45 protein-coding genes and 2 pseudogenes are annotated in these 51363 nt (G+C 71.0%); 26 read left to right on the forward strand and 21 right to left on the reverse strand.

Annotation, left to right across the window (positions count from 1 at the left end; translation table 11 throughout):
* Window positions 1-69 precede the first annotated feature (69 nt).
* The 3 genes from ACFPFQ_RS34420 to ACFPFQ_RS34430 all read right to left on the reverse strand — a co-directional run bounded on the left by ACFPFQ_RS34420 (window position 70) and on the right by ACFPFQ_RS34430 (window position 4213).
* The gene (locus ACFPFQ_RS34420) at window positions 70-243 is read right to left on the reverse strand and encodes a hypothetical protein (RefSeq protein ID WP_379626482.1); all 174 of its coding nucleotides are present in this window, start codon (window positions 241-243) and stop codon (window positions 70-72) included.
* 69 nt (window positions 244-312) lie between these two features.
* Window positions 313-3123: an ATP-binding protein gene (locus tag ACFPFQ_RS34425; protein ID WP_379626483.1), complete on the reverse strand. Its 2811-nt coding sequence runs from the start codon at window positions 3121-3123 to the stop codon at window positions 313-315.
* Between the two features lie 100 nt (window positions 3124-3223).
* Complete coding sequence (locus ACFPFQ_RS34430; RefSeq protein WP_379626485.1) at window positions 3224-4213, reverse strand: hypothetical protein; 990 nt, start codon at window positions 4211-4213, stop codon at window positions 3224-3226.
* A 234-nt stretch (window positions 4214-4447) separates the two neighbouring features.
* Between ACFPFQ_RS34430 and ACFPFQ_RS34435 the strand changes: the two genes are divergently transcribed.
* Window positions 4448-5230 (forward strand): SDR family NAD(P)-dependent oxidoreductase, encoded by a 783-nt coding sequence (locus ACFPFQ_RS34435; protein ID WP_379626487.1) that lies wholly within the window; start codon window positions 4448-4450, stop codon window positions 5228-5230.
* A 21-nt stretch (window positions 5231-5251) separates the two neighbouring features.
* Here the strand turns inward: ACFPFQ_RS34435 and ACFPFQ_RS34440 are convergent, their stop codons facing one another.
* The gene (locus tag ACFPFQ_RS34440) at window positions 5252-5995 is read right to left on the reverse strand and encodes a DUF6319 family protein (RefSeq protein WP_379626489.1); all 744 of its coding nucleotides are present in this window, start codon (window positions 5993-5995) and stop codon (window positions 5252-5254) included.
* Window positions 5996-6061: 66 nt separating this feature from the next.
* Window positions 6062-6499 carry a hypothetical protein gene (locus ACFPFQ_RS34445; RefSeq protein ID WP_379626491.1) on the reverse strand — a complete coding sequence of 146 codons (438 nt, stop codon included), beginning with the start codon at window positions 6497-6499 and terminating at the stop codon, window positions 6062-6064.
* 230 nt (window positions 6500-6729) lie between these two features.
* Between ACFPFQ_RS34445 and ACFPFQ_RS34450 the strand changes: the two genes are divergently transcribed.
* Complete coding sequence (locus ACFPFQ_RS34450) at window positions 6730-8412, forward strand: purine-cytosine permease family protein (protein ID WP_379626493.1); 1683 nt, start codon at window positions 6730-6732, stop codon at window positions 8410-8412.
* Window positions 8413-8490: 78 nt separating this feature from the next.
* Here ACFPFQ_RS34450 and ACFPFQ_RS34455 read toward each other — a convergent pair whose 3' ends face one another.
* Window positions 8491-9096, reverse strand: a complete 606-nt coding sequence (locus ACFPFQ_RS34455; protein ID WP_379626495.1) for a DUF624 domain-containing protein — start codon at window positions 9094-9096, stop codon at window positions 8491-8493.
* Between the two features lie 80 nt (window positions 9097-9176).
* Between ACFPFQ_RS34455 and ACFPFQ_RS34460 the strand changes: the two genes are divergently transcribed.
* The 4 genes from ACFPFQ_RS34460 to ACFPFQ_RS34475 all read left to right on the forward strand — a co-directional run bounded on the left by ACFPFQ_RS34460 (window position 9177) and on the right by ACFPFQ_RS34475 (window position 13458).
* A complete protein-coding gene (locus tag ACFPFQ_RS34460) occupies window positions 9177-10250 on the forward strand; it encodes a substrate-binding domain-containing protein (protein WP_379626497.1) in 1074 nt (357 codons plus the stop codon).
* Between the two features lie 121 nt (window positions 10251-10371).
* Window positions 10372-11622: an extracellular solute-binding protein gene (locus ACFPFQ_RS34465; protein ID WP_379626499.1), complete on the forward strand. Its 1251-nt coding sequence runs from the start codon at window positions 10372-10374 to the stop codon at window positions 11620-11622.
* On the forward strand, window positions 11619-12560 hold the full coding sequence (locus ACFPFQ_RS34470; RefSeq protein ID WP_379626500.1) for a carbohydrate ABC transporter permease: 942 nt from the start codon (window positions 11619-11621) through the stop codon (window positions 12558-12560). The genes ACFPFQ_RS34465 and ACFPFQ_RS34470 overlap by 4 nt, the downstream gene beginning before the upstream one ends.
* On the forward strand, window positions 12553-13458 hold the full coding sequence (locus tag ACFPFQ_RS34475) for a carbohydrate ABC transporter permease (RefSeq protein ID WP_379626501.1): 906 nt from the start codon (window positions 12553-12555) through the stop codon (window positions 13456-13458). Before ACFPFQ_RS34470 ends, ACFPFQ_RS34475 begins: the two co-directional genes overlap by 8 nt.
* Here the strand turns inward: ACFPFQ_RS34475 and ACFPFQ_RS34480 are convergent.
* The gene (locus tag ACFPFQ_RS34480; protein ID WP_379626502.1) at window positions 13448-13879 is read right to left on the reverse strand and encodes a nuclear transport factor 2 family protein; all 432 of its coding nucleotides are present in this window, start codon (window positions 13877-13879) and stop codon (window positions 13448-13450) included. The two genes, ACFPFQ_RS34475 and ACFPFQ_RS34480, sit on opposite strands and share 11 nt — an antisense overlap.
* Before the next feature lie 88 nt (window positions 13880-13967).
* On the opposite strand from ACFPFQ_RS34480, the gene ACFPFQ_RS34485 reads away from it, so the two are divergent.
* From ACFPFQ_RS34485 to ACFPFQ_RS34495, 3 genes are all read left to right on the forward strand, one after another.
* Complete coding sequence (locus ACFPFQ_RS34485) at window positions 13968-14663, forward strand: ArsR/SmtB family transcription factor (protein ID WP_379626504.1); 696 nt, start codon at window positions 13968-13970, stop codon at window positions 14661-14663.
* Between the two features lie 243 nt (window positions 14664-14906).
* Window positions 14907-15596, forward strand: a complete 690-nt coding sequence (locus tag ACFPFQ_RS34490) for a PASTA domain-containing protein (protein WP_379626506.1) — start codon at window positions 14907-14909, stop codon at window positions 15594-15596.
* A 75-nt stretch (window positions 15597-15671) separates the two neighbouring features.
* Entirely contained in the window at window positions 15672-16874 is a 1203-nt protein-coding gene (locus tag ACFPFQ_RS34495; protein ID WP_379626508.1) for an MFS transporter, read from the forward strand.
* Between the two features lie 6 nt (window positions 16875-16880).
* Here ACFPFQ_RS34495 and ACFPFQ_RS34500 read toward each other — a convergent pair whose 3' ends face one another.
* Window positions 16881-17333 carry an SRPBCC family protein gene (locus ACFPFQ_RS34500; protein ID WP_379626510.1) on the reverse strand — a complete coding sequence of 151 codons (453 nt, stop codon included), beginning with the start codon at window positions 17331-17333 and terminating at the stop codon, window positions 16881-16883.
* 105 nt (window positions 17334-17438) lie between these two features.
* Between ACFPFQ_RS34500 and ACFPFQ_RS34505 the strand changes: the two genes are divergently transcribed.
* The 12 genes from ACFPFQ_RS34505 (at window position 17439) to ACFPFQ_RS34560 (ending at window position 31806) form a co-directional block, all read left to right on the forward strand.
* Window positions 17439-18077: a TetR/AcrR family transcriptional regulator gene (locus ACFPFQ_RS34505; RefSeq protein WP_379626512.1), complete on the forward strand. Its 639-nt coding sequence runs from the start codon at window positions 17439-17441 to the stop codon at window positions 18075-18077.
* Window positions 17990-18646, forward strand: coding sequence for an alpha/beta fold hydrolase (locus ACFPFQ_RS34510; RefSeq protein ID WP_379626514.1), 657 nt, complete (start codon window positions 17990-17992; stop codon window positions 18644-18646). The genes ACFPFQ_RS34505 and ACFPFQ_RS34510 overlap by 88 nt, the downstream gene beginning before the upstream one ends.
* A gap of 38 nt (window positions 18647-18684) precedes the next feature.
* On the forward strand, window positions 18685-21168 hold the full coding sequence (locus tag ACFPFQ_RS34515; RefSeq protein ID WP_379626563.1) for a GH92 family glycosyl hydrolase: 2484 nt from the start codon (window positions 18685-18687) through the stop codon (window positions 21166-21168).
* Window positions 21105-22451, forward strand: coding sequence for a glycosyltransferase (locus ACFPFQ_RS34520; RefSeq protein WP_379626516.1), 1347 nt, complete (start codon window positions 21105-21107; stop codon window positions 22449-22451). The genes ACFPFQ_RS34515 and ACFPFQ_RS34520 overlap by 64 nt, the downstream gene beginning before the upstream one ends.
* Before the next feature lie 93 nt (window positions 22452-22544).
* Window positions 22545-22868 (forward strand): putative quinol monooxygenase, encoded by a 324-nt coding sequence (locus tag ACFPFQ_RS34525; protein ID WP_379626517.1) that lies wholly within the window; start codon window positions 22545-22547, stop codon window positions 22866-22868.
* Between the two features lie 215 nt (window positions 22869-23083).
* Complete coding sequence (locus ACFPFQ_RS34530; RefSeq protein WP_379626519.1) at window positions 23084-24133, forward strand: YeiH family protein; 1050 nt, start codon at window positions 23084-23086, stop codon at window positions 24131-24133.
* Between the two features lie 59 nt (window positions 24134-24192).
* The gene (locus ACFPFQ_RS34535) at window positions 24193-25104 is read left to right on the forward strand and encodes a LysR family transcriptional regulator (protein ID WP_379626521.1); all 912 of its coding nucleotides are present in this window, start codon (window positions 24193-24195) and stop codon (window positions 25102-25104) included.
* Between the two features lie 49 nt (window positions 25105-25153).
* A complete protein-coding gene (locus tag ACFPFQ_RS34540; RefSeq protein WP_379626523.1) occupies window positions 25154-25831 on the forward strand; it encodes a TetR/AcrR family transcriptional regulator in 678 nt (225 codons plus the stop codon).
* Window positions 25828-26499 (forward strand): enoyl-CoA hydratase-related protein, encoded by a 672-nt coding sequence (locus ACFPFQ_RS34545; protein WP_379626525.1) that lies wholly within the window; start codon window positions 25828-25830, stop codon window positions 26497-26499. The genes ACFPFQ_RS34540 and ACFPFQ_RS34545 overlap by 4 nt, the downstream gene beginning before the upstream one ends.
* Before the next feature lie 173 nt (window positions 26500-26672).
* Entirely contained in the window at window positions 26673-27278 is a 606-nt protein-coding gene (locus tag ACFPFQ_RS34550; RefSeq protein ID WP_379626527.1) for a hypothetical protein, read from the forward strand.
* Window positions 27275-31072, forward strand: a complete 3798-nt coding sequence (locus ACFPFQ_RS34555; RefSeq protein WP_379626528.1) for a glycosyltransferase — start codon at window positions 27275-27277, stop codon at window positions 31070-31072. Before ACFPFQ_RS34550 ends, ACFPFQ_RS34555 begins: the two co-directional genes overlap by 4 nt.
* Before the next feature lie 44 nt (window positions 31073-31116).
* On the forward strand, window positions 31117-31806 hold the full coding sequence (locus ACFPFQ_RS34560; protein WP_379626530.1) for a hypothetical protein: 690 nt from the start codon (window positions 31117-31119) through the stop codon (window positions 31804-31806).
* An 18-nt stretch (window positions 31807-31824) separates the two neighbouring features.
* Here ACFPFQ_RS34560 and ACFPFQ_RS34565 read toward each other — a convergent pair whose 3' ends face one another.
* Entirely contained in the window at window positions 31825-33312 is a 1488-nt protein-coding gene (locus tag ACFPFQ_RS34565; RefSeq protein ID WP_379626532.1) for an FAD-dependent monooxygenase, read from the reverse strand.
* 83 nt (window positions 33313-33395) lie between these two features.
* Here ACFPFQ_RS34565 and ACFPFQ_RS34570 point away from each other — a divergent pair, with 83 nt between their 5' ends.
* Complete coding sequence (locus tag ACFPFQ_RS34570; RefSeq protein WP_379626533.1) at window positions 33396-34076, forward strand: TetR family transcriptional regulator; 681 nt, start codon at window positions 33396-33398, stop codon at window positions 34074-34076.
* A 14-nt stretch (window positions 34077-34090) separates the two neighbouring features.
* Here the strand turns inward: ACFPFQ_RS34570 and ACFPFQ_RS34575 are convergent, their stop codons facing one another.
* The gene (locus tag ACFPFQ_RS34575) at window positions 34091-34738 is read right to left on the reverse strand and encodes a hypothetical protein (protein WP_379626535.1); all 648 of its coding nucleotides are present in this window, start codon (window positions 34736-34738) and stop codon (window positions 34091-34093) included.
* A gap of 274 nt (window positions 34739-35012) precedes the next feature.
* Between ACFPFQ_RS34575 and ACFPFQ_RS34580 the strand changes: the two genes are divergently transcribed.
* Window positions 35013-35321: an RDD family protein gene (locus ACFPFQ_RS34580; protein WP_379626537.1), complete on the forward strand. Its 309-nt coding sequence runs from the start codon at window positions 35013-35015 to the stop codon at window positions 35319-35321.
* An 83-nt stretch (window positions 35322-35404) separates the two neighbouring features.
* On the opposite strand, the gene ACFPFQ_RS34585 is transcribed toward ACFPFQ_RS34580, so the two are convergent.
* Window positions 35405-35947 carry a hypothetical protein gene (locus ACFPFQ_RS34585; RefSeq protein ID WP_379626539.1) on the reverse strand — a complete coding sequence of 181 codons (543 nt, stop codon included), beginning with the start codon at window positions 35945-35947 and terminating at the stop codon, window positions 35405-35407.
* A 210-nt stretch (window positions 35948-36157) separates the two neighbouring features.
* Here ACFPFQ_RS34585 and ACFPFQ_RS34590 point away from each other — a divergent pair, with 210 nt between their 5' ends.
* Window positions 36158-36979 (forward strand): SCO6745 family protein, encoded by an 822-nt coding sequence (locus ACFPFQ_RS34590; protein ID WP_379626541.1) that lies wholly within the window; start codon window positions 36158-36160, stop codon window positions 36977-36979.
* Window positions 36980-37553: 574 nt separating this feature from the next.
* Here the strand turns inward: ACFPFQ_RS34590 and ACFPFQ_RS34595 are convergent.
* The 6 genes and pseudogenes from ACFPFQ_RS34595 to ACFPFQ_RS34620 form a co-directional block, all read right to left on the reverse strand.
* A pseudogene (locus tag ACFPFQ_RS34595) lies at window positions 37554-38074 on the reverse strand (LLM class flavin-dependent oxidoreductase); the annotation flags it as partial.
* Window positions 38075-38431: 357 nt separating this feature from the next.
* A pseudogene (locus ACFPFQ_RS34600) lies at window positions 38432-39079 on the reverse strand (transposase); the annotation flags it as partial.
* Window positions 39080-39314: 235 nt separating this feature from the next.
* The gene (locus tag ACFPFQ_RS34605) at window positions 39315-41339 is read right to left on the reverse strand and encodes a PepSY domain-containing protein (protein ID WP_379626543.1); all 2025 of its coding nucleotides are present in this window, start codon (window positions 41337-41339) and stop codon (window positions 39315-39317) included.
* Window positions 41336-42667, reverse strand: a complete 1332-nt coding sequence (locus tag ACFPFQ_RS34610; RefSeq protein ID WP_379626545.1) for a copper resistance protein CopC — start codon at window positions 42665-42667, stop codon at window positions 41336-41338. Before ACFPFQ_RS34610 ends, ACFPFQ_RS34605 begins: the two co-directional genes overlap by 4 nt.
* A gap of 59 nt (window positions 42668-42726) precedes the next feature.
* Window positions 42727-43560 carry a DUF1775 domain-containing protein gene (locus ACFPFQ_RS34615; RefSeq protein WP_379626547.1) on the reverse strand — a complete coding sequence of 278 codons (834 nt, stop codon included), beginning with the start codon at window positions 43558-43560 and terminating at the stop codon, window positions 42727-42729.
* A 136-nt stretch (window positions 43561-43696) separates the two neighbouring features.
* Window positions 43697-45517, reverse strand: a complete 1821-nt coding sequence (locus tag ACFPFQ_RS34620) for a YncE family protein (RefSeq protein ID WP_379626549.1) — start codon at window positions 45515-45517, stop codon at window positions 43697-43699.
* A gap of 436 nt (window positions 45518-45953) precedes the next feature.
* On the opposite strand from ACFPFQ_RS34620, the gene ACFPFQ_RS34625 reads away from it, so the two are divergent.
* Window positions 45954-46232, forward strand: a complete 279-nt coding sequence (locus ACFPFQ_RS34625) for a hypothetical protein (protein WP_379626551.1) — start codon at window positions 45954-45956, stop codon at window positions 46230-46232.
* A 518-nt stretch (window positions 46233-46750) separates the two neighbouring features.
* Here ACFPFQ_RS34625 and ACFPFQ_RS34630 read toward each other — a convergent pair.
* The 4 genes from ACFPFQ_RS34630 to ACFPFQ_RS34645 form a co-directional block, all read right to left on the reverse strand.
* On the reverse strand, window positions 46751-47986 hold the full coding sequence (locus ACFPFQ_RS34630) for an NAD(P)/FAD-dependent oxidoreductase (RefSeq protein ID WP_379626553.1): 1236 nt from the start codon (window positions 47984-47986) through the stop codon (window positions 46751-46753).
* A 1-nt stretch (window position 47987) separates the two neighbouring features.
* Window positions 47988-48308 carry a 2Fe-2S iron-sulfur cluster-binding protein gene (locus ACFPFQ_RS34635; protein WP_379626555.1) on the reverse strand — a complete coding sequence of 107 codons (321 nt, stop codon included), beginning with the start codon at window positions 48306-48308 and terminating at the stop codon, window positions 47988-47990.
* 500 nt (window positions 48309-48808) lie between these two features.
* The gene (locus ACFPFQ_RS34640; protein WP_379626557.1) at window positions 48809-49558 is read right to left on the reverse strand and encodes a DUF5134 domain-containing protein; all 750 of its coding nucleotides are present in this window, start codon (window positions 49556-49558) and stop codon (window positions 48809-48811) included.
* A gap of 19 nt (window positions 49559-49577) precedes the next feature.
* Window positions 49578-50459, reverse strand: coding sequence for a hypothetical protein (locus ACFPFQ_RS34645; RefSeq protein ID WP_379626559.1), 882 nt, complete (start codon window positions 50457-50459; stop codon window positions 49578-49580).
* Window positions 50460-51136: 677 nt separating this feature from the next.
* On the opposite strand from ACFPFQ_RS34645, the gene ACFPFQ_RS34650 reads away from it, so the two are divergent.
* On the forward strand, window positions 51137-51363 hold a 227-nt coding region (locus ACFPFQ_RS34650; RefSeq protein WP_379626561.1), incomplete at its 3' end, for a hypothetical protein.

A 51363-nucleotide genomic window follows, 5' to 3' on the forward strand; every position in this document is an offset into this window, starting at 1 on the left:
GACCTCAGGTGCGCCCGAATCCTGGCTGATCAACCAAGCTCGGACCGGAAGAGGGTGCACCAGTGAGCGTCAGATTCCTGCGGGTCGCAGCCGGGTGAGGAACGTGACGCGGGTGGCCGCCCCCTCGGGGCGGGCGGCCCGCGTGGCCCTGGCCTGCTTCACGAGCCGGTGCGATGCGGCGGCCGCGATCAGGTCGTTGCGGCGGGCGGTGGCGAGGTCTGCGGAGACGCTGTGATTCATCATGAACAAAGGATCGGCCGGATCGGCCTGCACAACATCCGTGCTCACCACGGAACCACCACGGAGAGACTCTCAGTGCGTGATCGCGCCCATGGCCAGCATCGCCTCCGTGCCACGGGCGGCATCCGGACCGCCGGCGAGGAGCAGGCTGCGCGCCCACTGGTAGCGGCACCCGGCCGCGGCGAACGCGGCGCCCGCGGCGAGCACGCCGTCGCGGTCACCGTCCAGCAGCGCCGCTGAGCGCGCGACCACCGCACTCGCCACCGGGTTCTCGACGACCAACGGGCCCACCTCGGCGATCCGGTCGCGGCCCAGCACCGGGTCCACCAGTGCCGCCGACTCCACCCACAACGCGGCGTACCAGGGCTGCCACAACCCGTCGGCCCAGCGCCGGAACTGCTGCGGCTCCACGCTCAGCTCCCGCAGGGCACGCGCCGGGTCGCCGCTGTGCAGCCACAGCAGCGCGTCGAAGAACTCGCCGGACCGGAAGTCCTCCGGGGCGCGCCCCACCGGGGCGAGCGCCTCCACCACGGCGAGCCATTCGGCGCGGGAGGCGTCGTCACCGCGCAGCCCGTGCACGCTGGCGATGGCCGTGGCGGACTTGCGCAGCGTCGCGACCCGCGGCCGGCCGGCGCGCTCCCAGCCGTCGCGGAACCGGTCGGCGTTGGCGAGGGTGACGTCCCAGTCGCCGCTCAACGCGGTGACCAGGATCAGCCGGGCCGAGCCGACGTGGCCGACGTCGCGGTGCAGCGACAGGTCGCGCAGCTGCTCCGCCAGCCGCAGCGCCGTCGGGAGATCACCGGCGGCGATGGCGCTCTCCGTCGCCATGACGTGGGCATCGGACATCTCGAATCCCATGTCGGCGTCGGGCGGCAACGGGGCGAGCAGCTCCGTGCGGCGCAACGCCAGCTCCAAACCCGACTGGAGGCGCCCACCCGCGAGGTGCACGGTGGTGAGCCGGTCGAGCGCAGCGCTCTCGATCAACGGCTCCCCTGCCGCCTGCGCCAGTGCCAGCGCATGGTCGGCGCTGGCCCGCGCCGACTCGTCGATCACGCACGGCTCCTGCGGCACGACGCTGCACGCGAACGCCTCGGCCACCGCGATGCGGGCGAGCGCACCGCGATCCCCGCCGGCGTGGGTGCGGGCCGCGGCGATGAGCTCGGCGACGACGTCATCCGACGGTAGCTCGGCGATGATGCCGCGGGCCCGGTTGATCAGCTCGGCGGCCTGCGCGAGATCGCGGGCGGCGGCGACGGGCTCGCCTGCGGCGAGGTACTCCGCGGCGGCGGCGCGGTGCAGCCGGATCATGTCGTCGCCCGCCAGCCGCGGCTGCGCACAGCCGGCCGCGCGGTGCAGCGCGAGCGCGGCGTCGTGGCGGTTCGTGGCCAGCCCGGCCGCCTGCTCGTAGCGCCGTTGGGACTCACCGATCAGTCCGCGGCGGTGGCACAGCGCCGCGAGCAGGTCGGCCACCGCACAGGCGTCCTCGCGGGCCAGCCAGCCCAGCGCGGCACGCAGCTCGTCGGTGAGGTGGTCGACGGCCGTCCGCCAGCGGGCGGCACCGGCGTCACCCACCAGCAGCGCGCTGCCCTCTTCGAGGCACCACCGCAGGTGCCGGGCCCGGCACTCGACCAGCTCCGCCGACTCCTCGAGCAGCTCGAAGCCGTACTGGCGGATCGTCTCCAACGCCCGGTAGCGGGTGCCGGCGGGACCGGCAAGGCTCACCATGCTCTGGTCGGCGAGCTCCGCGAGGCTCGACGCGACGTCGCGCTCCGCGGCGGGTGCCCAGCCGGCGATGGTGGCCGCGGCATCGGCCGGGAAGGGCCTGGCGAACACCGCGACGCGGCGCAGCACCGCCTGCGCCTGCGGGCTGAGCAGCGCGTAGCTCCAGTCGAGCGCCGAGCGGAGCGACCGGTGCCTGCCGTCGACGCGCCGGGCGCCGGTGAGCAGGCGGAGCTGGTCGGCGAGGCCGGCCTCGACCCCGTCGATGCCGACGGCAGGCAGCCGGGCCGCGGCGAGCTCGATCGCCAGCGCCACCCCGTCGAGCCCGCGGCAGATCCGGGCGATCCGGGCGACGTCGTCGGGACCGATCGGCACGGCCGCCGCCCGGGCGCGGCCCACGAACAGGGCAACGGCGTCGCTGTCGAGCAGGCCACCGGGCCCGTCGTCGACCGACAGGCCCGCAACCGGGAACACCCACTCGAACGGCAGTTGCAGCCGCGCCCGGCTCGTGGCGAGCACGGTGAGGCGCGAGCAGTTCGCGAGCAGCTTCTCCAGCAGCACGGCAACGCCGTCGAGCAGGTGCTCGCAGTTGTCGAGCACGAGCAACGTCGTGCGCGCGGCGAGCCTGCCCACCAGCGCGTCGACGAGCGGGACGCCGGGCTGCTCGGCAACACCGATCGCGGCGGCGAGCGCCGGCACGATCATCTCGGGGTCGGTGACGGGGACGAGATCGACGAACCGGACGCCGTCGGGGAACGCCGTGGCCACCTCCGCCGCGGCCGCGAGCGCCAGCCTGGTCTTCCCCACGCCCCCGGGCCCGGCGGCCGTCACCAACCGGTGCGAACGCAGTGCCGTCACCAGCTCCGCGCGTTCCGCCGCCCGCCCGACGAACGGGGTCAGCGCGGCGGGGAGGTGCGCCTCGCCCGCCGAGCCGGCCACCGCGGGCGGGATGTCGGCGCGCATCCCGACCGCCGCCGCGGCCAGCGCTCGCCGGTCGCCCACGTCGAGCTTGCGCAGCAACGACGAGACGTGGCTCTCGACGGTGCGCACGGAGATGTAGAGCTGCGCGGCGATCTCGGCGTTGGTCAGGTGCTCACCGAGCGCCGCGAGCACCTCCGCCTCTCGCGCCGAGATGCCCAGCTCTGCCACCGACCGCGCCGCCACCCGGTGATTGTCCCCCGCCGCTCGCGCCCCGGACATCAGCAGGGCGTCCCTCCTGACGTCGAACGTCAGCAGGGACGCCCTCCTGCGATGTGGGAGCGGGTCAGAGTGCGGTGTAGGTCAGCAGCGTCACACCGACCACGTAGCTCACCTCCGCGTTGCAGAACTCGTCGTCGAAGGAGTGGGTGGTGAACCGGATGTTGCGGCTCTCACCGGGCAACACCGGCTCGGTCGGGCCGAGAGGCTGCGAGTGGAAGCCGATCGGAGGCACCGGCGGGTCCAGCTCGTCGAAGTAGACCGCGGGCATCAGCAGGTGGTTGGCGATGCTGACGTCGTTGGACACCTTGGAGAACTGGTGGAAGGTCGCGACGTCACCGGCACGCATGTCGCGCTGCGCCTTCACCCAGGTGCCGCTGTCGTTCCAGCCCATCTCCACCTCGCTGGCCACGGGGATGGTGCCGGCCAGGTCGAAGTCACAGTTGTTGATCAACCGCACCTGCAGGTCGCTGCGCACCACGTTGTAGCGCGGGCTGATGATCGGGTGGAGGTAGAACTGGCGGAGCACGGCACCGGACGGCGTGTGCTCGGCGAGCGTGACGTTGATGATCCCGTAGAAGTCGCTGCCGTCACCGGCCGGCCAGTTGTAGCGGAACGTGTTGCCGGTGGCCGGGTTGTAGTCGGCGGCGCCGAACTGCGGGCCGTCGGCCGCCTGCATGTGGATGGAGACCGGGTTGGCCCCGGCCAGGCCGGCCGGCATCGTCAGGATCGAGGTGACGCTACGGCCGGCGTAGCGCAGTGCGCTCTCCATGGCCTGCAGGTGCGCGGCAGGTGCCACGGTGACCGGTGGGGCCGCAGGCGACGAGGGCGGAGCTGGCGCGGGAGCGGGCGCTCCACCGTCGCCTCCCCCCGGGTCTCCGTCGATCGGTGGCCGCGGCCGGGCCATGACGTGGCCGATGGACCCCGCGTCCGCGGCGAAGGCGGTGGGCGCGGCGGCCCCCACCATCGCGATCGTCAGTCCGGCGACGATCGCGGCGATGCGGCCGCGGCGGGCCACCCGGCTCAGCACACCCGGACAGTGCTGTCGTGCGGTCATGATGTTCTCCCGAGCTTCACGAATGGAGCAGACGACCAGTTCGGTCACCTGCTCGCACAGCGTGCGTCGGGGATTTAAAGCGCTCTATATCCCTGCGGTACCGGTCAGCCCCGTCACCTTCGCAGGCTTCTGTCACCGGATGGGAACTGCGCGAACGCACCGGCGCTACGTCGACGGGCAATATCGATATAAGTTACACTGATTTACTCGCTTCCTCTCGCACCAGGAGCAGCCATGCAGCTCGACGGGTCACATGCACTGGTCACCGGCGCCTCCCACGGCATCGGCATCGAGATCGTCAGGGAGTTCCGGGCCAGGGGCGCGCGCGTCACGGCGCTGGGCCGCGACAAGGGCCGCCTCGTCGCGATCTGCGACGAGCTGGGCGCCCACCCGCTCGTCGTCGACCTCGCGGACCCCGACGCGCTCGCGCAGGTGATCGGCGACGCCGAGCGCGACGACGGCCCCGTCGACGTGCTCATCAACAACGCCGGGCTGGCCTACGTGGCACCCGCCGCCCGCTCCGAGGCGGGGATGGCCCGGCAGCTGATGCTGGTCAACGCCGTCGCCCCGATGGAGCTGTGCCGCCAGGTACTGCCGGGGATGCTGGAGCGCGGTCGCGGCAACCTGGTCAACGTCTCGTCGCTGGCCGGGGTCAGCGCCGTGCCGGACATGTCGCTCTACTCGGCGAGCAAGGCCGCGCTGCACCACTACACGTCAACGGCGCAGCGCGAGCTCCCGGGCACCGGGGTGACGATGTCGCTGGTGACGCTCGGCGAGGTGGCAGGCACCTACATGATGGAGCAGGCCCGGCAGTCCCCGGTGATCGACGCCGTCTCGAAGCGACTCGCGCACGTGCTGCCGATCCTCACCCCGCAGAGCGTGGCCCGTGGCATCGCCGACGTGGTCGAGCAGGACACCAAGGTCGCCACCATCCCCCGCAGGCTGGGAGTGGCCGTGACGTTGCGCAACCTCCCCAGCACGCTGCAGGATCTGGCGTTCATCGGGATTCCCCGCTGATCACTCGCCGGCGGGCACCGCTCAGGAGCTGAGCTCCTGCAACGCGCGCTGCGCGGCCTCGAGCTCGGCGCGCAGGCGCTCCACCCGATCCAGCTGGCGCTGCCGGGCACCCTCCAGAGAGGACTCGATCGCCTCGGCCACCGCATCAGGCAGGGAGCGGGCCGCCTTCGCGACATCGGCGGGCTGTACCGGAGTGGGCCGGACGCGACGCTTGCCGCCGATCACGACCTCGACCGTCCACTCCCCCTCGGCCGTGGCGTTGAGGGTGACCGTGACCTCGGCCGGGCGGGCCGCGGCCCGGCCTGCGGTGGCGCGCGGGCGCTCGGGAACCCGCTCCGGTACTGGCGCGGGTGCGGGCGTGGGTGCCGGTGCCGGCTGCGCGGTGACCGGCTTGCGTGCCGCCGGGGCCGCCGCCGGTCGGGCTGCGCTCACCTTCGGGACCGGATCCGCCTTCGGGGCCGGGGTCGCCTTCGGGGCCGGGGTCGCCTTCGGGGCCGGCTCGGACACGGTCGGGACCCTCTTGCGGGCGGGCCGGGTGCGAGTGAGCTCGCCGGGCGAGCAGAACATCGTGTCGCGGGAACCGGCCGGTTTGATCTGGATGAAGTCGCCCTCGGCCACCGGATCGATGGAGACCACCTTGGCCGAGCCACCGGCCGGGACGCCCACCGCGGCAGCGGTGAACCACACCGTGACGGGTTTACCCCCCGACAGCTCCGCGCGGGCGGCCTCGACGTCCTGCTCCGTCAGCGGGTTGGTTGCGACCATCGTTGCCAGCTCTCCTGTCGTCGTGCGCAGGCCGCATTGTGCCTCGGCGCACCGACAGAACCGCGATCAACACTGGTCGGCGGGGATGTATCCCTGCTTACAGCCGTTCTCCTGCTGGATCTCGCCGCTCGTCGGGGCGCGCCCGCCGGCGGTGCCGGGGTCGAGGTAGCCCTGGTACTCGGCGCATCCCGGGTCGAACCGGCCGGTGGCCATGGCTCGCGCAGCGCAACCGGGAGCGGCAACCTTGCTGGTAGCGGGCTTGCCGGTGACCGGCTTGCGGGTGGCGGGTGCCGGGTCGCTCGTCATCAGGACGGGCTCGACGCCGGGCACGAGCACCGGCTCGTCGGCCGGTGCCGGTGGCGTGGTGGTCGCGGCGACGGCCGGGACCGCGGACGCGGGCGGTGTCGCCGCCGGGGCGATGGCCAGCGCCACACCCGCGAGCGCGATCACGAGCGCGCCCACGGCCAGACCGACCGTCATCCACCGCCGCATCCCGACGCTCATGGCTGCCCTCCCGCTGCCGGGCGATCCGTTCGGAGGCCCGTGCTTCAGATGTCGCGTGGTGTGGCCGTTTCGTTGCTGTACGTCACCCGAACGAGAACCTCTTCCGCGAATGACCACGCGCCGTAGCGGCGGCGGGGGCTCGTCACACACACGTGATTCCGAGGAAACCCGTTCGGCCGCCCCGTGACGAAGCATCGATCTCCGGTCGGGGCGGGCACCGGGAGGCGGACATGACGCAGCAGATCTCGTCGGAACGTGGGTCAGAGGGTCCGGAGGACGGCACCGCCGCCGTCGCGACGGCAGCGAAGGAGACCCTCGAGGACTACACACTGCGGTTCGCGCCGCGCAGCTACCGCAAGTGGTCGACGGGGGTGGTCGCGATCTCCGCGCTCGGCGGCATCGCCTACCTCGCCGACTTCGCGATCGGCGCCAACATCGGCATCTCCTACGGCACGACCAACGCGCTGTGGGGCATCGGCGTCTTCGCCGTGGTCATCTTCGCGACGGGTTTCCCCCTCGCCTTCTACGCCGCGCGCTACAACCTCGACCTCGACCTGATCACGCGGGGCAGCGGGTTCGGCTACTACGGCTCGGTGGTCACCAACGTCATCTTCGCGACGTTCACGTTCATCTTCTTCGCGCTCGAGGGCTCGATCATGGCCCAGGGCCTCGAGCTCGGGCTGGGGATCCCGCCCTGGCTGGGTTACGCCCTCTCGACGTTGATCATCTTCCCGCTCGTGGTCTACGGGATGTCGCTGCTGTCGAAGCTGCAGCTGTGGACGACGCCGCTGTGGCTGGTGCTGATGGTGGCCCCGTTCGCGTACCTGCTGATCAGCCACCCGGAGTCGGTCGGGTCGTTCTTCGCCTACCAGGGTGAGAACGGCCAGGGCGCCACGAACCTCGGCTCGATCATGCTCGCCGCGGGCGTGTGCCTGTCGCTGATCGCGCAGATCGCGGAGCAGATCGACTACCTGCGCTTCATGCCGCCGAAGACACCGGAGAACTCGCGGCGCTGGTGGACCGCGATGATCCTCGCCGGTCCCGGCTGGGTGGTGTTCGGCGCGATCAAGCAGATCGTCGGGCTGTTCCTCGCCGTCTACATCATCGCCAACATCTCCGGCGGCGCCGGCGTCGCCAACCAGCCAGTGCACCAGTTCCTGGAGATCTACAAGGACATCCTGCCGCCGTGGGCCGCCGTCGCGCTCGCGGTGATACTGGTGGTGATCAGCCAGATCAAGATCAATGTCACGAACGCCTACTCCGGGTCGCTGGCGTGGACCAACTCGTTCACGCGCGTCACGAAGCACTACCCGGGCCGGCTGGTGTTCCTCGGCGTGAACCTCGCGATCGCGCTGATCCTGATGGAAGCCAACATGTTCGACTTCCTCAACACCATCCTCGGCTTCTACGCCAACTGCGGGATGGCGTGGGTGGTGGTCGTGGCGTCGGACATCGCGATCAACAAGTACTGGCTCAAGATCTCGCCGAAGGAACCCGAGTTCCGCCGCGGGATGCTGTACGCGATCAACCCGGTCGGCTTCGGCTCGATGATCATCTCGGCCGGGGTGTCGGTCGTGGCGTTCTTCGGCGGGCTGGGCCCGGCCATCCAGCCGTTCTCACCGCTCGTGGCGATCGGCCTCGCGCTGGTGCTGCCGCCCGTCATCGCGATCGCGACGAAGGGCCGGTACTACCTGCGGCGCACCGACGACGGCATCCCGCTGCCGATGTACGACGACATCGGCAACCCCTCGGGCGAGGTGCTGCACTGCCACGTCTGCCGGCAGGACTTCGAGCGGCCCGACGTCGCGCGGTGCGCCACCCACGACGCCGTGGTCTGCTCCCTGTGCCTGAGCACCGACAAGGTCGGCGACCACGTCCTGCCCGCCGAGGATCCGGCCCGCTCCCGCACGTAACCCGTTGCAGGAAAGCCACTTTGCCGCAACGACGTTGCGGGAAAGTGGCTTTCCTGCAACCCGGAGCGGGGCCCGCACCTACACCCGCCGCCTCCCACGCACCAGCGCGTGGGCCAGCAGCGCCGGCACCAGTCCCGAGCCGACGACGACGAATGTGGGCAGCCGCATCAGCAGCAGCACCCAGGTGGCGAACGCGATCACCGCTGCCGCAACGGCCAGCGGGTGCCGCTGCAGGAACCAGGCCCCCGCCGCCACCAGCGCACGGGTGGTGACGGCGTCGTCGGCGGCGGGCAGCACGGCCAGCACCGCCAGGTAGAGACCGACCGCCAGGCCGGCCAGCGGGATCAGCAGCGCGAGCGCGACGATCCGCACCGGGCCCGGGGTCGCCGACCAGAACAGCACTGCCGTGACGAGCGCGACCGCGAGCGCGCACAGGCCGAGGCCGGGCGCCCAGAACCGGCGCAGCGCCCAGCCGAACTGCCGCCAGAACCGCCGCAGCAGCGAGGCGTGCTCCTGCGCGATCGCCTCCGGCAGCACCCGCTGCAGCGCGATGGCCGCCGGGATCAGCGTCACCACGCCGAGGCCGAGCACCAGGAACGCCAGCTGCAGCATCAGCAGGTCGCCGGCGATCGTCAACGCGGCCAGGACGGTGGCCGAGCGTCCCGCGCGTCCAGCCTCGGCCACGAGGCACCCCCGCTTCTCCCTCGATTGGTGATCGTACGATCAGATACGATCGACTCCGTCGGGTCAAGGTGGAGGACGGATTGTTTGCACCGGAGCGCCATGAGCTGATCCTGCAGAGCCTGCAGCGCCACGGCCGCCTGCTCGTCGCCGAGCTGGCCGCCGAGCTGGGCGTCTCCGCCATCACCGTGCGCCGCGACCTGGGCGAGCTCGACGCCGCAGGCCGGCTGCGGCGGGTGCACGGCGGCGCCATCGGGATCAGCCCGACCACGCGTCCCGGCAACGACGCGGATGCGGGTCGCGGCCCGATCATCGGTCTCGTGGTGCCGAGCGCCACCTACTACTACGCCGACGTCGTCCGCGGCGCCGAGGCTGCGGCCGCCCGCTACGGCGCCCGGCTGGTGCTCGGGGTCTCCGGGTACGACACCGCTGTGGAGCGGGAACGGATCGACAAGGTGCTCGACCTCGGCGTCGCCGGGCTGCTGCTCTCCACCGCCGTCGGCGACGGCCGGGGCGCCGATCTCGGCGATCAGCTCGACCGTCTCGGCGCGCCGGTGGTGCTGGTGGAGCGGGCGTTCGGGTTCCCGCACGTGCAGCACGAGTACGACCACGTGCGCACCGACCACGCCTATGGCGCGCTGCTGGCACTGCGGCACCTCGCGTCACTCGGACATCGGCGGATCGGGGTCAGCCTCCGCACCAGCGTCACGGCCCACTGGCTGCGTCGCGGGATCGAGGAGGCGGCCGGCCTGCTCGACGTGGAGCCGTTCGTCTCCGCGCTCGTGCTCTCCGCCGACGGGGACGATGCCGCGACCAGGGCCCGCGTCGACGCGTTCCTCGCCGAGTGCGAGGAACAGCAGGCCCACGCCGTGCTCGTGCACTCCGACGAGGACGCTGCCCGCCTGGTCGAGCGGGCCATGGAGCGCGGCATGCGCATCCCGGAGGACCTGGCCGTGATCGCCTACGACGACGTCACGGCGGCGCTGGCCGTCGTGCCGCTGACGGCCGTCTGCCCGCCGAAGCTCGCGATCGGGGAGGTCGCCTGCGAGGTGCTGCTGCGGCGGCTGCAGGCCCCGGACGGACCCCGCCGGCACCTCAGCCTGCTGCCGGAACTGCGTGTGCGTGCCTCCTGTGGCCCAATCTCTGATCGAATCTGATCGTTCGACCGTCAGGGATTGACGATAGAAAGCGCTTACCCCTACCTTCGCGACACGGTGCTGGTCGATGCCGACCGAGCGAAGGGACACACCTGTGCAACGTGGCGCTCGACGTGGTCTGGTGGCGCTGATCGCCGTGCTGGGCATGGCCGTCAGCGGGTGCGGCAGCGGGGTGATCGATGCGAGCACCGACGGGGTGCCGGCCGCCGAGGCGACCGGCACGCTGCGGGTGCTGATCCCGTCGTTCCCCTCGAGCAGCAAGGGCCGGGAGGAGTTCGACAAGGTCGTCGCGGACTTCCGGAAGACCTATCCGAAGATGAACGTCGAACCCGACTTCGCGACCTACTCCAACCTCAACGAGAAGATGTCGACCTCGATCGCGGCCGGCATCCCCTACGACGTGATGGTCACCGGCGTCGGCTGGATCCAGCCGTTCGCGTCGAAGCGGATCTTCGCCGACCTCGGAGAGTTCGGCGTGACCAACGACCTCATCGCACAGCAGAGCATCGCCGCGATGATCCCGACGGCCACCTACAACGGCAAGATCTACGCGTATCCGCTCGTCGCCGACGCCCGCGCCGTCGCACTGCGTGCCAGCGCATTCCGGGAGGCGGGCCTGGACCCCGACAAGCCGCCGACGTCGATGGCCGAGATCAAGGCCGACGCCGAGAAGCTCACCAAGCGCAACGCGCAGGGCACCATCACCCGACCCGGTTTCGACTTCTTCGCCGGCACCTCGTACCGGCAGGCCTACGTGACCTTCCTGGCGTCCACCGGTACGCCGCTGTACGCGGACGGCCGCGAGAAGTTCAACAGCCCCGACGGCGTCGACACCCTGCAGTGGTTCCGATCGATGATCAACAACGTGCAGGTGTCCGGCCAGCAGAACGCCGCCCAGCAACCCATGGTGCTGACCGGCGAGGCCGCCATGGGCCTCACCGGTGGGGCTGTCGACTGCTCGGACAAGGGCATCGGCAAGGCCAACTGCGACGACCTGCGGTTCTTCCGGCTCAACAGCGGCAGGGAGGTGGAGTTCGTGGGTGGCGACATGGCGTCGATCGGCTCCCGGAGCAGGCACAAGGAAGCGGCCTGGGCGTTCATCCAGACCCTGACCAGACCGGCGACGCTCGACGTGATCGCCACGCTGAACAAGAAGCTCCCGGCGTACAAGGACGCGGTGAACTCCCCGCAGGCCCGGTCGAACCCGCTGAGCAAGTTCATCGCGGGCGGCCTGGAGAACGCCGTCTACGAGGGCGGCAGCGCCAACTGGCTGGAGATGCGCGGCAACTTCGACACCCAGCTCTCCCAGGCGATCCTCGGGCAGAAGGACGCCGGCAAGGTGCTGGCCAACCTGGCGGGACAGTCACGATGAGCACCGTTCTCGAAGGCACCCGATCCGACGCTGCGCCCCAGCCGGCCGCCGGCGCACCGCGCGGCCGCAAGCTGGTCCGCAACCAGTCCCGCGCGGGCTGGCTGCTGCTCACCCCGGCCCTGCTGCACTCGGCGATCTTCATCCTGATCCCGGTCGCGTTCGCGATCGCCCTCAGCTTCACCGACTACAGCTTCGGCGACTCGTGGGCGTGGGTCGGCTTCGACAACTACGCCGAGCTGTTCCGCGACCAGAACTTCCAGGCCGCGTTCGTCAACACGATCGTCTACGCGGTCGTGGTGGTGCCCGTGTCGGTGGTGCTCGCGCTGGCGATCGCGCTGGGGCTCAACCAGAAGATCCGCGGGATCGGCTTCTTCCGCACGGCGTTCTACCTGCCGACGGTGACGGCGACCGTGGCCATCGCCACCATCTGGCTGTGGATCTACAACCCCGGCTCCGGGCTGCTCAACGGCTTCCTCAGCCTGTTCGGTGTCGCCCCCGGTCGCTGGCTGACCGACCCGAACACCGCCCTGCCCTCGCTGATGGTCGTCGGCATCTGGCAGGGCCTCGGCACCAAGGTCATCATCTACCTGGCGGCGCTGCAGGGGGTGTCTCGGGACCTGACCGAGTCGGCCACCCTGGACGGCGCCAACCCCTGGCAGCGCTTCCGCAACGTGACCTGGCCGGCGCTGGGCCCGGTCCAGTTCTTCGTGCTCGTCACCTCGATCGTCGCCACCTTCCAGGTCTTCGACCTCATCTACGTCACGACGAAAGGCGGACCCGGCACCGCAACGACGGTGCTGGTGCTCGACATCTACCAGCACGCCTTCCAGGCGCTGCGGCTCGGCTTCGCGTCCGCCGAGACGGTCCTGATGATGGTCGTCATCGCGGTCTTCATCGGTCTCGGGCGCCTGCTGCAGAAGGCGGACACCCATGACTAGCGCCACGATCACCGCACCCGACACGCGCCGCGGACGGGACGGGGTACGGCCCGGCCGGGTGCTGCTCTACGTCGCTCTCGCGGTCGGCGCGATCCTGATGATCGCCCCGTTCGTGTGGATGGTGCTCACCGCGCTCAAGAGCAACCTGGAGATCGCCAAGTTCTCCTGGCTGCCCACCGAGCTGCGCTGGCAGAACTTCGTGGAGGCGATGCAGTCGGCGCCGTTCCTGCGCTACTTCCTCAACAGCTTCACCATCGCCGTCGGCGAGACCGCGTTCACGCTGGTGGTCTGCACGATGTCGGGCTACGCGCTCGCACGGCTGCCGATCCGCGGCTCGAAGACGCTGCTCAACTACTTCATCATGCTGCTGCTGGTGCCGTTCCAGATCATCCTGGTACCGCTGTTCCTGGTGGTGAAGTCGATCCCGCTGTTCGGCGGCAACGACATCCTCGGACAGGGCGGCATCGGCTGGCTCAACTCCTGGTGGGGACTCATCATCCCGCTCGGCGCCGCTCCCCTGTACACGTTCCTGGCCCGCCAGTTCTACGTCTCGCTGCCCGACGAGCTGGCACAGGCGGCCCGGATCGACGGGCTCGGCGAGTTCGGCATCTACCTGCGGATCATGACGCCGCTGATCAAGCCCGCACTGATCACCATCGCCGTCTTCCAGATCGAGGCGGCCTGGAACGCGTTCCTCTGGCCGTTGATGATCACCACATCGGACGCGATGCGACCACTGCAGCTGGGGCTGGCGATCTTCGCCCAGAACCCGGCCGAGATCCAGTGGCCGTACCTGATGGCCGGCACGGCGCTGGCCACGCTGCCGATGATCGTCCTGTTCATCTTCGCCCAGCGGCGATTCGTCGAGGGCATGGCGAACGTCGGCATCAAGGGCTGAGCCCCGTCCGCGGGCGGGGGTGCTCTCCCGAGGAGAGCATCCCCACGCTGTACCAGCCCCAGTACACGCGGTGGTGCGCGATCAGGTCGTCGCGGATCTGCATCACCTCGACGATGTCCATCTGCTCACCGTCGGGCGATTCCCGCGGGTACTCCCAGGTCAGCTGGGTGCCGTCGGTGAGGAAGCCGGTGCGGTGGCGGCGGCGCTGCGGTGGCTGGTTCGCGAAGACGCACTCGATGAACCGGCGCAGGTCCGCCCGGCCGCGCACCACCCCGTCGGTACCGCCGAGCAGGTGGCACACGAGCGGGCTCTCCAGCGTGGCGTCGGCGCCGTAGAGCGCCACGGCGGCGTCGACGTCCTTGGCCCCCAGCGCCTCGTCCCACGCCGTGAAGATGTGGGAGATGGCTGCCGTTGCTGTCATGATCGCTCCTCGGGTCGGGTACGCATACCGACGCTAGGTGCGCGACGTTTTGCCGGCGGCCGAACCGTCGTCGTGCCAGGCTTCGGGCATGGCCGCTGCGGATCGGGACCTCGCTCCGGTCGCCGCGCTGATCGGCGACCCCGCCCGGGCCGCGATGCTGGCCGCGCTCGCCGACGGCCGCGCGCTCCCGGCCGGGGAACTGGCGCGCTGCGCGGGCGTGCGTCCGGCCACGGCGACCGCGCACCTGCACCGTCTCGTCGACGGCGGGCTGGTCACCGTGCGAGCCCAGGGCCGCCACCGCTACCACGAGCTCGCGGGGCCCCACGTCGCCGAGGCGCTGGAAGCGCTGGCCCGGATCGCGCCGCCGGCACCGGTCCGCTCGTTGCGCGCGCACCGCAGCGCCGCCGGGCTCGCCGAGGCCCGGACCTGCTACGACCACCTCGCCGGGCGGCGCGGGGTCGAACTGCGCACCCTCCTGCTGGACGCGGGCGCACTCCACCCCGTCGACGATCGTGATCACGCACTCACCGTCGACGGCCGCCGACTGCTCGTCGGGCTGGACCTCGACCCGGACCGGTTGGGCACCACCCGGCGGGTCTTCGCCCGGCACTGCATCGACTGGACCGATCGCCGTCCACACCTCGCCGGAGCCCTCCCCGCCGCTGTGCTGGGCCGCTTCCTCACGCTGGGCTGGGTCACGCGCCGGGCCGGCCGCGCCGTGCGCATGGAACCGGGCTACGACGAGCACGTCAGGCGGTGGCTCGGGAACCCCGCGGAGCGCTGATCACCAGGCGAAACACTTCGGAGATCAGCAACGACTTCGCATTCACCTCTCGAATTTTCGAGCCGGAGCGGGATGATCGTGGTCCGGGACATCACTGGGGAGCGGTGTCCGGATCTCCCCGGGAGCCGGGCGACGCTGGGGAGCGGATCGCCCGGCTCCATCCCCCAGAAATCCTGCTCACTCCTGCCATTGTCAGGGTAACCTGGCAGTGGCGTCAGGACACCCTGACGGTGGGGAGGGGTCATGAGCACCGATCGGGATCCGTGGCGCGACGGCCGGGAGGCATGGGAGCACCTGGCCGCCTGGTACCGGGATCGCCACACCGCGCCCGGCGATCCACTCGGGGCCCTCAACGACATCGGCCTGCTGCGGCGACTGCTCGACGAGGCCGAGCTCGAAGCGGTGCGCAACGCGCGGCACCTGCGCCGGTCCTGGGCCGAGATCGCCATCAAGCTGGGCGTCACGAGGCAGTCGGCATGGGAGCGCTGGCGTGATCTGGACGTCGAGCCCGCCGTCGGCGGCACCCGTGGCGACCCCGGCCGCGCCGCCATGCCCCCGCTCGACATCGGACCGCCGGCGGCGGCAGCCGTGCTCGACCGGGCAGCCCGAGCGGCGCGGCGGCGGGCGTGGGTGACCGTGCCGAACGTGGTCGGCAGGTCCTACGCCGACGCCGGCAGGCTGCTGGGCGAGCTCGGCCTCGTCCCGCTGTCGGCCGATCCGCAGGGCGCCCCATCGCTCGCGTTCGACGAGCCCGGCCCGACCGTCACCGACCAGAGCCCGGAGTCGGGAGCCAGGGCACAGCCGGGCGCGCCGGTCACGCTGTGGACCGAGCGCGGTGGCGGAGCCGGCGTGCGGGAGCCGCGGCGACCGAAGCCCACTCCCCACACCGGGCGCAAGGTGCTCGAGGAGCCCAGCCAGGAGGCGGTGAGCTGACAAGTTACTATTGCAAGTGAATTGCAATAGTTCGTAGGATGGGACACCCGTACCGACGAACCCTGCGGAGACCCCATGGCGCAGCTCATCCCCGCCGCGGGACCGCAGCGCACCTTCGCCGTCGCCAACCTGGCCAACGCGGTCGGCACGGGCATCTTCCTGACCGCCGGGGTCCTCTACTTCACCGAGGCGGTCCACCTCCCCGCCGAACAGGTCGGGCTCGGTCTCGGCATCGCCGGGCTCGTGGCGCTCGTCGTCGGCATCGCCGTCGGGCATCTCGCCGACCATCGCGGACCGCGCGGCGTGTACGCCGCCACCCTGATCATCCGCGGGCTGGCCACCGCCGGATTCGCGGTGGCCGACACCTTCTGGCCGTTCGCGGTGGCGGTCACGCTGGCCGTCACGGCCCACACCGCCGGCCAGTCCGCTCGTGCGCCGCTCATCAAGCTCCACGGCGGTCCGCGCCCCCAGGAGTTCCGGGCTCACCTGCGGTCCGTCACGAACATCGGCATCTCGATGGGCGCCGTGCTCGCGGGCTTCGCCGTGCAGACCGACACCCGCTCGGCCTACCTGCTGCTGATCGCCGGCAACGCACTCTGCTGCCTCGCGGCCGCCGCACTGCTGTTCCGGCTGGCGCCGGTCCGTCCCACGCCGACCACGAGCGACGGCCCGAGATGGATCGCGCTGCGCGACCGCCCCTATCTCGTGCTGACCCTGCTCGACGGCATCATGGCCATCCAGTTCAAGGTCCTCACCGTCGCGATCCCGCTCTGGCTGGTCACCGCGACCACGGCACCACGCTGGCTGATCTCCGCGACGATGCTGACCAACACCGTCATCGTCGTCGCGTTCCAGGTGCGGGCCAGCCGCAACATCGTCACGCCCCGCGCAGGCGGCCTGGCCTTCCGCCGAGCAGGCATCGCCTTCCTGGCGTCCTGCGCGCTCATCTCGCTGGCCGCGGGGACGCCGGCGTGGGCGGCCGCCGCGCTGCTCGTCGTGGCCGTGGTCGTGCACACGGTCGGCGAGCTCTGGCACGCGGCAGGCGGCTTCGAGATCTCCTTCGCACTCGCGCCCGACCGCGCCACCGGCCAGTACATCGGTGTCTTCGGGATGGGCGCCGGCCTGGCGGAGACCGTCGGCCCGGCCCTGATCATCGCGCTGTGCATCAGCTGGGGCCGCCCGGGCTGGTACGTGCTCGGCGCGCTCTTCGCCGTCACCGGGCTGGTGGCACCACTCGCCGTGCGGTGGGCCGCGGCCCGGCGGCCGGCGATGGCATAGCAACCGTCACGCGGCCGCGCGCTCCGCGACCGCCTTGAGCCGCTGCAGCGTGCGGCCCATCGCACGATCGAGCTGGTGATGACGGCGGGTCAGCACGTCGACGACCCGCATCCACCACGGGATCCAGTGCACCTCGAACGACTCGGTGACCACGGTGCCGTGCGCCGACGGCGCCAGCCGGTAGCGCCAGAGCGTGCCTTCGCGGCCGCCCTCCTCGGTGGAGAACGCGAACTCGACACCCGGCTCGGCGGTGCGCACGGTGCCCCGCCGCGACCACCGGATCGGGCCGCTGCGGTTGTGCCCGACGAAGCGGGCCCCCGCGACCGGGCCCGCGACCCCGTCGAGCCATTCGACCTGCCGGCACTCCGGACTGAACTCGCCCATCCTCGGCAGGTCGGACACGAGCGCGTAGATCCGTTCCGGGCGAGCCGTGATCTCGATCGTCGCTTCCCCACGCATGGGCTCTCTCCAGTCGCCTCGGCGGTGAGGTCAAGCTACGACTCGTAACTAAAGCTGTCAATCGTTACTCATGATACGGTCCGCGAAACGTGAGGGGTGAGTGCGATGGCGACCGCGGAGCTGCCGGACCGGCGTGGCAGGCGCCGCCAGGAGACGATCGAGGAGATCTTGCGACTGGCCGTCCAGATCATGGAGACCGAGGGTGTCGGCGGCCTGACCGTGGCAGAGATCGCTCGCGGGCTGGGCGTCCGGCCGCCGTCGATCTACAAGTACTTCTCGTCGCTGCGCGCGATCCACGACACGCTGTTCCAGCAGGGCCACGCGGCGCATCGAGACGCCGTGCGCGAGGCGCTCCACGGCGTGCCGGCCGGGATGACCGCCGTGCTCGCGGCCGCCGAGGCCACCGGACGGTGGGCCACCCGCAACCCCGTACTGGCCGAGCTGATGTTCTGGCGGCCGGTGCCCGGTTTCCGGCCCTCGGACGAGGCCTTCGCCCCCAGCCGCGAGCTCTACGAGCTGCTGCGCGCCACGCTGGGCGGAGCCGTCGATTCCGGCGAGCTCGGGCCCGGCGCCGCCACCGACCGGGGTGTCGACCTGCTGTCCTGCCTGGTCGGCGGCGTCATGTCCCAGCACATGGCCAACGAGCCCGGCACCGGGTGGAACGAAGGCCGGTTCACCCCGCTGCTCATGCCGGTCGTGGCGCTGCTGCCGCACGCCTTCCCCCCACCGGCGGAGGCGCGCTAGACACGTGTCCGCATCCCTGCGACCACGGCCGCGGTGACCGTCCGCGCCGTCCGGATCGGGCTCGCGATGGCCGCCTCGGGAGACGCCCGATCCTGTTGCTGCACGGTGGCGCGGGACCCCGGTCCGTCATGGCCTTCGCCGACCAGCTCGCCGCGAGCGCACCGGCTCGCGTGCTGACACCGATCCACCCCGGTTTCGCCGGTACTCCCCGTCCGGCAGCGCTGGAGGGCATCCGCGGGCTGGCGGCGCTCTGCGTCGAGCTGCTCGCGGAGCTCGACCTCACCGACGTCACCGTGGTCGGGACCTCCGTCGGCGGCTGGATCACCGCCGAGATGGCGCTGCTCGATGCGTCCCGCATCAGCGGCATCGTGCTGGTCGACGCCGTCGGCATCGACGTGCCCGAGCATCCGCCCGTCGGGTTCTTCGCCCTCACCCCCCCGACGAGGTGGCCGACCGCGCCTACCACGACCCGGCCGCGTTCCGGATCGACCCGACCACCCTGCCGCCCGAGCAGCTCGCCGCGCTGGCGGGCAACCGGGAGGCGCTCGGCGTCTACGGCGGCACCATGACCGACACCGGGCTCGCCGCCAGGCTGCCCGCGATCACCATGCCCACCACCGTCATCTGGGGCGAGAGCGACCGGATCGTGACGCGCGAGTACGGCCGCGCCTTCGCCGCCGCCATTCCGGGCGCCCGCTTCGAACTGCTCCCGACGACGGGGTACGTCCCGCAGATCGAGGCCCCCGCGCTGTTGCTGGACGCCCTCCGTCGGCGACGGTGCGAGGCGAGTTCACATCGCCTTGACATCGCCGTAACCCCTGGTGGGAGCGCCCGCCCCCATACTCGGCGCATTCTCAACGACGATGTGGATCCCTTCATCGGGACAGCCGCGACCAGCCTTCCGCCCGCGCGCGGGCCGGCGGCGTCGTGGTGGTTCCCGAAGCCGCTGGTCGGCAACACCCACCCGGGAGCGACGTCCCCGCTGGGCATGGTCTCGGCCTGCGCCTACTCCGGGGCCTACCCGACGGGCTACGGGCTCTACGACAAGGGCACCGAGGGCATGCCGGAGGAGATCTTCCCGCGGCTGCAGGCGTCTGGCTTCACGCACTTCCAGCAGTCGGGCACCGGCGCGATCCGCAAGTACTACAACTACATCCGGGTGACGCCCATGGTGCAGCCGCTCGACGACCTCGGCGAGGCCTGGGCCCTGCACGACGAGACCGCCGAACCCGGCTACTACGCGGCCACGCTGGGCACCGGCATCCGCTGCGAGCTCACGGTCGGCGAGAAGGTCGCCGTCCACCGCTACACGTTTCCCGAGAGCAGCAGCGCGCGACTCGTGGTCGACCTGTCGTGCGGTGGGCTCACCATCGAGCACGGCCGGACGGTCCCGCTGCGCGCCCAGGTGGAGAGCATGGGCCACGGGCGCGCGCAGGGCACGGTGGTGCTGGAAGGTGTGCCGCTGTCGGTGTACCTGGAGGTCAGCAGCCCGCGCTGGCGCCAGATGCTCTGGCACGACCGCAGGCTCGTCGAGGGCGGCACCCGCCTGGACTTCGACAGCATCCGCCCCACCACGCTGCGCCCGTTCGGACTGCTGTTCATGGGCCGGGCCCAGGCCGGTGAGACCGTCGAGGTACGCATCGGCTTCTCCCTGCGCGGCACCGAGCAGGCCCGCGAGAACCTGCGCAGGGAGTGCGGCGACACCACCCCGGCGTTCGCCGCGACCCGGGCCGGCACCAGCGCCCGCTGGGCCGACCATCTCGACCGGGTGCAGGTCGAGGGCGGTACCCCCGCCCGGCGGACGGTGCTGGGCACCGCGCTCTACCACTCGCTGATCAAGCCGTGCTTCGCCGACGACGAGAGCCCGTTCTGGCCGGCGTCGGGCCCGTTCGCGTTCGACGTCTGCACGATGTGGGACATCTACCGCACGCAGATCCCGCTGATGATGGCGATCACCCCCGACCGGGCCGCCGACCTGCTGGAGTCGCTGATCCGCGTGTCCGAGGAGGAGGGCAACTTCCCCATCGGGTACCGGATGGCCCGCGGCGCCGACCGGTTCTTCCGCCAGGCCAGCGCGCTGGCCCACACCGCGCTGGCCGACGCGCACGCCACCGGGCTCGGTGACATCGACTGGAGCTGGGCGCTCGTGCACATGGAGGCGGACCTGCGCCGCCTCTACGGGGAGAACTTCCTGACCGACGGCGTGGTGCACCCGATCACGCACACGCTCGACCTCGCCTACGGCCACCACTGCACGGCCCGGGTCGCCCGCGCGCTGGGCGACAAGCGGCTCGCCGACGAGCTGGAGGGACGCGGCCGGTGGTGGATCAACGCCTTCGACCAGGCCACCGGCCTGCTGAGCGATTCCGAGTACTACGAGGGCGGCAAGTGGAACTACTCGTTCCGGCTGTTGCACGACATGCGGGCCCGCATCAGGCTCGCGGGCGGCGACGCAGCGTTCGTCGCGATGCTCGACGCCTTCTTCGGCTTCGGCGCCGCTGCCGTGACCCAGCCCGGCCTGCACCCCTCCGCCACGGAGATGGCTGCTGGCTACGCCCTCAACCGGTTCGAGGGGCTCAACAACGAGCCGGACATGGAGGCGCCGTGGGCCTACCACTACGCAGGCCGGCCGGACCGCACGGCCGACGTCGTCCACGGCGCCCTGACCTGGCAGTACGGCACCGGAGCAGGCGGCATGCCCGGCAACGACGACTCCGGCGGCCTCAGCTCGTGGTACGTCTGGGCCTCGCTCGGGCTCTTCCCGGTCGCGGGCCAGAGCATGTTCCTCGTCAATGCACCGGCCTTTGCCCGGGCCGCACTGCGGGTCGACGGGGGTGAGTTCGTCATCGAAACCACCGGGCACCGCGAGACCCCCATCAGCGCGGACGGCATCGGGGAGACCCCCCGAGCGCAGTACGTGCAATCGGCGACGTTGAACGGACGGCCATGCGAAACGACCCACATCAGCGCGACGGACGTGCACCGCGGCGGGGTACTGCACCTGGAACTGGGCCCGGAGCCGTCACCATGGGGCCGATCAGCGCGCCCCCCATCGCTGTCCGACGGGCCCGCGCCGCGAGCGACGGCCTGACCTACCCGGAACGGCGGCTCGTGATCGTCGTGCGGGCCGACCCGGTGATCTGCGGCCACTCCGGAGAGGCCCGCAACCTCGCCGAGGTGGCCTTGACCAGGGGCTTCGACGACGTCCGGCTGCTCACCTGGCCCATCGCGACGCTGGCGGCGGCCGGGCTGCCGCTCAAGCCGCTCGACCGGCTGCAGCCCTACAGCGACGGCATCACCGTCGAGCGCCCCGATGCCGTGGGCGACTATCGCGTACCCGACGGCCGCCACCTCGCAGGCCTCACCGGCCGGCTGGTCGAGCTGCTCGCCGAACCGGTGCCGACGACGTGCCTGTCGATGTACCTGGCCCCGCACGCGAACGTGATCATGGACGCGGTCACGGCGACGCACGCTGCCGGGCTGCTGACCGACGTCCACACGATCGCGAAGGCGGTCGGCTCCGATGTCACCAACGTCATCCGCTCCTGCCTGCGCGAACGGCGCTTCGGCGCCGCCATCGCGCTGCTGACGACGTACCTGGCCAATGACGAGGTCGTGGCGGTCTCGGAGTACACCCGCGACGAGATCGTCCTGGCCGCGGAGGCCGTCGACGAGCACTGCGGCACCCTGTTCGCGCAGCAGTGCCGGGCCCGGGTCACCGTCAGCTACCCGCCGATCGACACCTCCGCCTACCTCGACCTCGATCCGCGGGCGGTGGACGCCACACTGGCCCGGCGCGGGCTCGACCGCGACGGGTACGTGCTGTTCCTCTCGCGCGTCACCAAGGCGAAGGGCGTGCACGACCTCGTGGCCGCCTACGCCACGTCGCGGGCCCGGGACCGCGTCAAGCTCGTCATCGCCGGCACCGGCCCGGCGCTGGCCGAGGTCCGCGCGCTGGCCGCTGGCGACGACCGCGTCGTGTTCCTCACCGACGTCGACGACGACGAGAAGCCGCCGCTGATGCGGGGCTGCATGACCTACGCCCTGCCGACGAAGGAGGAACCCGACTTCGTCGAGACGTTCGGCATTGCGCTGGCCGAGAAGCTGCTGGCGGGCGGCGGGCCCGTGATCACGACGCTGACCGGGGGCACCGGAGAGGCCGTCGGTGATGCCGCGGTGATCGTGCCGGCCGACGACATCCCCGCGCTCACCGCGGCACTCGACCGGGTGGTGCTGGAGATGTCCGAGCACGAGCGACGCTCACTCGAGCGACGCGGTCGCGAGCACGCGCTCGCCTTCGATCGGTTCCGCGTGTTCGACGACCTCTTCCGGCCGGAGGCGCCCCCACTGCGCAGGGCGCTGCACGACGACTGAGCGCGCCCGGCAGGTGGTCCGGAATGAGACACCGGGGTTCGCCGGAGTGCGGTACACCTTGGCCGCCACAGTGCTGCGGCCCGAGGAGACGTCGTGATCTTCATCGTCATCAGGATCGACATCCGCCCGGAGAAGAAGGACGACTTCCTCGCCGGGATCACGCGGTACTCGGCGCAGGTCCGGGAGGAGCCGGGCAACCTCGTCTTCAGCTGCTTCGCCAGCGTCGAGGAGCCCGACCGGTACGCGGTGCTCGCCAACTACGTGGACCAGGCGGCGGGCGAGGCGCACGTGTCGTCCGAGCACGCCAAGTGGTTCTTCGGCTGGCTGCCGTCGGTCGTCGCCTCCGTCCCGAAGATCGTCTACCAGGAGCTGCCGGATCCCGGCTGGTCGGAGATGGGCGAGGTCGTCATGGACTGAAGTGCACCGGGGCGCATCCGGGCGCGGGCGCAACGGCTTCAACGGCAGGGGTGCGCCCGCTACCCCGACCTCGCACACGTTCGCCCGACGTCGCACACCGCGGAACCCGTGCGAGGACTGGTGACGATGTGCGAAGACGACGCATAGCCGTTTGTTATGACGTCATGTGACATCGACGGGTACCGGACCTGGCGCTGCGGGGCGACCGTCATGGCATGACGACAACTGCCGAGCCCGCCCCGAACCACCGGGTCCGGTTCGGCGGCACGATCCACACGCTGGTGCCCGGACTGCTCGTCGCCGCAGCTGGCACGGCGGTCGCGTTCGCCGTGACCACCCTGCTGCCCGCGGTGAGCGCGCTCACCGCGGCCGTGGTGCTCGGCGTCGCGGTCGGGCAGTTCCTCCCCGACCGGGCCCGCGACGGCCTGGCATGGGCCACGAGGAAGTTCCTCCGGCTCGGGGTCGTGCTGCTCGGCCTGCAGCTCGGGTTGGGCGAGGTGTTCGGACTGGGCATCGGCACCGTGCTCGCCGTCGTGGCGACCGTGCTGATCGCGTTCTTCGGCACGCTGTTCGCCGCCCGCCGGATCGGGGTGTCCCCCGGGCTCGCGCTGATGGTCGCCACCGGCTTCTCCATCTGCGGCGCCTCCGCCATCGCCGCGATGGACAGCGTCACCGACACCGACAAGCGCGACGTCGCCACCGGCGTCACCCTGGTCACCCTCTACGGCAGCGCCGCGATCGCGCTCGTCCCCCTGATCGGGACGCGGCTGGGCCTGTCACCGGAGCACCTCGGCGCCTGGGCCGGGCTCAGCGTGCACGAGGTGGCACAGGTCGTGGCCGCCGCGTCACCGGCGGGCAGCGCCGCGGTGGCCGTCGCGGTCGTGGTCAAGCTGACGCGCGTGGTGCTGCTGGCGCCGATCGTGGCCGGCGTCAGCATCGCCCAGCGCCGCCGCCAGGGCGCCACCGCGGGTCCGGCAGCGGGTCCGGGGGTGGGGAAGCGGCCCCCCATCATCCCGCTGTTCGTGCTGGGCTTCCTGGCGCTGATGGCCGTGCGCACCACCGGCATCGTGCCCGACTCGCTCCTGTCCGCCACGAAGATCCTGACCACGCTGCTCTTCGCGGCCGCGCTGTTCGGGCTCGGTAGCGCCGTGCGCATCGGCGCCCTGCTGCGCACCGGAGGGCGCGGGCTCGCGCTCGGCGCGGTGTCCACCGTCCTCGTCGGCACCGTCGGACTGGCGGCGCTGGCGATCACCGGCGGGTACTGAACATCGCGACACCACTGGTCCGGCCCCCCACACCCAGCCGAAACCCATAACCTCAGGGCATGACAGCGCTTCCCGACGTCGAGTCGCTGCGGCTGCTGGTGCTCGTGGGTGAGCGGGGCAGCCTCACCAGCGCCGCGGCCGAGCTCGGCATCAGCCAGCCCGCCGCCAGCAAGCGGATGAACTCGCTGGAACGCCGGCTCGGCGTCCTGCTCCTCGACCGCACCCGCCGCGGTTCCTCGCTCACCGCATCCGGGCAGCTCGTCTGCGGGTGGGCAGCGCGAGTGCTCCAGGAGCTCGGGGTCCTGCTCGACGGCGTCGAGGTGCTGCGGGGGCAGCACGCGGCCCAGCTCACGGTGGCGGCGAGCCTCACCATCGCCGAGCACCTGCTCCCCCTGTGGCTGGGCCAGCTGCGCCGCTCCGATCCCGACGTGCGGGTCGGCCTGCAGGTGATGAACTCCACGCGCGTCTGCGAGGCCGTCCGCGCCGAGGCCGTGGTGCTCGGCTTCATCGAGTCCCCACACACCCCCGCGGGCCTGCACTCACGCGTGGTCGCCAACGACCGGCTGGTGCTGGTGGTCGCGCCGGAGCACCCGTGGGCCCGGCGCCGACGCCCGGTCGGTGCCGCCGAGCTCGCCCGCACCCCGATCATCAGCAGGGAACAGGGTTCCGGAACCCGCGACACCGCGGAACGGGCCGTCGCCCGCTGTGGGGAGCAGCTGATCGATCCGCTCCTGGAGCTGGGGTCCAGCGCCGCCGTCCGCAGCGCCGCGTTGGGCGGCGTCGGGCCGGCGCTGCTGAGCGAGCTGGTGGTCAGCGGGGACATCGCTGCCCATGCCCTCGTCGAGGTGGCGACCGAGGGGATCGACCTCGGCCGCTCGCTGCGCGCCGTCTGGCACGTCGGACGGCGCCCAGCCGGGGCCGCAGCCACCCTGATCGCGAACGCCCTGCGCGCACGCGGGCGATCCGGCTGACCACGGCAGAGCAATTGTTCTAGAACGTTTGCTCCGTTATCGTCGGACCATGGCCCGGCCACGCACCCACGACCTCGGTGCCCTCCTCGACGTCGCCGAGCGGATCGTGACGTCAGCGGGGCCGGCCGGCCTGACCCTGCGCAGGCTCGCGGCCGAGGCCGGCATCTCGAACGGCAGCATCTACCACTCGTTCTCGTCCAAGGAGGAGCTGCTGGCCAGGGTCTGGGCCCGGGCCGCCCGCCGGTTCCTGACCATCCTCGACGCTCGCGTCGCGGCGGCGACGGCAGGTGCGCCGACCGCGGCGGCGAGCGCGACCGAAGCGGTCGTCGCCGCGGCCCTGAGCCCCGTCGACTTCGCGATCGAGCACCCCGCAGCCGCGCGGCTGTTCTTCATGCAGCGCCGTGACCAGCTGCTGTCGGAGGATCTCCCGCCCGCGGCAGCCGACGAGCTCGAGGCGGTCCAGGGCACCTTCACAGCCCGGCTGATCACGCTCGCGCAGGCCCGCTGGAACCGCCGGGACCGGGTGGCCGTCGACGCGATCGCCGCCTGCGTCGTCGACGTTCCGGGTGGCCTCATGCAACGCAAGCTGCTCGCCGGAGCCGCGCTGGACGAGCAGACCAGGAACCAGATCGAGGCGGCCTGCCGGGCGATCCTCGCGCTGGAGCTCCCGCCCCACCTCCGGCGGAGCGCGAGCCCCGGCACACCACAGGAGGAAGGACGACGATGACAGAGCTCACCCAGCGCGACGGTGCCTACGTGCTACACCTCGGCACCGACGAGAACCGGTTCACCCTGGACTGGATCCAGCAGGTGCACGCCCATCTCGACGAAGTCGTCGACGCTCCGGCCCCGCTGGTCACCACGGCGAGCGGCAAGTTCTACTCCAACGGGCTCGACCTCGAACGGGTCCTCGCCAATGGCGACCGAATGGGCGAGTACATCGGGCGGGTGCACGAACTCTTCGCGCGCGTGCTGACACTGCCGGTTCCGACGATCGCCGCGATCTCGGGGCACGCTTTCGGAGCCGGCGCCATGCTGGCGATGGCGCACGACTGGCGCCTCATGCGCAGCGGCCGCGGGTACTTCTGTTTCCCGGAGGTCGACATCAAGATTCCGTTCACCCCGGGCATGGCCGCGCTGATCCAGGCCAAGATCACACCGCAGTCCGCGATCCTCGCGATGAGCACCGGGCAGCGGTTCGACGCAGCCGCCGCGGCCGCGGCCGGTCTCGTCGACGGAACCGCGGACGAGTCCGCGCTGCTGGCCACCGCGATCGCGCGGATCGCACCGCTGGCGGGCAAGGACACCGCGACGCTCGCCGCGATCAAGTCCACGATGTTCGCCGGAGCGATCGAGCACCTGCGCGCGCCCGCACACGCCGGCGACCCCCGCTGACCGAACGATCACCGGATTGCTGCTTCGCGACCCGGAGGGGCCCGGAAATCGATCTGTAACGACCTGCAGGCGGAAGTCGATTCGGGGGCACAGGCCATTTAGATACCTGAGACCAAATGGCCCTGCGGCACGCTCCCCTGTTGTACTGCAAATGCCGAAAGGGTCACCCCTCCATGACCATCGCCGGCGAAAAGTCGACGACCCAGAAACTCCCGCTCATCCGCAGAACGGGCATGGGCGACGCCGAGGTCACCTCGAAGATCGCCATCCAACCGGTCTTCGTCGACGACGGCGGGCGCCGCAAGCGCCTGCTCGTCGCCGCCGGCTACCTCGCGGCACTCGCGTGCGTCGGGTACATGGTCGTCGTCGCCATCAGCCTCACGGCCGGACCCGCGGGGCAGCTCTCCGACTTCACCGGCCCGCTCTCCGCGCTGGCGGCACCCGTGGCCACCGAGGTCGCGGATCCGCCTGAGGAGGTGGAGCCGACCAAGACACCCGAAGCGCCCGCAGCGCCGCTGCCTGCAGCCGTCCACCCCGTGGCGGCGGCCCCGATCCCGGCCGCGACCTCGGCGCCCGCCGTGGTGGTGCCGGTCGTCCCCGCCGCGACACCGGCGCCGGTCGTGCAGACGCCCGCGCCTGCGCCCGCCACGAGCCGACCGGCGCGCACCAGGGAACCCCGGGCATCGAGCACCCGACCGCCGAACAACGAACCAAACAATCCCCCCTCGACGCAGACCGAATCGCCCGCCGGACCGACCTCGGATCCCGCGGCCCCATGAGAAGGTCTCGTCGCCGCCTGCGGGTGCGGACGACCACGGTGTTCGCCAGCATCCTCATCACGGTCTTCGTCACGATCCTCGTCGTCGGCGGCTTCGCGTCCGCCGGTGGCGGCAACGACGCCGCGGGCGTCCACCCGCCCGTGGGCATCGACACGGTGCCTCCCGCGGTGCTGGACGGCGGACCGGTCGTCGACGCGACCAGGACACCCGTGACGTCCGCAGGGCTGCCGGCGAAGACCATCGCGCTCACCTTCGACGACGGCCCGGACCCGATCTGGACGCCCGAGGTGCTCGCGATCCTGCGGAAGTACGACATCCCCGCCACGTTCTTCGTCGTCGGCTCCAACGTGAGCCGCTACCCGGACATCGTGCGCGACATCCACGCCTCCGGCTCGGAGCTGGGCGTGCACACGTTCTCCCACCCGGACCTGGTGAACGTCTCGCGCTGGCGCCTCGACCGGGAGCTCGCCGAGACGCAGCTCGCGATCGCCGGCAGCGCGGGTGTCACGACCTACCTGCTGCGCCCGCCCTACTCGGCGTCGGCCGCGGCCATCGACAACCTCGGATACACCACCGTGCAGGCGGCCGGCCAGGACGGCTACATCTGCGTCTTCACCACGGCCGACAGCCTGGACTGGCAGCTGCCGGGCGTCCCGGCGGTCGTGCGCAACGCGACACCGGCACCCGACGCGGACGCGGGCTCGGTCGTCCTCATGCACGACGCCGGTGGGGACCGGTCCGAGACCGTTGCCGCGCTCGACACGTACATCCCGGCCATGAAGGCCGCGGGCTTCCGCTTCACCACCGTGACGGGCGGGCTGGGCAGGCCACCGGCCAACGTCGCCGCGTCCTCGCGCGACCAGCTGATGGGTAGCATCCTGCTCGGCACGCTGTCGGTCGCCACCACGGTCGTCAAGGCGCTGGCCTGGGTGCTGCTGCTGGTGGGCGTGCTCGTCGTGCTGCGCCTGCTGCTCATGGTGACCGCGGCCCGGCGCCACGCGCGCCTGCGCCGCAGCCCCGACTTCACGTGGGGGCCCGCCGTCGACTGGCCGGTCTCGGTGATCGTGCCCGCGTACAACGAGGCCAAGAACATCGAGGCCACCGTCCGGTCGATCCTCGCCAACGACCATCCCCTCGAGGTCGTGGTGGTCGACGACGGGTCCACCGACGGCACGGCCGACCTCGTCGAGGGTCTGCAGCTCGATCGCGTGCGGGTGATCCGGCAGGCCAACGCGGGCAAACCGGTGGCGCTCAACACCGGCGTGCGGGCGGCGCAGCACGGGCTCGTCATCATGATCGACGGCGACACCATCTTCGAACCCGACACGGTGCGGCTGCTCGTACAGCCCTTCGCCGACCCGTCCGTCGGCGCGGTGGCGGGCAACGTCAAGATCGCCAACCGGGACGCGCTCATCGGACGGCTGCAGCACATCGAGTACGTGGTCGGCTTCAACATCGACCGCAGGGTGCAGGACGCACACGGCTCGATCGCGACGATCCCGGGTGCGGCCGGGGCGTTCCGCAGGCAGGCGCTGCTCGACGTCGGCGGGCTCACCACCGACACGCTGGCCGAGGACACCGACGTCACGATCGCGCTCGGGCGGGCCGGGTGGCGGGTGGTGTTCGAGGACCGTGCGCGGGCCTGGACCGAGGCACCGGCCACCGTCTCGCAGCTGTGGCGGCAACGGTTCCGCTGGAGCTACGGCACGATGCAGGCCATCTGGAAGCACCGCGGCGCGATGCGCGAGCGGGGCACCTCCGGCCAGCTCGGACGGCGCGGCCTGGCCCACGTCGCCGTGTTCCACATCCTCTTGCCGCTCACCGCCCCGCTCGTGGACATCGGCTTCGTCTACGGCCTGCTCTTCGCGGACCCGGCCGCCACTCTCCTGCTGTGGCTGGTGATGCTGCTGCTGCAGCTGGCCGGAGCGCTGTACGCCTTCCACCTCGAGGGTGAGACCAAGGGCGCGCTGTGGGTGCTCCCGGTGCAGCAGGTGATCTACCGGCAGCTCATGTACCTGGTGCTCGTCCAGTCGATCATCAGCGCGGTCACGGGTGCGCGGGTGCGCTGGCAGCAGATGCACCGGATCGGCGTGCTCGGCGAGCTGCTACCGGGGGTGAACGCCGCCGCCACCCCGATGACACGACGTGCGTCCGTCCCGGTTCCGGCCGCACGCTCGGCAACCGCGGCGCCCGCGGCGCAGCGGCCGCCCGGGCCGCAGCGGCGGGAGAACTGGCTCGACGTGCTGCGGGTGGCCGCGCTGAGCCGCGTGGTGGCCTACAACGCCGTCGGGATCGGCTGGATGACCCTGATCTTCCCGTCGCTCGGCGTGATGTTCGCGATCGGCGGCTCGCTCATGGTGGCGTCGATGCGGCGCACCCCGGCGATCGACGTCATCGGACACCGGCTGCGTCGCCTGCTGCTGCCGCTGTGGTTGCTCGGCGCCGTGCTGGTGCCGCTGATGCTCTGGCAGGGCTGGGCGAGCGACAGCGTGGACAACCCGTTCCACCCGCAGAACCTGCTGTTCTGGGTGTTCCCCGTGCTGGACCCGCCCGGCAACACCTGGGCGGAGGGCATCACCACGGTGCTCTGGTACGTCCGCGCCTACCTCTGGTTCGTGCTGCTCACGCCGCTGATGCTGGGGGCGTACCGACGATGGCCGGTACTCGCGACGCTGGCCCCGCTGCTCGTCGTCGCGATCGACAGCGGGCTGAACCTCGGGGTGGAGTACGGGAGCGGGTTCGGGCGCGTCCTGATCGACTTCTGCACGTTCGCCACCTGCTGGATGCTGGGCTTCGCCCACCGCGACGGCACGCTGCGCCGCATGCGGCCCCAGGTGCTGACGGGGCTGGCGGTCGCCGCGATCGCGGCCGGCGGGGCCTGGACCTGGTTCCACCCGTCCCCGGTCGACGGCTACGACCTCACCGAGATCCCGCTCGGGCAGGCGCTGATCTCCGCGGGCGTCGTGCTGGTGCTGCTGCGGTTCTCGCCGAAGATCGCCTGGCTGGGGCGCGTACCCGTGCTCGGCAGGCTGATCACCATCATCAACGCGCGCGTGATCACGATCTACCTCACGCACAGCGCCGCGATCGTGGCTGCTCCGACGGTGATCGCGCTGCTCGGCTGGGAGTCTGCGGGCGCGCTGGTCGGCACGGCCGTCGGGCTCACCGTGCTCGTCGTGCTCGTGCTGGGGTGGGTCGAGGACCTGGCCGCGCGACGGCCACTCCAGATCATCCCCGGTGGGCGACGGGCGCGGCAGGCCCGGAACGCGGCGGCCTCCCGTCCCGCGGTGCCGTTCCTGGTGTCGGCATCGGCATCTGCGCCGAACGACGCCGCTCCCGCGACGGAGGAGATCCCGCGGCAGGCGCCGATCCCCCAGCAACGGGCTGCCCCCCAGCGTCCGCGGCAGCCGCGCGCCGTCGCGACCGGGCGAGGCCCCGCAGACCGCATCCCGGCACCGCGCACCGCACCACCGGTGATCCCCGCCCAGCCACCGCGAACGGCAGCACCCCGAACACCGGCACCCCGAACACCGGCACCCCGGACACCGGCACCCCGGATCCCGGCACCCCGGGTGCCGACGCGGCAGTCCGTGGCACCGCCGGCGACACCACCGACCACACCGATACCGATCATGCCGCTACCGGTCCGCGTGGCACCGGAGCCCGCACCGGCGGGTGGGCGGCACAGCCGGCGCGACGACGACTGGGAGACGGGCGCACCGTTGCAGGAAAGCCACTTTCCCGCCATGACGTTGCAGGAAAGTGGCTTTCCTGCAACCGGGCGGAACAGATGAGCCGGGAGCAACCGACGAGCCGCATCCCGCGGTGGTGCCTCGCGGTGGCCGTGGTGGTACTCACCGCCACCGCAGCCTGCGGGCAGGCAGAGAGCCCCGAGCTGACGGCCATGCCGATCCGACCGGCCCCGGACCCCACCACCTCCGGCACGGCCGCCACCATCCCGGCACCCACGACGTCGGACGCGACACCGCCGACCGTCGCGGCGCCGACCCAGAACGCGGGCCCGAAGCCGTCGACGAGCGCTGCCGCGGCACCACGCCCGTCCGTCACGCGTGCCGCCGGCCCGGCTCCCGCGCCCGATCTGCCCGCCGGACGCTCCTGGTCGGCGAGCATCACCTTCTACGGGGCAGGCGACAACGACCCGCCGGGCTCCCTCGCGATCGCCCACCCCATCGCGGGCCACGCGGAGGCGGGTGGCGCCGGCACCTACGCCGACCCGATCTCCATGGCCAGCGATGTGCGTGAGGTCGCCGTCGGCACCATCGTCTACTACCCACCGCTGCAGAAGTACTTCGTCATGGTGGACGACTGCGCGAGCTGCATCGAGGAGTGGAACGACTCCCGGCACCCACACCTCGACCTCTGGGCCGGCGACTTCAGCGGATCGGACTTCGTGGCCTGCGAGCACGCGCTGACCCCGGACGGCCCGGTCACGGTCGAGCTCGACCCGCCCGCGGGACGACCCGTCGACACGCGGCCGCTCTACGGCGACGGCGGCTGCCTCCGCTGACGTCGCACCGGGACGATGTCAGCCGAACCAGGTGGTGATCGCCTCCCGCAGGCGCACGCCGTCGGCGGGGTGGTGCGGCCCGGCGGCCCACACGATCGCCCCGTCGGCGCGGATCAGTGCCTCCGTGAGGTCGGGACGGGTGGGGGTGGCGCTGATGACGCGGAGGCCGTCGGCGGCAGAACGCGCCCGGTCGGCCGATGGGGTGATCAGCACGGCGTGCCCTTCGGTGGTGTGCTCGCTCAGGTGCCGGCGCACTCCTGACGTGGTCGTGAGTTCGAGGTCGGGGGCGAGCTTGCCGACCAGTGGGTGGTCTGTGGGCACGGCGTCGGCGACGGCGTAGCGGGTGTCGAGACCGGACAGCAGCCGCCCGAAGTAGCGGTTGACCTCGTCGATGTCCATGAGGTCGGAGACGATGTCGCGCAGGGCGTCGGTGTGCGGGCCGGGGCGCATCAGCGCCGACTGGGCGCGGGTGTTGTGCAGGACCGCGGCGCCTGCCGGGTGCCGCTCGGCCGAGTAGGTGTCGAGCAGGCCATCGGGTGCGGTCCCGCGGACCTGCCGGGCGAGCTTCCACCCGAGGTTCACCGCATCGAGCAGTCCCAGGTTGAGGCCCTGGCCGCCGGTGGGCGAGTGCACGTGCGCGGCGTCCCCGGCCAGCAGCACCCGCCCGCGCCGGTAGGTCGACGCCTGGAAGGCGGCGTCGGTGAACCGCAGCGCTTCCCGGACCTCGCCGAGGACGACGTCGACGCCGCCGGTCCGGCGGACACTGTCGCGCAGCTCCTCGGCCGTGACCGGGGACCGCCGGTCGGCCGGCAGGTGCAGCTCGTCGAACTCGAACGTGCCGACGGTGTCGGGGGCGAGCATGAGGAGGCCTCGGTCGGTCCGGCCCGGCGGCGGCAACGGCCGGGGCCCGTGGACGGCGACCGTCGCCCGCCGACCCACCATGATCGGTTCCGTGCCCGGGAAGGCGAACCCGGCGAGCTTACGGACCGTGCTTGAACCGCCGTCGCATCCGACGACGTAGCGGGCCCGGATCCGCCGGGGGGCTCCGTCGCTCTCGATGGTGAGCGTGACCGCGCTCCCGTCGTCCTGCAGCGCCGTGACCGCGGCTCCGCGGTCGATCACGACCCCGAGCCGAGCGGCGTGGTCGGCGAGCACGGCTTCCAGGTCGGGCTGCGCGATCAGCACGCCGCGCCTTTCGGGCTCGTCCTGACGCGTCGGATCGATCTTGTGCAGCCAGGCGAAGTGGTCCTTCTCGCTGCCATGGTCGCGCGCCTTGCGCTCGGCACCGTCCGGGTGGTGCTGCGCGATCGCGCCGGCCAGCCCGCGCCGGGCCAACGCCTCGGCAGCCAGCGGGCCGACGCCCCGCGCCCGCTGCCGGCCCGGAGGCGACGCCCGGCGCTCGACGACGACCGGCGACGCACCTGCCTGCGTGAGCTCGGCGGCGAGCAGCAACCCGACCGGGCCGGCCCCCACCACAACGACATCGGTGTCCACATCCCCGTCCACGACACGCTCCTTAACTTGTTCAGGCATGCCCGAGCGTGCCCTTAACTAGTTAATGTGTCAACGTCGACATCGGAGGAGGAGCCATGGCGCTCGATCGGACCAGCGCTGCACGAGCGGGGCTGGCACTCGTCTCGGACGTCGGCCTCGACAGCCTCACCGTGCGCCGACTCGCCGGCGAGCTCGGCGTCCGCGCCCCGGCGCTGTACTGGCACTTCACCGACAAGCGCGCCCTGCTCGACGAGATGACCCAGCTCCTGCTCGCGCCCGTCGTCGCAGGCCTGCAGCCCACACCGGGCCCGGCCGATCAGGTGTGGGAGTGGCTCGAACACGCCCTCGTCGCCGTCCATGAGGCACTCGGCGCACAGCGCGACGGAGCCCGGATCGCCATCAGCGCCGGGATCATGAGCACGCCGGCTCTCGGCACCCTGCTCGAACGGGTTGTCGGCGCGCTCCACGTGGCGGGGTTCGGTCTCGCCGACGCCACCCGGCTCGCCGGCCTCGCCCTCCAACTCGTCGTCGGCCGGACCGCGGAGGAGCAGACCCGTCCCGAGCCGGACGCGGAGTTGGCGATCGTGAACAGCGACGAGTTCCCCTACCCGCTCCTCGCAGCCGGCCTACGGGAGCGGCACACCGCCGGAGCGAGCGTCGCCGACGACTTCCGCTACGGCGTTCGGGTGCTGATCGCAGGCATCCGCGCCACAGCGCCGACGCTGAACTGCGCGGCCGCGACGACGCCACCGCCCGCTACACCGCCACCGCGCTGAAGATCCTTGCCTGATCACGCACCGGAGCGGGGCGCGCTCCCGCATTCCGTGGCCGCGCCGAAGCGGCCTCGGCCGGCCGGTGCGGGGTCGACGCCGCGCGCGAGCAGGCCGAGTCCGAGCCCGAACGACAGCCCGAACGGCACCCACCGGGAGATGTCGATGCCGGTCACCGGGGCCACGATCAGGACGAGCCCGCCGGCGATCGCGGCTGCCGCCGTCGTCCGCGCGTGCGTCCGCAGCGTGCACCGGACGAATCCGGCGTCAAGGATCAGCCCGAGACCGAACAGCACCGTCATGGCGCGCAGTTGCGCCGTCACCGGAGCGAAGGACACCCACTCCGCAGCGCGATCCTGGATGTGCCGGGCGACGTCGAGCCGGAGCACCGCTGCCCACAGGCCGATCAGGCACCCGGTGGCGAAGACGGTGTGCGCAGCGGCGGAGTACGCCCGCGCCCGTTCCGGGAGGTCCGGCCCGCGCAGCCGGTGCCGCAGCACGAAGGCGGGCAGCATCACGACCAGCGCGCCTGCGAAGAGCCAGCACGCGACGAGCACCGCTGTGCGGTTCCCCCCGAGCTCCGGCGGCCGCAGCATGAGCGCCGACGCCATCGCGGCGCACGCGCCGACCGCCATCGTCGAACCCGCGAGCACGAGTGCAGCGCGCATCGTTCCTCCAAGGCCGGCCCGGGGTGGGCCGCTGCACAGCACGACCGCCGACGTCGCCGACCGGTTGGGGCCGACCGGCGCTCGGCACGAGTCGGGCCGCGACCACCCCAACCGGACGCGAGCTCGCCGGCTCATCGAGAACATGGCATCGGCAATCAGGGGCTTCGAACCGATCATGATGGTGTGTCGACGAGACGTGCGCCGGCTGGACGCATCACGACGACCGATCCCGCCCCGACCCACGAGGAAGGCCGACAAGAACTACCCGTCGCCCGTGGGACCGCGGTCGGTCGTGGCGCTGGCGATCGACGTTGTCCTGCACACCGGGATCGCGCTCGCCGCGGCGCTGTACGTGGAGATCGCGACGACGGGCAGCAGTGCCATCGCGTTCCTGCTGACCTACGTGGTGACGTCCCTGCTGCACCGGATCGTGGTCCAGCGCGTGACCGCGACGACGATCGGGAAGGCCCTCACCGGCCTCCAGTACATCCGGACCGACACCGGGGGCCCACCGAAGGTCGGATCCCTGATCCTCGCGTGGTTCGCCATCGCGTACGGATCTCTCGGCACGATCCCGTCGTGATGCCGACCTTCAGCGGGCGACCGCTCAGCCGACCTCGTCGGCCTCCGCCGCGTCGAACCCCCGCGCGAGCAGGGCGAGAGCGATCACGAAGAACGCCACGAACGGCGCCCACCGGGAGACGTCGACGCCGAACCGGTCGGCACGATCAACAGCAACCCGCCTGAGATCGCGGCGACCGCCGTTGCGCGAGCGTTCGGTCGCCGGGTGGACCAGCAGAAGCCGCCTTCGACGATCAATCCGAGACCGAACAGCACCGTCGCACCGAGCAGCAGCGCTGTGACCGGCACATCGGCGGCCCGCTGCGCGTAGCGATCATGGGCGTGCACGATCGACTGGAGGCGCAACACCGCAGCTGCCAGGCCCAACAGGCAGCCGCCTGCGAAGAGGGTGTGCGCCACGGCTGACGTCGACCGTGCCCAGACCGAGAGTCCCGCCCCGCGCAGCATGTGCCGCAGCGCGAACGCGGGCAGCATCACCATGAAGGCGCCTGCGAAGAGCCAGCAGGCGATGACGATCACGGCGTGGTTGCTCTGGAGGGCTTTCACCAGCAGCAGGAACGCCGACGCCAACGCGCCCAGCGCACCGAACGCCATCATCGAACCCGCGAGCACGACTGCAGTGCGCATCATTCCTCCACGGCTGGGCCCGAACGGACTCGCTGCACAGCACGACCCCGGAGGGCGAGGGTTGGTTGGGGTGGCGGTCGGGGCGCCCTGCCACCGGCGCGAGAACCTCATGGTCGATGCCGCGCCGCTCGGTGTCCGATCCCGTGCCTGCCGTTCGTAGAAGGGGTGAGGGGCCGCCACGAGGGCGTCGCCACGAACACAGGGGATGAGATGTCACACCCGCAGCCCGTAGCCCGCCGCATGTACGACCTGGTCGAGCCCATCGGCCTGGTGCCCTACTTCGCCGATGAGTCGGACGAGGCGCTGATGGCACTCGGCCTGCGCAAGAACTGGGACGCCTACTTCGCCGGGCGGGCGGCGCCGCTCGGCCGTGGGGTGCCGGCCGAGGTCGTCCACGCGATCTTCTACAACTTCGCAGAGGGGGAGGTGGCGCGCCACATCCCGCAGATCTGGGAACTGACCACGCCCGAGGCAGCACTCGCCGCCCGCGAACGGGGCTGCGTCGCGGGGCTGCGCCGTATCCTCGGCGACCTCGCCGACGACCCCGCCGTCGCACGCGCCGCCGATCTCCTGCTGAAGGCCGCGACCAGCGCGCCGGTGCAGGGACGGGCTCTCTACGCCGCCCTCCGCACGGCTCCGGTGCCCGCGGAGCCCGTGGCACGGCTGTGGCACGCGGCCACCCTGCTCCGCGAGCACCGCGGCGACGGCCACAACATCGCGCTGGTGACCGAGGGCGTCGGCGGGACCGAGGCCCACGTGCTCCACGCCCTGTCCGTGGACATGCCCGCGAAGGAGTTCGGCCGAATCGGCCACCTCCCCGCCGCACAGCTGGAGGCGGTCATCGACGGGATGCGGGCCCGCGGGCTCGTCGGGGCCGACGGCTGGCTCACCGACGCCGGCCGGGAGACGAAGGAGCGGGTCGAGGCCCTGACCGACCGGCTCGCGGAGGCGCCGTACAACGCGCTGAGCCCCAGCGAGCTCGACCGGCTCGTCGCCGACCTCGAGCCGATCCGGGCGGCCATCCCGTGGTAGCCGACGAGGTTTGCTACGCCGGTAGGTTCACCGGGCATGGAGAGCGGCATGCGGACGGTGACGTCCGCCGATGGGACGCGGATCGCCTGTCAGCGCGGAGGTTCCGGGCCGGCGGTGGTAATCAGCGTTGCCGAGGACCCGGTCGGACGGTGGCGGGCGTACCGCGCCGAGCTGGAGGGGCGCTGGCCCATGGGCGGATCGATGAGGCGCTCGCCGCGTTCATGCGGCTGGGTGGCGCAAGCGACGACGACGTCGCGGGTGCGCGGACGGCGCCGTTCTGGGACGGGCTGCTCGCGCTGGCGCCGACACTCGCCTACGGCGCGGCGGTCCTCGGCGACGATGGGCCTCCCTCGGATCGCCTCGCCGGCATCCGTCAGGAGACCCTGGTGCTCACCAGGTCCACCTCCGACCCGTACCTGCCTGCGCTCCCGGTCGAGTTCTTCGCGGCGGCAGCGGATGCGGTGACGACGGCGCTGCCGCAGGTGACGAGGCGCACGATCGACGCACCGGGTCACGCGGTCGATGCGACCGCTGTCGTCTCGCGGGTGCGGGCGTTCCTCGCCGGCCGAACTTCACACGAGAATGGTTCCGCGACATCGTCGGGCCTGACGAACTCAGTGGCGGCGGCGAAGCCCGCGGGCCCGGGCAGTTCGGCGTTGACCTTCCACCCGCCAGCGAACCAGCGGAACAGCTCGTTTGCCCGTGTCACCGCCGCTCCGGTGTCGGGGCCCCAGCTGATCGGTTGCTGCCCGATCACCGGCAACGCGGCACCGGCGGCCGTCGCGAAGCGCTGGACCAGCGCCGCGTTCGGCTCCACCGCGACCATCGCGTCCGAGACCGGCGCGAACCCTCGATCGACTGCTCACCCGACACCGCGACGGCGATCGGGACACCGCCGGGGGGCGGTCCCACCGCTTTGGCCGAATCGACGCGGAAATGCTGGCCCGCATGGTTGACGTATCCGCCCTCCAACAGCCCGCGGATGATCGGCACCGCCTCGGCGAGCATCTCATGCCGCAAGTTCACCGGCGGCCACCCCCGCCCCACCACGTGCTCGTTTAGGTTCTCCCCCGCGCCCAGCTCGAGCGTGAATCTCACCGAGCGGGCCGGGTCCAGCGGTGGCGGAGCCTGCATGCGGATGACGATCCCGGCGACGGTGGTGGACGCGGCGGGGCGGGTGTCGTCGCGGTGCAGGTAGCGCGAGGTCGCGCACTTGACCTTGCGGGCGCTGTAGCGGGCCCGGCGCGCAGGCAGCAGCGTGGCCAGCACGGCCCGGCCGATGACCCCGAGCAGATCGACCGGTTCGTCGGGGTGGGGGCAGACCCCTGCGGCCGCGGTGAGCTGGTCCCGCGCGGTCTGCAGGGCGCTGGTGAAACTGGCCCGGTCCGGGTTGGTGCCCGGGCGGGTCTCGACCGCGGTGGTCATGGCCATGCGCAGCAGCTGGTAGAGCGTCAGCAGCGCCCACACCTCTTGCTCGAGCCCGGCCCGGTCCCCGGAGCGCAGGACGTGCCCGGCCAGCATCGTGTGGCGCAGTGCCAGGTAGGCCGACTCGATCTCCCATCGTTCGTGGTAGAGCCGGATCAGCACCTCGGCGGGGAACCGGTCGGCGTCGAGCAGCGTGGTGATCAGCCGGTAGTGGTCGGTGACTGCGGTGCCGTCCGTGCCGCTCATCGCCAGGTCGGCCTCGATGATCCGCACCGTCAGCCCGTCGAGCTGGGACAGGTAGGAGCCGTCGGGCAGATGGGTCAGCACCGGTGGGACGCGCTGGGAACGCCCGCGGGCCAGCAGCATCGCCCCGGTGCGGTGCACCGCGCCCAGGAACGCGGCGGAGTCGAACCCACGGTCGAGCAGGACCAGCATGCCCGGCGCCAGCAGCGGCAGCAGCCGCACCGCCAGGCCGGCCTCGTCACGGTCGTCAGCGGCGCCGATCGTGGCGCCGAGCAGGCCGCGGGTGCCGGTCTCGGCGTCAAGGCGGTCGACGTGGAGCAGTGCGCCGGTGATGTCACGCAGCTCGCGTTCGCGGATGCGGGCCGGTTTCGCCCCCGGTGCGTGGTGGCTCACCGTCGCACCCGACCTTCCCGTCTTCTCTTCGCATTTCATATGGGACGCAGAAACGAAGATCGGGCCGGATCTCGTCGAATCGGAGCGACGCGACTGACCGGGACGCTGAAGGCTGCCTGGTTCCGTGCCTCCGGCCGTCGCCCGCCGGATGCGTACCGGCACGGTCGGCTCGACCGGCTACGTCGAGCACAAGACGATCACCCGTAGTCGATGACCGCCACCCGATGGGCATGGATCTCCCGCATGAATCGCCAGGCGTCGGCCGCCGGACGGCTCAACCGCCGAGAAGGCCGCCGACCGCGTTCGTCACCGTCGTGACGAGCGTGGATAGCCGCCCGAAGAGGCCGGCGACAACACCGGAACTCCCGGTAGCCGGATCCACGGTGGGTGCGCGTTGCGGATTCGGGTCGACTACCGGCTTTCTGGTCGGGGCGCCGGTCGCAGCGCTTGCGACTGCGGGGTGCTCAACGCCGGCGGAGCCGTTGCCGTCGACGGGCCCGGCGGCGGCGCTGCCTCCTCCGGTGATGTCTGCGCCCGATGGGGCGACGCCGGCCGGGCCGTCCGGGGTAGGTGTACCGTCGCCGCTCTCGCGGGTCGCCGGCGCGAGCACGCTGCCCGTTCCGGCGCTGCCTGCCGGCTCGCCGGGGCGCACGACGGGCTCGGAGACGTCGACGAGTCGATCAGTGCCCGCGCGCGAGGCACTGCTTTGTGCCATCCGTTCTCCCCACGGGAGTCGCCCTGTCACGGATTCCGGTGCTTCGGGATCGCCGGGCGCCGCGATGGCATCGGGAGTAGTGCGGTCCGGACGAAGGGCAATGATCGTGTGGTGGTCGGCCGGTGGGTGTTTACCGATCAGTCCCGCGGCGCCGAACAGGGCCGCCGCGGCAAGCAGGCCGCCGGCGACGACGACCTTTCGGGCCCGTTCCTGTTGCTCTCGAACGGCCCGAACCGCGAGGTCGATCACGAGGAATGCGACGAGGCTGATCCCGAACGCCGGCATCAGCCAGCCGAGCCCGACCGTCACCAGTAGAAGCGGTACACCCACCCGCGCGGGGAGCCCGCGTAGCGCACGTGCCGGTGGCGCCTGGTTCGGGCTGCGCTTCCACCACATCCGGTAGCCGAGCAGAATCAGCACGATGACGGCGACCACGAACAGTGCCAGCAGGATCTGGTTGGCCAGTCCGAAGAGGGTGCCGGTGTGCAGCTGGACGCCGAGCTCGCGCAGCTGTGCCAGCGCCGGGTAGTCACCCCACCCGATCCGCGCGGTGATCTCCTCGGTGTACGGGTTCACGGCGATGCTGGTCTTGTGCATGGGCAGGCCCGGTGATGTCTCGGCCACCGCGAACGGTTGGCTCGGCGTCGCCGGCACTCTCACCTCGAGCTCACCCTGCAGCCCCGCGGTCCGGGCCACCTGCACCACGCGATCGACGCCGATCATGTCGGCGCCGCGGCGCACGTCGACCGCGGCCAGCGCGAGGGTGGGCACCCGCGCTTCGGGGAGCCCCCAGCCGGCGAACCTGCTCATCGTGAGGCCCGTGATGCTCATGACCAGCAGCCCGAGCGTCAGCCATATCCCGAGCGGCCCGTGCACGGCACGCAGCCGCGTCTGGATCCCTGAGCCGCGCCGCGGGACCGGCACCAGCAGTTCGCGGGCAGCGCGCCGACGACGTCCCTGCTTGGCGATCCACGCCACCAGCCCGCCGACGAGAATGACCGGGAGCCAGCTCGAAGCGATCTCCGAGTACTGCCGCCCAATCTCGCCGAGATGCATGCTGGAGTGCAGCTCGCGCAGCCAGATGTTGGCCGGCGTCCGGCCGTCGACCGTGACCATCTCGCCGCGAATGTAGTTCGTGTAGGGATCGACGAAGACGGTCCGTGCCGTATCGGGTGCGGCCGAGGAGGCCACGGAGAGGTTGACCCGTGTGGTGCGGTCGGGCACTGGCGGCGGCACGACCGACTGCAGCTCGGCCTCCGGATGTGCGGCCATCGCGGCGGCGACCTGCTCCGCGATCGGCAGCGGTGTGCCACCGACCTCGTCGACATAGAACTGCGCGGCGTAGAGATCGTTGTGGATCTGCGGGCTGAACACGTAGACGAGGCCGGTCAGGCACAACATCAGCAGGAACGGGGCGACCAGGAGGCCCGCCAGGAAATGCACCCGACGAGCGAGCGGGCGCAGCAACGCCATCGCCCCTGGACGGGGTTCCGCGTTGGACGAGCGGCGGGTGAGGCTCCAGCCCGGTGTCCGGTCGCGGTGGGGGGAGGATGCGCCGGGCTCCATCACGTGTCGCGGACTCATCGCGGAAGAACCGCCTCGGGAGGCGCCGCGGGGACCGGCTGCTGGTCGGCGGACGGTGACCCGGACTGCGCGAGATCTGCAGGGCCGGTTGCCGCGGCTGCTGCCCCACCCGCGAACAACGACACCGCCATGGCGACGGCCGCGACCGCGGCGATCCGACGCAGGCGCGTCCGGCCTGGCAGATCGCGCCCGCGGGTACCAACCCTGCGGCGCATCCACCAGCGAGACGCGAGCCCGGTGCCGAGCACGACCGCGCCCAACACCATGAGTGCGATCATCTGCCACCCGGTCGTCGCGAGCGACGCGATCGCCAGCAGCAGCGTCGCGCTCACCGGCATGAGCACAACAAGCCGCGGTAGCGCGGTGCACAGCACGGAGTCCCCCGGGGTGCGCAGGAGCACCCACAGCAGTACCGGTCCACCGAGGCAGGCCGCGACCGCGATCAACAGCGCGATCTCCGTGCCGACCGTGATCGGGGACGGCCCGTCCGGGGCGTGTGGCGCGGCGAATGCCCACGTCATCGCTGATGCCGCGGCGCAACCCAGCACCGTGCCCGCTCTGAGCCACCGCTGCAGGGCGGCATCGGCAGGTGCGCTGGTCAGGAGGTGGACCAGCGCGACGGTGCCCGGCGCGATCACGATCAGGCCGGCGAGCAGTCCTGCGCCGATATCGGACCCGAGCCCCGCCGACACGAGCGCGGGATCGAACGCCTCCTGAAGCGGGACTCGTGCCGCGTAGGCACCGAGCGTCGCGATGGTGCCGAGCGTCGCCACGACCATCAGCAACCACGAGTAGGTGATCAGCCGGCGCACCTGCGGGCTCTGGGCGCCCGCGGGCCAGACGATCGTGAGGACGAACGCCAACCCCACCACGAGGGCCAACGCAGCGGTCGCGGCCAGCCGAAAACCTGCGTGGACCGACGCGACGACCGGGTCACGATCGGTCGGGATGTTCGGGAACGCCACCGGATTGGTCGGTTCGACCACGTGGAAGTTGGACGCACCGCCGACCTGCTCGAGCCAGCTGGTCGGCAACGACCACGCCACCGAGTACGTCCCGCCATAGCGCGTCTTCGGCATCGGCACCGTGATGCTGTTCGCGTCGCCGGGCACGTTCTGCGGGCGAGCTTCGACGAGCTGCTGGCCCAGCGGGGCCGTCATCTGCACCATCGCCAGCCCGGCCGACACCGGTCGATCGAACGTGAGCCGCAGCTCGTTCGGCGACTTGACGAACTCGTCGTTGCCGGGCGACGTGGAGAGGAGCACCGGGTCGCCTGCGGGAATCGGGGTGGTGAGCAGCAGCGTCCCCCAGGACGCTGCGACCAGCACGAGGAGCCCGAGCAGGCTACGTACAACGGCGCCGGCGCGACCGGATGTGGCCCGAGATGTCATCGCTGGCCCGCCTCGGTCTGCGTAGCCTCGGTCTGCATAGCTTCGGTCTGCGCCGTCTCGGTCTGCGCCGTCTCGGTCGCTGTTTCGGCTTCGCCGGCGCCGACGCTGACTGGCGACCGACGTACTGGCTTCTGCCGTCGCTGCAGCCCCTGGTACCCAACGACGCCGGTGACAGCGGCCACCAGCAGGCCACCCGCCAAGAGGAGCCACGGGAGCGGGCTGCTCTGGTCCTCGGTGAAGCCCTCGTTGGCGGCCGGTACGCTCGTCGATCCGGCGCCGGGGAGTACCGCCCGGGGCGGGCCGAGCTTGAGCGTCGGCGCTCCGGGCATGCCTGCTGCGGCCGGCTGGGACCACTGTTCGACGGTGCCGTCGGCGTAGCCCTCCACGGCAGCGAACGTCAGCTGGCCGTCGGCCGGGAGCGGGCCGGCGGTGACGAGGAACTGTTCGAACTGGCGGGAGGCGACCTCACTGCCCGTCCACACGATCGAGTCGACGGCTTCGTCGATCTCCTTGCCGTTGACGGTGACCGGTGGGTCAAGGGGTCGCATGGTGATCGCCGCGTTCCACTTGCCGTTTCGCGCGACTTCGGCGCGCGGAACGACGGCGTCCTTCGGGAAGGTCAGCTCGAGCCGCGTGGCGACCACGTCCGTCCGCTCGTTGGACAGGCGGATGGCCAGCTTCGCGATCTTGCCGCCCTCCACGGTGCCGGGAACGATCGACACGCGCGCCGAGGCGGCAGGCGCGAGAGCCAGCATCAAGATCAAGGACGTCAACGCGGTCGTGACCGTCGCGGCCAGTGCGCGGGGGAGGGATGTGCGGCTGCAGGCCATCGGGAACTCCTCGGGGAGCGGTTCGGGCAGGCATCGGCTCGGGCCCGGATCGCGGTGTGGACCGGAACTCAGACGCGGTCCGGAACCGAGCAGATGCCCGGTCCCGGACTGCGGTGTCAGTCGTTCGACGTGCGGATCAGCCGATCGGGTTCAGCTGCTCGGGAGTCAGCTTTTCCCTCCAAGCGTCGGGGTTGTTCTGCGTCCAGCCGTTGTAGACGAGCGGGATGGCGACGACGCCCTGCCCGCCCTCGCCAGCAGCCGAAATGAGCTTGCCGTCGTTCACGGTGTTCGCATTCCCGCCCAGCATGATCTGGCCCGCCACCTCGGCGTCGGCGATGTTCCCATCGTTGTTCGGGTCGATGTCGATGACCTGCATGGCGTTGGAGAACTTGTTCGACACGTAGGCGTAGTAGCCGCCGCCCTTCTTGGCGCCGAAGTTCGCTCCGTGGCAACCGGCGTTGCAGGGCAGATCCTTGATCACCTTGTTGGTTCTCGGATCGATCACCGAGACCGTCTGCGACAGGGTGTTCTCGGCCAGCATCGCCTTGCCGTCCGGGCTCACCGGAAGCTGGATGGTCAGCCCGCCCCATGCACCGGTGGGTCCGGTCTGCGGGTTGTAGTTCTTCCAGAGGTCGATCGCCGAGCTGTGTGCAATGCCACCGTCGTCGGTGGCGCAGGCGTCCTCCGCCAGCGAGAGGCAAGTGATGCTCATGCCCAGGAAGTTGGACATGTACGCCTTCTTCGAGTCCGGGGTCATCGACGTGGCGATCGGGAAGGCCCCGACCGCGTCGTGCCTGACCGTGCCCGAGTCCAGGTCGACGATGGCGGCCTCGTTGGTCATCGTGTTCGGGGCAACGACCGTCTTGCCATCGGCGCTGACCCAGTGTGCGTGCGGGTGCGGAGTGATGCCGCTCTCGGGGTCGACGTTGATCCGCTTTGTGATCGACGTCGCGCCGGGCTCCAGCTCGACGATGTCGGTCCCGGCGTTGATACCGACCACCAGTTGATCGGTGTCCGGGCGGGTCATCACGTGTGCCGGGTTGTGCCCGACCTCGATCTGCCGGATGAACTTCCCGGTCTTACGGTCGAACACGTCGGTCTTGTTGTTGAACCACTCGTTCGCGTAGAGGTACTGGTAGTTCTTGTCGGTCCACATGTTGTGGGTGTTGTTCATGTCGATCCCGGGAGCTGAGATCTTCTGATCGACCGACCACTTCTCCACGTCGACCTTGGTGATCGAGCCGGGCTTGTCCTTGTCCGCGTAGTCCTCCATCTGAGTCGCGACCCAGACCTCGCCGACCCCGGGAGCCTTGGGCTTCTTGAGCGCCGGCAGCGTCTTGGGGTACTTGAAGTACTGGTCGTAGTAGGCGTCCAGATTGGGGATCAGCACCGGGGCACCGGCCGCGTCGTACTGCAGGATCGGCGCCGGCGGCTGGATCGGGTTCCAGGCCACGTCCTCGGTCTCGCTGAACTTCTGCCAGTTGTTCGGGTTGGTGATGGTGAAGAACGCGTTCACCAGCCGCTGGATGATGTCCGCATTGGACGGGACGGGGGTGGGCTTGCCGTTCACCCGCAGGCTCTTACCGAAGTCCAGACCCAGGGTGAGCGGGTCGTCGACCACAACGGCGCCGAGCATGTAGGGCGCGACCGAGTCCGTGAAGGCGTACAGGCCCGGCTCGGTGAGCTGGATCGTCTTCTCGCCGAAGAAGGCGCCGCCCGCGTCCATGTAGGGGAAGCCCTTCGCATTCTCGGGCGCGATCAGCCCGATCGGGTTGCGAAGCCCCTGCGATCGGCTCGGGTCGACGTTGAATTTCACCGTGACCGGCGGCCCGGTGATCGCAAACTTCGTGAGCGAATCCAGAACGCCCTGCAGGCTCACACCGACCGGGAGATCGAGCACGTTGACCGGCTTGTCGACCGGCAGCCCGGCCAGCGAGCCCTTGAGTTCGCCGAGCAACGACTCGGCCTGGATGGCGAGGCCCTTGGCCTCCGAGTTGGTGGCACCGATCCCCTTGACGGCCGCGAGCGTCCGATCCAGGCCGAGCACGTCGCCCAGCCCGGCCGGCCCAGCGGCAGGCGCGGCCGCGGCAGGCGCCACCGGGGCAGGCGCCGCCGGGGCAGGCGCCGCCGGGGAGGCAGCCGAGCCGGAACCCGACGACAGGGGAGCCGTCGTCGGATTCACGGTGGGGACTGCCGCTGCGGGAGCCGCCGCGGTCGTGGGGGGCGCCGCCGCGGGCGCGGCACCCCCGCCGGGCAGCAGACCGGTGAGCCCACCGAGGAGTCCGCCACCGGTCGCCCCGCTACTGTTCGCCCCGGCGCCCGTGAGGCCGCTCACCAGGCCATTGAGGTCCTTCTCGATCGCTGGTCCGCCGACGCCGGGCACCGCGACGTCCGTGCCGAGCCTGGGCAGCTCAGCGATCGCGAGCGACTTGCTGCCGAACAGGTTCAACCCGCTGTCGAACCACCCGTCGCTCTTGTCGGTGATGTTGAAGACGATCGGCAGCGGGCCGACGCCGATCGGCTGTTGCGCGGCAGCCGGTGACGCCGTCAACGCCGTCATCGACGTCGCGCCGACCGCTGCCATCACTGTCACGGCGGCGAACCTTCGCCGTCTTTTCCCGGACCCACTCGGGAGTGGGGGAGCAATTCCCGACATGCGTTTCCTCTCGTGACTTCAACGGGTCCTTCATCCACCGGGCGTGCCGTCCGGAATCCCTTTATCCCCGCCATGGTGCCCGTTTTACAACGAGCACCGAGTCACATCTCAGGGTCCGATAACGGCGGTCGAGGTCGCCCGCGGGGAGCCCTTCTTCGGGCAACCTCCGACATTTCTGTCGCATCACTCCGGATTTTGGATTCGCAGATAGTTGCACAGCCCGAGTAACAGGTGGACGCATCGTCGTGACCCTCGCGTTACAAGGCACTAGACCGAACGGCGGCATCCCTGTGAGGTCCGCGACACGCGATCTTTACGAATCCTTTGGACCACTCGCTCGTTTACGGCGCCGCACCACCAAATTCGGCGACGGGAGCATTCCGACAGGTTGACCCAAGCGTTTTCGCACGCGCGACCGCAACCTTCTTCATGAATGCTCCATGATTCGCGCGATACCTCTCGTTTTGGCGCGAACAAAAAAACGGCGGGCCCGCGACATCGTCGCGGGCCCGCCGTTCACATCGAGGTGGTCGATCAGGCGACGGCAGCCTCCTTGGCCATCATCTGCCGCGCGAGCGCTCGCACGTCGTAGTCGACGTCCATCAGCTCGGCCTCGGTCGGGGTTGCTCGTTCCAGTAGCCGGCGGGCGGCCATGTGCGTGCCCGGATCGTTGACCGACTCGACGGTGGCCAACCGCCCGTCGCGGACGGAGATCACGGAGAAGCGTTCCTCGTCACCGCACACGATGCGCCGGTCGTCGTTCGACACCAGTCCGACGAGCTGCAACTTCAACGATCCCTGGTTGCTCCAGAACCATGGCACCGCCCGGAACGGTTTCCGCCAGCCGATGATGCGCGCGGCGACGTAGCGTCCCTGATCGGTCGCGTTCTGGATGGACTCGACCCGCCTGCTCGAACCGGTCGAGGGATCGACGACCGCGGCGCAGTCACCGATCGCCGAGATCAGCGGGTCCGATGTGTTCAGCCACCGGTCGACCAGCACCCCGTTGCCCGTCGCGAGGCCCGCCCGACCAGCCAGGCCGTCCTCGGCGACGGAGCCGACGCCCAGAACGACGGCGTCCGCCGGTAGCAGCCGGCCCGACTCCGTGGCCACCGCGGTGACGTGCCCGGCTTCGCCCACCACCTCTGTGGCACGCTCCCCCAGGTACAGGCGCACTCCCTGCGCGCAGTGATGGGCCGCGACCGCCTGCGACACCGGCGGAGACACCGCCCGGCCCAGAACCCGCTCGCCCTGCTCGATCACGGTCACCTCGATCCCGCGCTTGACAGCCGCGCTCGCCACCTCCATCCCGATGAACCCACCGCCCAACACCACCAGGCGCTTTGCCGCGGTGAGCGACGCGCGCAGCGCGAACGCATCGTTCAGGGTGCGCAGCTCCGCCACCCCGCGCAGGCCCAGGCCGGCCAGCTCGACCCGGCGCGGCGACGCGCCGGTAGCCAGGACCAGGTGGTCGTACGCCACCCACCGCCCGTCGGCCATCTTCACCTGCTGCCAGGCCCGCTCGATGTCGACCACCGGCCCCGGGCGCAACGTGATGCGATGATCGGCGAAGAAGGCCGCGGGACGTAATGAGATCATGGCCGGATCCGCGCCGTCGTCGAGCATCTCCTTCGACAGCGGTGGCCGTTCGTAGGGGTGATGCTCCTCAGCTCCCACGAGCGTCACGGGCCCGTGGTAGCCGCCCGTTCGCAGCGATGCCGCCACCTCCACGCCGGCGTGCCCGGCCCCGACCACCACAACACCGCGCATGTCAGACCTGCTTGTCTGGGACGCGGACGACCAGTTCCGTGCCGGCCTGAATGGGGACGAGCTGACAGCTGAGACGACTGTTCCCAGCACGGGGCGCGGCCGTCCAATCGAGCATGTCCTCCTCATCACCCGACGGCGGAGTGAACTTCTCCGTGCTGTGATCGACGTAGACATGACACGTTCCGCATGTTGCCGAGCCCCCGCATTCCCCGACGATCCCGGGCACCTGATTGGCCAACGCGGCCCGCATCACATTCGTCGCGACAGCCATCTCGACGGTTTGTTGCGAACCGTCGTCATGGGTGTAGGTGACAGTGGGCACAGTCATTTTCCTCTCACGCTCAGCGAATCGGCGCTCGGTCGGGCAGTCAGTGCGGAGACCACAACCCAGCTCCTACTCGGCACCAGTCGGCGACTTTCGAGCAGCACAAAACCCGTGAATCAGTTGCGTTTGTCATGGGCAAGTTGAGGTTTGGTGGACCAGCTGGCGGGGCGATCCATACCGACTCGACTCGACGGAGCCGACATCACTGGCGTTCCGCCGAACCAGGTTGACGAGAAGAATGACCAATCGGCGTAACCAGAGCGTCCGCACGGGGTAAACCCTCGGTAAACGAAGACCACATCGCCCGAAAGCGGCGCTGTGAGGCAGTCCACACGCCGGCGACACCCGGTGTCCGAAGGACCCGCCAGGCCGATGCCGAGGACCGGCAGCAACCGACCCACCGTGATGAGGGCCATGCCGATCCGCCGCGGACGAGCTGCGCACTCGCCGCAGCACGTGGCGACCTGCAGGGGCGGCCGGCTCGCGAAACTCGAGGCCTAGACCGTTTCCAGGAACATGATCGCCATCGCAGAACTCAGCACCGCGTCAGGCATCACGATGTGACGACCGAGTCCGGCCAGCACCGCAGGCCCCGCTCCGCGGGACGGGGCCGCTCCGACCGATTCCGCTACCCGCACCGGCGCGGCCGCTTCCCCGGGCCGGAAGATCACGCGGATGACGTCGGCGACGAACCAGCCGACGAAGGCGAGCGCAATCGCGGTCATGAGCAGCGGCGGTGCCGCGCCCGCGGTGCTGCGGTGGTGTGCGAGTTGGTGCTCGACGACACCAATTGCCCCGACGGCACTGTCCGAGTGTCCGAACAACATGTAGAGCATGGCCATCGCACCGACCGCGTGGTGACCGACCTCTCCGAGGAACGTCGAGGCGCGCAAGCATCCCACTCCGACCCACACCGAGATGACGACGAACACCGCGATCCACACCCCGCGCGGAAGCGGATCCATGGTCGGGACGAACATCGCCGCCATCCCGACCCCCATCGCCATGTGGGCCGCCGCAGTGGTGAATCGCACCCGACCGCCCAGCAGCAGTGCGATGTAGTAAAGGGCCGCGAGTAAGGATGCCACCCCGAGCAGAACGTCGATCCATGTCACACCCTGCTGCATCAGGAGCACTCCGATCTGCCGTTGGCGGGAATAGCCGTTATAATTCTGTTTCGCGGCGCTCCCGGTACGGGCGCGCCCGACGTAAATCAGCCCGCCCAGGCCGGCGAGAGCGACCAGCACGTCGTTTCCGCGTGGTCACTCACTGATCGCTTCCGGTCTGCACGGTGAACTCGGCGGTGTGCACAACGCCCTCGTGCTGGAACTCGAGGAACAATCGGTGCATCCCCGCAGCCGGGATCTCCACCGTGAACGCGAGGCCTGGGCCGTGTGCCGCGGCAGCGACAGCGGGGGCAGGGGCGACGCGCAGACTGGACAGGTCGCTCTGGCGCAGCACAACGAGCTGACCGAGCGTGCCGTGGCGACGCTCGACGTCGGTGACCGGCAAGCGATCATGATCGATCGCGACGAATACCTCCGACCTGCTGCCCGCCACGAGATCGGTGTCGAGTCGCACCGTGTACCCGTCGACCTGGGCTACGCGGGTCGGCCGTAGTACCTCCGGGACGAAATCGCCCGACACCGAGAGATCGATGCCGAGTACGAGCTCCGGGCCGCCCACCGGCACGAAATCGGCGTACGCGCGATACACGCCGGCCGCAGGCAGCGTCATCGGTGCCCGCCAGACGCCGCCCGGACCGAGGACCGGCTCCAGGCGCTGGAACCGCGTGCCGTCCCTGCGGACGACGACGACATCGAGCAGCTGCTCGTTCACGACGTCGAACCCGGTGACCGCCCGTCCGCCCAACCCGGTGACGACGAAGGCGAGCTCCGCCGGAACGCCCGGCACGAACGTCGTCGGCCCCCGCGGAACCAGCGTGAACCCGGCGGCTGTGGCGACCAGCCCGGCTGTCTCCATCTTCAGCCCAGCATCGGGCCCCAGGGCCGCTGTGTGCTTGTCGGCAATCGTCGCCGGGAGTGCGAGGCCACCCGACCCGGCCGTGAGCGTTCCGGCCCACAAGGCCGCAAGGAAGACCAGCGTGAGCGCCGTCGAAAAGCTCAATAGCTTCGCAGCCGTGTTCATCCCCATCCTTCCGTGAGCGGCACGACATCCGTCACCCGTTCGGGTGACACATTCGACCGGACCCGACTCCGTCCGCCCGCCCGTTATCGCACCGACCGGCCCGATGAATTCTTTCCCGTCCGCTGGGTGTGTGCCGCGCGGGCGATGCGCGCTCGAGATTCGACAGTGGCCCGAGACACGTGAGGCGATCCCCGATGAATCAGTCCAATACAGATTCACGGAGTCGAAGGCGGGAGCGTCTCGAACCGGAGTTACGACAAGGTCGGCGAGAGGTGAAATTGATGTGAATACGACCTCATCAGCCAGCGGCACATGCCGTGCGGACGGCCCATCCATGCGGCGCATCCCGACCCGTCCGGCAGCGACATCGACAGGTGGTGGCGCTCGCCGCCGTCAGCGCGCCCGGACGAGATCACGTGGGCTCGCGGTCGCACCCGATAGGTCGAGCACCGACGGGTCGTGCACGCCGAGGTCGGACAGGATCGCTGTCAGCACTCCGTCGTCGGCGGCGGACCAATCAGGGGAGCGGCGTGCTGCGCCCTTGGCTGTTCGCCGAGTCGGGTGGGCCGTTACCTGCGACGCGCGGGCAGGGGCGAGCTGTTCGACCGGCCCCGCCGGCGAGGTGGTTCGGGGATGGTGTGCGTAACCCGGTGAGCGCTGGAGGCGAAGAGCAGATCATGGGTCTGACCCCCCTGGTGCTCGCCGTCATCGTGTTCGCCCTGCCTCTCGTCGGGTGCTCGGCCGCGCCGGTGGCATCGCCCGCTGCGCCGGCGACGAGCGCGCCCGGGCCGCGGGTCATCCGCGAGGACCGCATGCGGCAGTACCTCGACCAGCTCCTGAGAGGGTGTTGTCGAACCCGGTGGTGTGACGGCGTGGCAGCTTTGGTAGCTGCAGGTGATCGTTG

The sequence above is a fragment of the Pseudonocardia sp. GCM10023141 genome, from assembly GCF_042653605.1.

What these genes read in the sequence shown, in the direction of transcription:
- ACFPFQ_RS34450 (WP_379626493.1), top strand. Translation starts at nt 6,730, where the DNA reads ATGACGCAGCAGATCTCGTCGGAACGTGGGTCAGAGGGTCCGGAGGAC.
- ACFPFQ_RS34495 (WP_379626508.1), top strand. Translation starts at nt 15,672, where the DNA reads ATGGCGCAGCTCATCCCCGCCGCGGGACCGCAGCGCACCTTCGCCGTC.
- ACFPFQ_RS34540 (WP_379626523.1), top strand. Translation starts at nt 25,154, where the DNA reads ATGGCCCGGCCACGCACCCACGACCTCGGTGCCCTCCTCGACGTCGCC.
- ACFPFQ_RS34615 (WP_379626547.1), bottom strand. Translation starts at nt 43,560, where the DNA reads ATGGCCTGCAGCCGCACATCCCTCCCCCGCGCACTGGCCGCGACGGTC.
- ACFPFQ_RS34590 (WP_379626541.1), top strand. Translation starts at nt 36,158, where the DNA reads ATGTCACACCCGCAGCCCGTAGCCCGCCGCATGTACGACCTGGTCGAG.
- ACFPFQ_RS34440 (WP_379626489.1), bottom strand. Translation starts at nt 5,995, where the DNA reads ATGGTCGCAACCAACCCGCTGACGGAGCAGGACGTCGAGGCCGCCCGC.
- ACFPFQ_RS34630 (WP_379626553.1), bottom strand. Translation starts at nt 47,986, where the DNA reads ATGCGCGGTGTTGTGGTGGTCGGGGCCGGGCACGCCGGCGTGGAGGTG.
- ACFPFQ_RS34645 (WP_379626559.1), bottom strand. Translation starts at nt 50,459, where the DNA reads ATGAACACGGCTGCGAAGCTATTGAGCTTTTCGACGGCGCTCACGCTG.
- ACFPFQ_RS34515 (WP_379626563.1), top strand. Translation starts at nt 18,685, where the DNA reads ATGCCCACCACCGTCATCTGGGGCGAGAGCGACCGGATCGTGACGCGC.
- ACFPFQ_RS34490 (WP_379626506.1), top strand. Translation starts at nt 14,907, where the DNA reads ATGAGCACCGATCGGGATCCGTGGCGCGACGGCCGGGAGGCATGGGAG.
- ACFPFQ_RS34435 (WP_379626487.1), top strand. Translation starts at nt 4,448, where the DNA reads ATGCAGCTCGACGGGTCACATGCACTGGTCACCGGCGCCTCCCACGGC.
- ACFPFQ_RS34475 (WP_379626501.1), top strand. Translation starts at nt 12,553, where the DNA reads ATGACTAGCGCCACGATCACCGCACCCGACACGCGCCGCGGACGGGAC.
- ACFPFQ_RS34430 (WP_379626485.1), bottom strand. Translation starts at nt 4,213, where the DNA reads ATGACCGCACGACAGCACTGTCCGGGTGTGCTGAGCCGGGTGGCCCGC.
- ACFPFQ_RS34445 (WP_379626491.1), bottom strand. Translation starts at nt 6,499, where the DNA reads ATGAGCGTCGGGATGCGGCGGTGGATGACGGTCGGTCTGGCCGTGGGC.
- ACFPFQ_RS34530 (WP_379626519.1), top strand. Translation starts at nt 23,084, where the DNA reads ATGACGACAACTGCCGAGCCCGCCCCGAACCACCGGGTCCGGTTCGGC.
- ACFPFQ_RS34470 (WP_379626500.1), top strand. Translation starts at nt 11,619, where the DNA reads ATGAGCACCGTTCTCGAAGGCACCCGATCCGACGCTGCGCCCCAGCCG.
- ACFPFQ_RS34420 (WP_379626482.1), bottom strand. Translation starts at nt 243, where the DNA reads ATGATGAATCACAGCGTCTCCGCAGACCTCGCCACCGCCCGCCGCAAC.
- ACFPFQ_RS34550 (WP_379626527.1), top strand. Translation starts at nt 26,673, where the DNA reads ATGACCATCGCCGGCGAAAAGTCGACGACCCAGAAACTCCCGCTCATC.
- ACFPFQ_RS34500 (WP_379626510.1), bottom strand. Translation starts at nt 17,333, where the DNA reads ATGCGTGGGGAAGCGACGATCGAGATCACGGCTCGCCCGGAACGGATC.
- ACFPFQ_RS34505 (WP_379626512.1), top strand. Translation starts at nt 17,439, where the DNA reads ATGGCGACCGCGGAGCTGCCGGACCGGCGTGGCAGGCGCCGCCAGGAG.
- ACFPFQ_RS34570 (WP_379626533.1), top strand. Translation starts at nt 33,396, where the DNA reads ATGGCGCTCGATCGGACCAGCGCTGCACGAGCGGGGCTGGCACTCGTC.
- ACFPFQ_RS34545 (WP_379626525.1), top strand. Translation starts at nt 25,828, where the DNA reads ATGACAGAGCTCACCCAGCGCGACGGTGCCTACGTGCTACACCTCGGC.
- ACFPFQ_RS34485 (WP_379626504.1), top strand. Translation starts at nt 13,968, where the DNA reads ATGGCCGCTGCGGATCGGGACCTCGCTCCGGTCGCCGCGCTGATCGGC.
- ACFPFQ_RS34480 (WP_379626502.1), bottom strand. Translation starts at nt 13,879, where the DNA reads ATGACAGCAACGGCAGCCATCTCCCACATCTTCACGGCGTGGGACGAG.
- ACFPFQ_RS34585 (WP_379626539.1), bottom strand. Translation starts at nt 35,947, where the DNA reads ATGCGCACTGCAGTCGTGCTCGCGGGTTCGATGATGGCGTTCGGTGCG.
- ACFPFQ_RS34520 (WP_379626516.1), top strand. Translation starts at nt 21,105, where the DNA reads ATGGGGCCGATCAGCGCGCCCCCCATCGCTGTCCGACGGGCCCGCGCC.
- ACFPFQ_RS34575 (WP_379626535.1), bottom strand. Translation starts at nt 34,738, where the DNA reads ATGCGCGCTGCACTCGTGCTCGCGGGTTCGACGATGGCGGTCGGCGCG.
- ACFPFQ_RS34535 (WP_379626521.1), top strand. Translation starts at nt 24,193, where the DNA reads ATGACAGCGCTTCCCGACGTCGAGTCGCTGCGGCTGCTGGTGCTCGTG.
- ACFPFQ_RS34555 (WP_379626528.1), top strand. Translation starts at nt 27,275, where the DNA reads ATGAGAAGGTCTCGTCGCCGCCTGCGGGTGCGGACGACCACGGTGTTC.
- ACFPFQ_RS34605 (WP_379626543.1), bottom strand. Translation starts at nt 41,339, where the DNA reads ATGAGTCCGCGACACGTGATGGAGCCCGGCGCATCCTCCCCCCACCGC.